The organism is Methylobacterium sp. 1A, from assembly GCF_058072805.1.
The window spans coordinates 939,636-995,558 of the sequence record NZ_JBYQVE010000001.1; the positions used below are offsets into that span (position 1 = coordinate 939,636).

Consider the following 55,923-nt stretch of genomic DNA (forward strand, 5'->3'; position numbering starts at 1 on the left):
GATCTTCCTGCTGCTCTACTCGGCTCTGGGGTCTCCCCGGGACGCGCTCCTGGTGTTCAGCGCGGTGCCGCTCGCGCTGACAGGCGGCATCTTCGCGCTGTGGCTGCGCGGCATGCCGGTCTCGGTGCCGGCCGCCGTCGGCTTCATCGCGCTCTCGGGCGTGGCGGTCCTGAACGGCCTGGTGATGCTGACCTTCATCAAGCAGCTGGTGGCCGAGGGGCGCCCGAAGCGCGAGGCCATCCTGGAGGGCGCCATGACCCGGCTCCGGCCGGTGGCCATGACGGCGCTGGTCGCCTCGCTCGGCTTCGTGCCGATGGCCGTGGCCACCGAGACCGGTGCCGAGATCCAGCGGCCGCTCGCCACCGTGGTGATCGGGGGCCTGATCAGCGCGACCCTGCTGACCCTGATCGTGCTTCCGGCCCTCTACGCGCGCTTCGGGAAGGTGAGCGTGCCGAAGGCTGACGATAAGGGTGCGGAGGCGGCGTCCCGACACCTCAAGGCGGCGGAGTAGGCCGATGCGCCGCGCATCGTTCCGGGTCGCCGCCGTGGCCATCATCGCCATGACGCGGGTCGCCTCCGCTGCGGAGACCAAGTCCATGGAAGCGCCTTTCGGCTTGGCCTGGGGGCCGGTGGTCGAGGTGCCACGCCCGGTGAAGGTGGACCGCGAGGCGAACTTGACCGCGCTCTATTACCCGCAAGGAATGTGGCCTGCGACCGGCCCCGGAACCGCCGAGGTCGTTCTCGTGGTCTGCCGCAACGAAGGGCTGCAGCAGGTCGTCTGGGTTGGATTGCCCCTATCCGGCGCGGAGCTCGCGCGGGCACGCCAGGCGATCCACGAAGAAGGGGTTCGCCGCTTCGGGGAACCAGCCCGCGGCCCGCTCGGCGATTCAGAGGTCTGGCCCGGCGGACGGGCCCTGCTCGCGAGCCGCGAGGTCGCGGACGGGCGGCACGAGCTGGTCATGACCGCCTTCGGGCCCGGCTTCGCAGCCTGCTCGCGGTCCCATCGCGAGGCGACCGGTCACCCGGCCGGCGCGCATGTCGCCGATCTCGTCGGCACCGCCGGCCCTTGAGGCGGCCCGCCGATGCCGGACCACGAGCGAGCATCGCGGGATCGAGGTCGATCATGTCACCACAGCGCATGTCGAGGGCGAAACCATGAATGGTAATCAGGTTTATCAGCTGTCCGTGACGACGGCCGCCATGATCGCGGTCCTCAGAACATCCACAATTGCGATGATGACGTTTGTGATGAACAAGCTTCCTGCCCATGAAAGGGAGGCGGTTATCGCGGAGATCGTGCGCACGATTGGCGACATTCCTCCGGATTATTCTCAGGATAATCCAATTGGGACGAAGTTCTATGAGGACGTCGCCATGCAGGCGCCGGGACTTGCGCACGATTTCGCGCGCGATCTGCGGCGCGCGCTAGGCTGAGACCCGGCTGCAGGGAGGTGCCGCGAGCTATCTCCGATAGCGTCGGGTGTCGCCCGAGCGACCGGGACGAAGCGCATCCCAACCCGGCCAGCCTGTTTGGCGCCGCCGGCCGGCCAGGCGGGTGAACCCCGACGAAGGCGAAGGACTGGACGCCACATGGGACATGGACACTCGCACGGGGGCGGCATCCCAACCGGCTCGGTGGCAGGCAGGAACAAGGGGCGCCTCGCATGGGCGCTCGCGCTGACGCTCACCTACATGGCCGCCGAGGTCGTGGGCGGCCTGCTCACCGGAAGCCTCGCGCTGCTGGCCGATGCCGCGCACATGGTCACCGACGCCGGCGGCCTGGCGCTCTCGTTGCTCGCCATCCACTACGCGGCCAAGGCGCCGACGCCGGGCAAGAGCTTCGGCTACATGCGCTTCGAGATCCTGGCGGCGCTGGCCAACGCGGTCGTGCTGCTCGGCGTGACGGCCTACATCCTCTACGAGGCTTACCGCAGGTTCGTGGAGCCGACCGAGATCCTCGGCTGGCCGATGATGCTGGTGGCGTTCGTTGGCCTCGGCGTGAACCTCGCCAGCATGCGGCTGCTGGCGGGCGGGTCGTCGGAGAGCCTCAACGTCAAGGGCGCCTACTTCGAGGTGTTCTCGGACATGCTGGGCTCCGTCGGCGTCATCGTCGCCGCCCTCGTGGTGATGGCCACCGGCTGGCGCTGGGTCGACCCGCTCGTCGGCGCCGGCATCGGCCTGTTCATCGTGCCGCGCACCTGGCGCCTCCTGGGCGAGGCGCTCCACATCCTGCTGGAGGGCACGCCGCCTGGCGTCGACCTCGATGCGTTGAAGGCCGGGATCGAGGCGATGCCGAACGTCCGGCGAGCCTACGACCTGCATGCCTGGACGCTGACCTCGGGCTTCGACGCGATGAGCGGGCACGTGGTCGTGGACGACGTTTCCGCCGGCCCGGGCGTGATCCGGGGCGTGCGCGCCCTGGTGCGGGAACGCCACGGCATCGAGCACGTCACCATCCAGGTCGAGGACGAGGCTCTCGCGGCCGAGACCGTTCCCCTTCCGGTGTGACGGGGACGGCCATGGCAGGGAAGAAGCTCGGTCGCCAGCAACTCTACTGGGGCCCCAAGGATCGCAGGAAGCGGAGAGCCCGCCCGCATATCAGGCGCGCGGCAGCCCGTGACCTCCTGAAGGAGATGGCGCTGGTCATGCTGTTGATCGGGCTTCTGGTGCTCCTGGGCCGCTTCGCCTGACGAGGGGGCCGGGCCTGCCGCGCGGGAAGGACCGAGCCGCCGGCCCGGCCCCGGGCCTCACTGCTTCTCGAAGCGGGCCTGGACGTTGTGTCCGTGGATCTTGGCCGACAGCACCACCTTGGCGCCCGCCGGCAAGGGAGCCTTGAGGTCGGCGACGAGCCTGTTCGGCGCCGCCGGCCTCAGGGCCAGCGTCTCCGTCTTGCCGCCGGCCTGGACGAAGGCCTTGGCCGACAGGCCGGACGTGTCGGCCGGCTTGCCGTCCTCGCCGGTCACGAAGAACGTGGCGCCGGTGTCGGTCGAGACGAACTCGATGGGATGGCCGTCGGCGACCGTGGTCTGGCCGCCGTTCGGGCCCGCCGCGAGGCAGGGCGAGGCCAGCGCGAGCGCGAGTGCGAGCGTGACGGGACGGAGTAGGGAATGCATCGGGGGGGCCTTTCTCGGTCGAAGGGGAAGGTCTCAGAACGCCTCGACGGGCGCGCTCCGCGGAGCCTCGGGGGAAGCCTGGGGGTTTTGACGGGCATCGTCCCGCAACCGCTCCAGGGGCCTGCGCCCGAAGGTCAGGAACAGGACCGGGGTCAGCACCGTGTCGAGGAGCGTCGCGCTGATCAGGCCGCCGAAGATCGTCACGGCGACGGGATGCAGGATCTCCTTGCCGGGTGCATCGGCCCCGACCAGCAGCGGCACTAGGGCGACGCCTGCCGAGAGCGCCGTCATCAGCACCGGTGCCAGCCGCTCCAGGCTGCCGCGGATGACGAGCTCCCGTCCGAACGGCATGCCCTCGTGGATGGCCAGGTTCAGGTAGTGGCTGATCTTGAGGATGCCGTTGCGGGTGGCGATGCCGGTCAGCGTGATGAAGCCGATCATCGAGGCGACCGAGAGCGGCTGCCCGGCGAGCCAGAGGGCCGCGACCGAGCCGATCAGGGCGAGCGGGATGCTGCCGAGGATGATCAGGGTGAACACCACCGAGCGGTAGCGGCTGTAGAGGAGCGCGAAGACCAGCGCGAGGGAGAGGAGCGACAGGAGCCCGATGGTCCGGCTCGCCTCCGCCTGCGCTTGGAACGAGCCCTCCAGGCTGGTGACGTAGCCGTTGGGCAGGTTCGCCGCCGCGACCTTCTCGCCGATGGCCTGGACGATCCTGCCCATGTCTGAGCCGGCTTGGGTGTTGGCCTGCACCACGATGCGGCGGCGGGCGTTCTCGCGCAGGATCTGGTTCGGTCCGTCGGTCTCCCGGATGTCGGCGATCTGCCGGGCCGGGACCCAGCCCGACGGGGTCTCGACCAGCATGTCGCCGAGGCGCTGGGTGGTGCGCATGGTGTCGGAGAGGCGCATCACCACGTCGAAGCGGCGGTAGCCGTCCACCACCCGCGAGACCACCTGTCCGTTCGAGAGGCGGCTGAGCTGCTCCACGAGGGCGGCGGGCTGCACCCCGTAGAGGGCCGCGCGGTTGTAGTCGACGCGGATCTCCAGCTGCGGGATCAGCACCTGCTTCTCCACCTGCAGGTCGGCGATGCCCGGGATGTCGGCCATGCGCGCGCGCAGGTCCTCGGCCAGCGCCCGCAGGGTGTCGAGGTCCTCGCCGAAGATCTTGAGCGCGATCTCGGCCCGCACGCCCGAAAGCATATGGTCGAGGCGGTGCGAGATCGGCTGGCCCACGTTGACGTTGACCGGAAGCACCGCCAGGCGCCCGCGGATGTCGGCGACGAGCTCGGGCTTGGGCCGGGCGCCCGGCTTCAGGTCGATCTCCAGGTCGGACGAGTGTACGCCCTCTGCGTGCTCGTCGAGCTCGGCCCGGCCGGTCCGGCGGCCGATGGACCTTACGTCCGGCATGTCCAGCAGCAGGCGCTCGGCGACGAGGCCGATGCGGTTGCTCTCGGCGAGCGAGATGCCGGGGTTGAAGGTCATGTTGACCGTGAACGAGCCCTCGTTGAACGGGGGCAGGAACGTCCGCGGCAGGAAGGCCGCGGCGAGCCCGGCCGCCGCCACCGCCAACCCGGCGACGACCATGATCGGCCGTGCGTGCCCGAGCAGGCCCCGCAGCAGGGCGGCGTTGCCCCGCTTGAGCAGCTTGAGGAAGCGGCTGTCGTGCTCCTCCAGGCGCTTCAGGCCCGGCAGCAGGTAATAGGCCAGCACAGGCGTCAGGGTGATCGAGACGAGGAGGCTCGCCAGGATCGAGACGATGTAGGCCTGCCCCAGCGGTGCGAAGAGCCGGCCCTCGATGCCCGACAGGGCGAAGAGCGGCACGAAGACCAGCACGATCACCATCGTCGCGTAGACGATGCCGGAGCGTACCTCGTTCGAGGCCGCGACCACGACCTCGAAGACCGAGCGCGGGTTGCCGGCCCGCCGGTTCTCGCCGAGGCGCCGGAAGATGTTCTCGACGTCTACCACCGCGTCGTCGACAAGCTCGCCGATGGCGATGGCGAGCCCGCCCAGCGTCATCGTGTTGATCGACAGCCCGGCGAGGTGGAAGACGACCCCGGTGGCGAGGATCGAGACCGGAATCGCGGTGAGCGAGATCGCGGTGGTGCGGACGTTCAGCAGGAAGGCGAACAGCACCACGGCGACGACGGCCACCGCCTCCATCAGCACGGTCTCGACATTGCGGATCGAGGTCTCGATGAAGTTCGCCTGCCGGAAGATGAGCTGGTCGGCGCGCACGCCCTTGAAGGCGCAGGCCTCGCCGGCCGGCTCGGTCACCGACGGGCCCGACAAGCCCGGGGAGCCCTTGCCGGCGCCGGGGCCGCAGGCGTTCAGGCTGGCGGTGATCTCGGCGAGCGCCGCCTCGACCTGTCGGGTGAGCCGCACGGTGTCGACGCCCGGCTGCTTCTCGACGGAGACCACGACCGCCGGCGCGCCCATGTAGCCGCTGTCGCCGCGCTTGACCCGGGCCGCGAAGGAGACCTCCGCCACCTGCCGCAGGTAGACCGGACGGTTGTTGACCGTGGCGACGACCATGTTGCGCAGGTCGTCGAGGTTCATGGTCCGGCCGAGGTTCCGGATCAGGTACTCGCGAGCGTACTGGTCGGTGAAGCCGCCGCCGGTGTTGGTGCCGAACTGGGCGAGCGCCGTCTCCAACTGGGCATGGGTGATGCCGAGCGCCCGCAGGGCCGTGGGCTGGGGCGCGACGCGGAACTGGCGCACCTCGCCGCCCATCGGGATGACCTGCGCCACGCCCGGGATCGAGAGCAGCCGCGGCCGGATGGTGAAGTCGGCGAGCTCCCGCAGCTGCATCGGCGAGACCGAGCCACCGTTGAGGGCGACCATCACGATCTGGCCCATGATCGAGGAGACCGGGCCCATCATCGGGTTCACGGTGGGCGGCAGTTGCGGCCGCACCATCGCGAGGCGTTCCGAGACCTGCTGCCGGTTGCGGTAGATGTCGGTGCCCCAGTCGAATTCGACGTAGATGACCGAGAGGCCCACGCCGGAGACGGAGCGGACCCGGGTCACCCCGGGCAGGCCGTTCATCTGCGTCTCGACCGGGAAGGTGACGAGCTGCTCGACTTCCTGGGGCGCGAGGCCCTCCGCCTCGGTCATGATCGTGACGGTCGGCCGGTTGAGGTCGGGGAAGACGTCGACCGGGAGCTTGGTCACCGTGAAGGCGCCGTAGATGACGAGCACCGCGGCGAGCGCCAGGACGAGCAGGCGGTTGCGCAGGGACTGCGAGACGAGGAGCGTGAACATCGGCGGCGCTCCTCAGCGGACCTGGTTGAGGAGTTCGGCGCCCTGGGTCACGATCCGCTTGCCCGGAACGACCCCCGACACCACCAGGACGCGGCCCGCGTCGAGCGGCTCGACCCGGACCTCGCGCGGCTCGAAGCGCTCCGGCGCGGTGTGCTCGTAGACGATGCTCTGGCCGTTGCCGCCGCGGACCACGCTCATGCGCGGAAGGGCCAGACCTTCCTGCCGTGCGTCGGTCGCGGCGAGCACGGTGATGAATTGCCCGGTGCGCAACTCCGGAGCCGCGCCCTGCACGGCGAAGTGCATCGGCACCGCCTGGCTACGGTCGGCCAGCCCCGCGCCCATGTAGGCGAGCCGCAGCATCCGGCCGTCGGCCATGCGCGCCGTGGCGTCCTGACCGCCGGCCAGCGCGTCGAAGCTCAGGGCCTCGACCCAGAGGCGGCCGGGGTCGACGATCTGGAAGACCTGCACGCCCGGACTCGCCATCTGGCCGGCGACCGCGTTCGCCTCCGCGATCACCCCGTCGACGGGAGCCTTCAGGGCCTCAGGTTGCTGGCGGACGTTGTCGAGGGCGGCGCGGCGGTCGAGCAGGCCCTTGAGCTCGGCCTGGGCGTCCTCCAACTGCACCTGCGAGACCGACCCGCCCGGCGCGAGCTTGCGGTAGCGCTCGACCCGGCGCTCAATGATGGCGATCTGCTGGTCGAGCTCGCCCTGGCGCTGGCGCATGTCCGAGGCGTCCACCGCCTGCACCGGCGGCGTGACGTAGGCGAGCACCTCGCCCTTGCGCACGCGCGTGCCGAGCCGCGGGAAGATGCCGGATTCCGGAGGCGAAAGCCGTCCGCCGACCGAGGATTGGACGACGCCGCTGGCGCTCGGGTCGGGGACGATGCGCCCCGGCAGCTCGACGGTGCGGCGCAGGGTGTCGGGGGCGGTCACCACGGTGCGGACAGCGAGCACCCGCTGGGTAGGCTTCGGCACGAAGATCGAGCCGTCCGGCTGGCGCCGCGCGAGGTCCTGCCCGGCCGGGGACGGCGCGGCCATGTGGAAGACCGGGGGCGCGGAGGCGCTTCCTCCGCCGTGGTCGTGACCGTCCGCCGCGAAGGCGCGCGGCGCGAGGGCGAGGGCGACGACGAGCACGACTAGGGCGGTCGCCGGCAGGTAGCGGCGCCCGCGGGTCAGGAGCGTGACCGCGATGCCGAGCAGGAAGCCGACGCCGCCGATCGCCAGCGGCAGCGGGTCGGCCTCCTTCAGGTGGCGCTGAAAGTCGTGGGCCGCGGCGAGGCCGGTCGCCCAGGCCGAGGCGCCGGCTGCCGGCGGTGCCGGCGGCGCCTCCGGAACGGTCAGCGTGACGGGGAACATGTCGGTTGCGCCGGCCGCGGTCACGGTGAAGAGCACCTCGTACTCGCCGGGATGCAGGCTCCAGTGGGCATCGAAGGCGTAGCTGCCGTCCGGCATCGGCGTGGCGGTGGCGGGCCCCTCCGGCGTCTCGGCTTGGACGGCGGCGTCGGCCACCGGCTCGTTGGTGCCCGTGCGGTCGAGGAACACGGCCAGCCGGCCGTTGCGGGCGATGGCGACCAATTCGAGCGCGTCCGTGCTCGACGAGCCGCGCGGCGCAGTCGCCGTCGGCGACCCTTGAGCCTCGTTGCCGTGGTCGTGGCCCTCGTGGGCTGCGGACATCGTCGGCGATGCAGCCCACAGGCCGAGCGCAAGGAGAGCCATCCGCAGGGCGGAGGCGGAGGGAACACGCATGGGAAAACCGAGCCTTCGCGAAAGGGAGGCTGGCGGCCGTCCGTCAAAGACGGCCGCTCAGGGCGCGCGTCGAAGCGCGGACCTCACGCGATGGTTCGAGGAGGCTCGGGAAGCCTTTCGGAAGCCACGCTCTTGAACGCGACCGCGCGGATGCCGGCCAGCGTTCGCCCGGGCTTCCAGGTGACCGTCGCGGCGGAGGCGTCCCAGCGCCCGAACGACGCGTGGCAGCAGCACAGGCCGCAATCGCTGGTTGCGTCGTCGCCGGCGCGGTCGGCCACGTCCCCGGCAAGGTCCGAGATTACCGTCTCGGTATGACCGACCGCGGAGACCACGGAATGGCCGGCATGCGTCCCGCCGGCGTGGGAGTGCCCCACACCGGCTACCGAGAAGGCGACCAGCGCCACGATCTGGAAGACCGTGAGTAGCGAGCGCCAATGGGACCGAACGGCCGACATGATGCGGCGTGCATAGCATATCCGCACCTACAGGGCATGAGCTTTTTAGCGCGTCGCGCATGGCCGTCCCCACGGGGCCTGCCGGAGGCTCAGGCTTGGCGGCCCGAAGCGATGAAAGGGATCCTACAAGGCCTTTTCCGGTTCCTGTTCCCTATTCGAGGAAGCGCGTGTTCCCGGTGCCCGCCCGATGGACTGGGATGATGGCTCCGCAATCAAGTCCCTCTTCGGAAAGCTTGAGTATCCGGTGGGCGGGCGCCCTGGCCGCCTTGATGTACTTGTGACCAATGGGCCGGTGGAATACCCTCTCGGCCTCGTACGTTATCGATGCAGGAGGGCGTAACCGTGAAGCGAATTCTACATGCGTTCACCGCCGTGATGCTTGCGGCGTTCCTGCACCTGCTGCCGGTGTCCGACCCGGCGAACGCGGCCCCGCTCGGCGTGGTCCCGGCTTCCGCCTTGGCCGGCGACGCCGGGACCGTGCAGACGGTGCAGCATTGGCATCACCACCATCGGCGGCCCCACCATCACCATGGCTGGGGACACCATCATCATGGTTGGGGGCATCACCATCACTACCGCCCTCACCATCACCATGGCTGGGGCCATCACCACCATCATCACCACCACCGGCGGCATCACCATCACTTCTGAGGCTACATCCCGGACTTGTGGAAGGGTCTTCCTGCGGGGCGGCCCTTCCGCTTCGAGGAAAGCGCCCATCCGGGGGCGGTGCTTCTCGACGGTTGCCGCCGCTCGGCTCCCATCATGGTGATCGCGGCGTTCGACCTGACGAGTTCGGAGGCGGCTCCTGGCGACGTACCAGGCGGCAAGCTTCAATCCCTCGGAGCCGTCCCGTCCGGAACGTCGGCAGTCCCGGGCTGCTCGACCTGGCCACGGCGTTGCAGGCGCAGCGCCACCACCCAGCACAGCACCGCCCAGGCCGACCCGACGCACCACCCCGCCAGCACGTCCGTGGCGTAGTGGACCCCGACGTAGACCCGGCTCAGCCCGATCACCACGGTGAGGAAGACTGCGAGACCCATGAAGTACGCCTTCAGCTTGGCGCCCGCGGCGACCCGAGTCATGAGCGCCCCGAGCGTCAGGTAGGTCACCGCCGAGAGCATGGCGTGGCTGCTGGGGAAGCTGGCCGTGAAGACCTGGATGCCGCCGGGGATCTCGGGCCGGGGACGGTCGAAGAGCAGCTTCAGCCCGAAGCTGATGGCCGTCCCGCCGAGGATCGAGCCCACCGCCAGCACGGCCGCCCCCCGCTTGCGGACCAGGAGCAGGTACCCGACCACCGCCGCGAGCAGGAAGCACAGGACGACCATGCTGCCGAGCGAGGTCACGTCGCGGGCCATCTCGTGCATCCAATCCGGCCCTATCGGGCCAGCAGCGCCTTGAGGTCGGAAGAGGCGCGCGACCCGGGTGTCGAAACCCTTGGTGTCACCCTCCATCACCTCGTCGGCGAGGAGGCCGAACCCGAGGAGAAGGGCGGCGACGCAGAACAAGGTCGCGACGAGCCCGATCTCTCTCTTGCCGAGGCGTGCCACGACGCCGACCCGGGCAGGCGTACTGGCTTGGTTCATGGCCTGGTCTCCGGGTTTGCGCGAGGCGGGTCCTGCTCGGGCTAACGCCGGCCGCCGCCCTTCCGAGGCGAGACACGGGAGCCGAGGCACGAAAGTTTTTCGCAAATGCCGTGAACCGCCCCGGCGCCTCCCGCGACCAACGAAGGTCAGGGCCGCATCCCGGTCCTCAACTTGAGGAGGTCAACATGTTCGGTTCCCGCAAGCTCTTCCCGCTCCTCGTCGTGGCGGCCCTCGGCACCTTCGGCGCGACGGCGGCATCCGCCCACGGCCATGGTCACTTCGGGCATGGCCACTTCGGGCACGGTCATGGCCACTTCGGGCATGACCACGGCCACTTCGGTCCTTGGGGGCACGCGGCGGTCTACTATGGAGGCTACTGCCACACCCGCCGTTGGGTCGACGACTTCGGCGACGTCGTGGTTCGGCGGGTCTGCCACTGACCGACCCGGGGAAGTCCAGGTCGGGCATCCACGGCACGGTCCATCGATGCCGGGGCATGAGGTGCATCGCACCGCTTGGCGTCCCGCTCCTTCGCAATCACCCACCCTGGCCCTGAACGAGCCCGGGTGGGTGAAGCGTTTCCGGGAACAGTCGACGATCGAACATGGCCCTCGGCGGTGCCGTCGCGTCGACGGTCCCCAGGTGTTGCTCAGGCGGAGATCCGCCCGCCGGAAAGAAGGGCAGCCCGAGCCGCCGGCGTCCTCTGGTAGCCGTCGAGGCGCATCCGCCCGCTCGGGTCGGCGTGCACCCGCCTGATCAAGCCCCGGCGCAGGAGCACGTCGAGACAGCGTCCGTCGAGGCGGGAGCCCTCGACCCACCCTTCGTCCGGCACCTTGAGAAGGACCGCGCGGTGTCTTTCGCTCAGGGACCACGGCCGTCCAGTCCCGTACCCGGCCGGACGCGCCGCCCCGTCGGCGCGAGCCGCCTCCAGGGCCGCCACGATAGCGTCGAGCCCGTCCGTGAGCGCGGCGGGACCGGGCTGCAGGATCAGCGGCGACTTGATCTCCACGATCCGGTTCGCCCGCACCGCCGGGATGGCGTCCCAGCCGGGTCGCGCCGCGATGCGGGCCGGCACCACCTTCTTCCCGCACCAGGAAGCGAGGATCACATCGGGCGCAGCGGCCGCCACCCCGTCGGGCGCGACGATGCGGTCCTTGGCTGCCGCTTGGGCCGCGAGGTCAGGGAATACGTCCTCGCCACCGGCAACCCGAATGAGCTCGCGGACCCAGCCGATGCCGGAGATCAGCGGCACGTCCCACTCCTCGAAGTAGACGCGCGGACGCGGGCGGCCCACCGCCTGCGCCGCCACAAGGGCAAGACGCGCCTCGTAGCCGCGGACCAGGGCCTCGGCCCGCCCGCTCGCGCCGACCAGCGCGCCGACCGTGCGGATCATCGCGAGGATTCCCGCGACGTCGCGGTGGTTGAAGGCGTGCACGGCCATGCCCGCCCGGACGAGGTCGGCGACGATGGCGGCCTGCATGTCCGAGAAGGCGAACACGAGGTCAGGTTCGAGGGTGAGGATTTTCGGGATGTCGGCGCTGGTGAAGGCCGAGACCCGCGGCTTCTCGCGTCGGACCTGGGGTGGACGTACGGCGCAGCCCGAGACGCCCACGATGCGCCCCTGCTCGCCGAGAAGGTACAGGGTCTCGACCGTCTCCTCAGTCAGGCAGACGATCCGTTCGGGCGGAAAGCGACGCATGTGCCCCTGGCTTCCGTCGGCGAGCCGGATTTCACTCGCCGGCGTATCGCGACCGCCGGATATAGGCGCCCGGCACGCAGGCTCCTATCCGGGCCCGGGCGGCCTCGGCCTGAGCCCGGGTCGGGTAGGCGCCGAGCACGGAGACGTCGAAGCCCGGCGCGAACCCCGAGAACTTTTCCGAGACGTCGTTGAAGGGGCGCTCCCCGCAGGATTGCGCCTGCCGCCGCGTCCTGGCGACGGCCGCATCCGCGGCGCGGCTGCCCGAGCCGCCGTTGTTCCCGAAGGAGCCGAGCACCACCCACCAGCCCTCGTCCGCGAGCGGCACGCCGCGCATGGACTGTGCCTCGGCCGGGCCGGCGAGTGCCAGAAGGGCGAGCATCAGGGGACCGCGCATCCCGACCACCTTCCGTCAGCGAGCCGGCACCGTCTCGGGCACCGCGAGCACGACCAAGCCGGGCTTCGAGCGCAGCCGGTCGATGACCGCGCTCGGCGAAACGCGACCGTCGGCCCCGTCCACGAGGCGCCGGCCGCGGGTGCCCCCGGCTCCGGGGCCGTCCTTTCCATCCGAGAGGCGCAGGCGATAGATGCCCCCGGCCCGGGGCCCGTCCACCACGGACAAGCCTGTCTCCGCCAGGGCTTCCGTGATCTGTGCCGCCGTGGCCGTCGGCGCGAACGCAACGAGAAGGTAGGCGCCGCCCGCCGAGGGGCCTGCCTCGCCATGGGAGGCCGTCTCGTAGGTCGCCGTGGAGCCGCCCAGCCACGCGCCCGTCAATAGCCCCGCCTGAAGCAGGAGCAGGGCGCATGCGGCGAGGGCCGACCCCGCCAGCATGGGCGGCGACAGGGAAGCCAACGCCTCGCCCATCCTCCGAAGCCAGCCACGCGGCCCGCGCGCCCGCGCCGCGAGGTCGGCGTCGATGCGCGCGAACAGGTCTGCTCGCGCCTTCGGGGATGGTGCGCCGAGGGCCTCATTGACGGCCACGGTCCCGTCCCGCTCGGCCCGGACCAGGTCGAGGCGGCGCGCGAGCTCCGGGTCGCGGGCGAGCGCCGCCTCGATCCGGGCCCCGGCCGCGGGGTCGAGGCGGCCGGTCGCGTGCCAGGGCAGGAGGAGGTCGTCCTCGTCGCGTGCGGGGTCGGTCGTGGTCATCGCGGCCTCCTCACGGCCATCCCCGGTCGATGCCTGCCGTGCGCAGCAGGTCCGACAGGCGCTTGCGGGCGTGGAACAGGCGGGTCTTCACGGTACCCGCTGGGATATCGAGGACCTGGGCCACCTCCTCGACGCCGAGTTCGTGGTAGTAGACGAGGTCGATCACGGTGCGATGCTCCACCGACAGGGCGTCGAGGCAGCGGCGCATGGCCTCCGCCTTGCTCGCCTTCTGCAACGTGACCTCCGGCGTGTCGGCCTCGTCCTCGATGGCCTCGGCCATCTCTGGTTCCAATTCCTCGTGCGGGCGCCGTCGCAGGGTGGAGAGCGCCTTGAACCGCGCGATGGTCAGCATCCACGTCGTGACGCTGGACCGGCCTTCGAAGCGGCCGGCCTGCTGCCAGACATCGAAGAAGACGTCGCTCATCAGATCCTCCGCCCGGCTCGAGTCGCGCACCATGCGGACGAGGAAGCGGAAGACGACGGTCGAGTGCCGGGCGTAGAGGCCCTGCATCGCCGAACGGTCGCCACCGGCGATGCGCCGGATCAGGTCCTCGTCGGCGGGCGCGTTCATCCACGCCCCTTCATGGGTCGCGCGGGCAAGCGGGATGGTTCAATCCCGGAAGCGGATTTCCGAGCGTCACCCCGTTCGATACGGCTGCCGGCGTGCATCACGGCGCCGTCGGCGCGGCCGCGCTGACCGGCGTCGCGCTCATGCCTGTCGCGGGCGGCGTCTGCCGGGTCTCCGACACGGGCTCGGCCAGGGCCCGGACCGCACCCTCCGCATCCGCGAAGCCCGCGCCGAACTCGCGGTCCGGTCCCGGCGGCCCGAGATCCCGGGCGCTGCGCGTCAGCGCCGCCCGCACCTCCGCAGGCTTGAGGGCAGGCTTCGCCTGCAGCATCAAGGCGACCACGCCGCTGACCTGGGCGGCCGCCATCGAGGTGCCCGACAGGAGCCCGTAGTTCCCGTTCGGGGCGGCCACGAGGATGTCGACGCCCGGTGCGGCGACGCAAAGGTGCGAGCCGCGGTTGGCTGCCGGGAACAGCCTGTCCTCCGCGTCCGTGGCGGTCACGGCGATGACGTTCGGGTCGGCGGCCGGGAACAGCGGCGGCGAGGCCGGACCGGCGTTGCCGCCGGCGGCCACGTAGACGACGCCGCGCCCGGTCCCTGCGGCCAGGAACTCGGAGAGCGCCGCGTCCCAGGGGCCGGCGAAGCTCATGTTGACCACGCGCGCACCCTTCCGCTCGGACCAATCAAGGCCGCGCAGGACGTGGAGCGTGGTGCCTTGCGCCCCGGCTCCGGTCTCGCCCGAGAAGGCGCGGATCGCGATAAGGCGTGCCTCGGGTGCCGCGCTGGCGAGCTGTGCGCGTGCGCCAACGATGCCGGCGATGGCCGTGCCGTGGGGATGGGCCGCCGCCGGCTTGACCCCGTCGAGGGCGTCATGGCGCTCGGACACGGCGTCTCGAAGCGCGGGGTGTCCGCCGTCGGGCTCGGAATCGATGACCGCGACCGTCACGTCCTTGCCCGTGACGGATGCGTGCGCCTCCTTCAGGCGGAGCTTGCCCACGGCGTACTGGGCGCCAGAGAGGGCGGGCATGGCGTCGCCGACGAGGCCGTAGGCATGGTTCGCCTGCGCCGAGGCGATGCGCGGGTCGCGCGCTAGGGCTGCGACCACCTCGGCGACGGACCGCCGGTCCTTGAACCGGGCGCGGTGCAGAGTCACCGGCACCAGGGTGAAGGTGTCCGTCGAGACCAGCCCGAGGCGCTCGCGGCGCAGGATTTCGGATAGGCTTTCCGCGGGCGCGTCCGCCTTCAGGGCGAACAGGACCTCTCCGGGAACCTCGCCCGGCTCGGCGGGGCCGAGAGGGCCTGCGGCCGGGAGCGGTGCGGAAGCGGGCGGCTGCCGGCGCGCCGGAGGCGGCGCCTTGGCGAGCGCCGGCTTCGGCGGCTGCGGCTTGGCGACCGTCGCCACGACGGGCTTGGGACGCTCGGATCGTTGCACGGGCTTGGGCGTAGGTTCGCGGACGGGTGTCGCTTGCCGGGCGCGCGGTGTCGGTACGGGCTCCGCCCGATGGACGGTCGGCGGTGCCTGCGGTCGGGGACGCGGCCTCGGTCGGTATGCCGGAGGCTCGTCCTCGTACTCGGGTTGGCGCACCGGGCGCCGGGGCGGCGGCTCCTCGTCCTCGACCTCTTCCACCCTCTGGCGCAGGGGCGGGACCATGCGGGGTATGATGCCGATCATCCCCGGCAGGCCGATCATCGGACCGCCGCGGGAGCCGCCCCCACCGTAGCCCCCGCCGCCGTAACCACCACCGCCATACGGCCCGCCGGCGCCCGTCCCGGGCGAGCCGCGCATCTGGGCCTCGGCGGCGAGGCACCCGGGGAACAGAAGCAGCGCGGCGGTCAGGACGCCGTGGGCCCCCGCACGCATCGCCCGAACGAAGGCACTCCGCATCGCAGCACGTGCTCCCGCGGCCGCTCGCCTGAGCCGGCGTACGGCGTCATGACTGTAGATGAGCGACCGAACACAGTCCACGCGGCTCGGATGGCACGAGACACGTGGTTCTGGTGGCGAACGGCAAGTCTCACTCGCAGACACGCACGCGGCGAACATAGACGTTGCCGAAATCGTCGTAGGTCCGCCGGACCTTCACGACGCACTCGTACGTCTCCTCCGAGGTGGCGGCGACCACCGTGCCGACGACCACCGTCCCGAGAGCGAGGCCGCCGAGGACTGCGCCGGCGTGACCGAAGCCATGTCCGTGAACGTGAAAGGGCTTCGCCTCGGCGGAGCCGGCCGCGAGGCCCAGGCCGACGGTGCACAGGGCGGCGATGATCTTGGTCCGGGTCATGGCGATGCTCCTTCGGATGGTTCGGCCCGCTCGATGCGGCGTCGATATCCGTTGGTCTCGCGACCCCGGCACCCGGTTCATCCGCTCCCTAAAAAAAAGTTCGTGGGACGGATCGGGCGTGCGGATCACACCCTACCGGACGCTCCAGAGTGCGCCGGCCAGCCCGATGTTCGTCAGGGCCAGCACCACGAGCAGGCCGTATGCGGCATCGGCCCCGCCGTAATCGAGCGCCACCGCCCCAAGCGAGGGCGCCAGCGCCTGGGCGAGCAGTCCCGGGCGGGCGAGGCGACCGACGAGCACCGGGTAGCGGGCGGCCCCGAACAGCGCGAGCGGCACCGTACCTCGGGCGATGGAGTAGATCCCGTTCCCCGCGCCATAGAGCACCAGCGCGACGCCGACCGCCGGCACGCCTGCCTCCAGCACGGCCAGTCCGGCCGCCACCAGCGCCATGGCCACCGTGAGCGTCCAGAGCGGATGGTGTCGGCCCTTGTTGGCCATCTCGACGATGCGCGCCCCGACCTGGGCGGGCCCGATCAGCGCGCCGTACGAGACCGCGGCGGCGAGCGCCACGCCGCGGGCTTGCAGCAACGTGATCAGGTGCACCGAGACCAGCGTCATGACGGTGCCGCCCAGGATCAGAACGCCCGCCATCAGCAGGAAGGCCCTCCGCTCCCGGGGCGTGAACGGCACGTCCTCCCGGCGTCCCTCGTCCCCGGCGGCCACGGACGCGGGTGCCCGCGGGATCAGGCCGAGCACCAGGGGCAGCGTCACGAGGAGGTGCAATCCGGCATAGGCCAGGCATGCGCCCCGCCAGCCCGCATGCTCGACCAGGAAGGCCGAAAGCGGCCAGCACACCGTGCTGGCGAACCCGCCCCATAGGGTCAGCGTAGTGATTGCAGGGCGTGCCTCGGCGCCATAGAGGCGACCGAGCGTGGCGAAGGCCGGGTCGTAGAGGCCGCAGCCCATGCCGAGCCCGACGATCAGCCAGCCCGTGAGGAACACTGGCAGGTTCGGAGAAAGGCCCAGCGTGGCGAGCCCCACCGCCAGCAGCAGCGCGGCCAGCGCGAGGACCGGCCGACCGCCATGCCGGTGGATGGCGAGGCCGACGCGGGGCGATGCGAAGGCGGCGACGAGCAAGCCGATGGACAGGCCGCCGACAACCCAGGCCAGGGGCCAGCCGGTGTCCGCCGCGATAGGGCCGGCCAGCACCGCTGGCAGGTAGAAGGACGAACCCCAGGCGAGGATCTCGACGACGCCCAGGGCCGAGATCACGGTCAGCTTGCCACGTCCGTTCATGCCGGCGCGCCGGGACGCACGGCAGCCCGCGGTGCCGGTGCCGGCGTGCAGCCGCAACTCGGGCCCGTCTCGACGTGCGCCTCGGCGTCCTCACCGCAACACCCGCCTGATCCGGCATCGGCGCCCCGCGAGGTCGAGCAGACTCCCGTCTGCGGGAGCGAGAGGCGCACGTCGTCGGCGGCGGCGAGGTCGCCCGCCAGCGCGGCGGCCACCGAGCGGACCTGCTCGTACCCCGTCAGCATGAGGAAGGTCGGCGCCCGCCCGTAGCTCTTGATGCCGACCGTGTAGAAGCCGGGCTCGGGGTGGGCCACCTCACGGTGCCCGTGCGGCTGGACCGAGCCGCAGGAGTGCAGGTTCGGGTCGATCAGCGGCCCGAGCGCCCGTACGCTCTCAAGCCAGGGGTCGAGGTCGACGCGCAACTCCCGCGTCGGGGCGAGGTCGGGACGCTGCCCGGTCGCTACGACGATCCGGTCGAACGGTCCGAGCGTCCGGCGGCCCTCGGCGGTGTCGCCGTCCACCAGGAGCTGCCCTCTGCACTCACGCACCGCCGTGACTGCGAACCCCCGCATCAGGGGTAGAAGACCTCCTTCCACCAGGGTGCGGAGCCGCGTTCCGAGCTCCCCACGTCCGGCGAGTTCGTCGTCCGCGCCGCCGCCGTAGACGCGCGACAGGTCGGTGCCACGGGTCGCCCAGGCGGCGCTCGTCCCCTCGGCACCGTCTGCGAGCCGCGCGAGGTCGAGCAGCACGTTGGCGGCGGAGTGCCCGGCGCCCACGACCAGGGTGGCCCGGCCGACGAAGTCGGCCCGGTCGCGACCGAGCACGTCCGGGATGCCAGTGGTGATCCGGTCCGCGAAATCGGCCTCGCCTTCGGCCGGCTGGCCGTCCGCGCCAAGCGGGTTCGGCTGTCCCCAGGTCCCCGTGGCGTCGATGACTGCACGCGCCAAGTCGCGACGGATGCTTCCTCCGGCGACGGCGACCGTCAGGACGAACGGCCTGTTCGCACGGTCGCGGCTTCCGACCTTGTCGACACCTAGGCGCCCGAGCGCCGTCACGCGCGCGCCGGTCTCGATGACGGAAGAGAGTTCAGGCGTGGCCGCGAGCGGCGTCAGATAGCGGTCCACCAACTCGTGGCCCGTCGGGAAACCGTCGTCGGGCGGAGCGTCCCAACCCGCCGCCTCCAGGAGCGCACACGCCGCCGGGTCGACGTCGTACCGCCAGGGCGAGAACAGGCGCACGTGGCCCCATGCCCTGACGTGGGCGCCGACCTCGGGCCCCGCCTCGTAGACCCGCACTGGCAGGCCTCGGGCGAGAAGGTGCGTCGCGGCCGCGAGGCCGACGGGCCCCGCTCCCATGACGGCGACGGCGAGCGACGACGATTCGGGCATGTCATCCTCCATAGCTTCTAGAATTATCGAAATATCTGGCACAGCATCAGGCCGCCTCGTTGGTCCCGGAGCAGCCCTCGTCGGCGCAGCATTCATCCGCGAGGAACCCGACCAGATCGTTCATGGCGGGGTAGACGGCGCGGCAGATCAGGGTGGTCGCCTGTCGCTCCTGGGTCACCAAGCCGGTCAGGATCAGCCGGTGCAGGTGGTGCGACAACGTCGAGGCGGCGGGGATGCCGACGCGTCCCTGCAACTGACGCACCGGCAAGCCGGCATGCCCGGCCCGGACGAGCGCCCGGTATATCCGGAGACGGGTGGGGCTGCCCAAAGCCTCAAGCTGCTTTGCGGCTTGTTCGACGTTCATGGAAATATATGGCCATGGATCGCGGCGGTGCGCAACGCCTACTTCGATGCCATTCGAACAACCGAGGCGGCCGCCGGCGGCTCCGCGGCTTGCGTACGGACATGACACACGAGGGTTTCCTCGCAGCCCCTTGGAGCCACGACGCGCTCCTCATCGGCTGCCCATGCTTTCACTAGCGATCGCGCGCCTGACAGTCGAGCGAGCCCCGTCGATGGCGATAGTGGCGGCGCTCAGCATCCGCGGCTCCGTCGGCCTGTCCAAGGCATGGCGCGCGATGTCGGCCGCAAGGTCGTCCACCTCGCCGGCCAAGGCATCCAGGCGCTCGCGGTCCGTCCCGCGGCGTGCCTCGGACCGAAGCTCCAGAAGGCGCTCCGTCGCCACGCCGATCCGCTCCCGCCGAATGCGCCCGAGGCGCTGCCGCAGCCAAGCGAACGCCGACCCCGCGCCGCCGGCGAGGATGGCCACGAGGTAGATCCAGCTCTCGTAGCGCTCGATGAACGTCTCCTGCTCCCGCTCGTAGTAGTCGATGGCACCCGGGTGGATGGGCAGGCGCGCGCTGGTCGCGTCCGCCGTGTCCTCGTAGGCCGGACGAGCGACGTCCTCCGCGGCCGGCGCGCTCTCGGCCAGGGCCGCGCGCATCTCGAACAGGCGCTGGGTCACCTCCGCGGCGACCCCGCGCGATAGGTCGGCACGGGCCGCCAGGCGATAGGACGAGCCGATGGTCGCGCACTCCTCCGCCGGAAGGCGCGGATTCCCGCCGAACAGGGCGGCCGGGACCGTCACGGCCTGCAGGCGCGGCCAGCGTGCCAGCACCGCGGCGGCGTCGGGTACGCCGAACAGCATGACCTCTCCGTCGGCGCTCGCCTCCCGAACGAGGCCGACCACTCGCCGTGCGGACGAGGACGTGGGCGTCGTCACCAGCATCATCGCGTCGATGCGGCCGTCCCTAAGCGCGGCCACCACATTCGCCTCCTCCACCGGGACGAGGGCGACGGCATTCGGCGCCACGGCGCCTGCCGGTGCATCGATCAGCAACTCAAGCCCGTAATGGGCGACCAGGTTGCCGACCAGCCTCCAGTCGGCGGTCCTGCTCGACAGCATGCCGAGGCGCTTGCCCGCCAAATCCGAGAGGTCCTTGATCCCCGAACTGGCAGGAGCGACGGTCAAGGCGCCAAGCTCCCGCAGGACCGCGAGGGTCAGGGCGTTGCCGGGCATCGCGACGTCCGGACGGATCACCGCAAGATCCGCCTTACCGGCCTTGAGCGCTTCTGCGCTCTCGCGCACCCCATCATAAGCCGAGACCTTCAGCCGGATGCCGAGCTTCCTGCGGGCGAGTTCGTCGGCATAGGCCCGCAGCAGGGCCGGTTCGGGACCGCCTTTCGGGGCGACCGCGATGGTCAGCGTCGTGGGCCGCGTCAGGTGGAGCGCGGCGGCGGCACCGAGGACGAGCAGGAGCGCCAAGCCGAGAAGAAGCCATGCTTCCCGGCCAGCCGGAAACGCTAAATCACGCACGCATGCCCCTCGCTCAACCCGGCCGAACCGGCTGTGGCGTCGAGGTGGGCGACCTGACGCCTGTTTTCGAGTGGTCGGGTAACGGGCCGTCGGGAAACCGGCCACTCAGACCTGGACGCCTGCGGTCATGTGAAAGAGGGGGGCCGCTCAACCGACGACTTCACCGACTACGTCCCGCATGGTCCTGGGTCTCGCGGAAATTTGCGGGTGAGTTGCGTCGACGAGCAGGGCGCCGATGAAGTGCTGCAGGGCCCCCTGCTCGGGCGTGCATGGATAGCGACGCAGCAAGTCGCGAAGCTCCACCCTCACGGTGATGCCCGACGCGGGTTCCGGCAACTCGTGAGCGACGTACAGACAGCAGGCTTCGGGGCAGTAACACAGGAACCACCTGTCACCGTCCCGGCCGATGTGGAACAGCCGTCGGTCCGTCGCCATCGCCGCCTCCCTGTCCGACCTGCATGTCGAACGGAGGCGGCAGCCGTCCTAATCCGGGTAGGAGGCCATGCCGGACGCTCGCCGGGCCGCCTCGCGAGCCTTGAGATCGGCCCGCTCCTCGGCCGCCTCCGCCGCCTCAAGCGCCCGGTCCAGCTTGCCCGCTTGCGAACGGTCGGCGAACCGGGCGCGCAACTCGGTCAGCTCCTCCTCGGTCAGGCTCTCGATGCCGATGAAGCGGTTCTGCGCCGCGCTCGCCCTGATGAGTTCGTCGAGCTTGGCCTGGATCGCCGCTCCGTCCCGGTTCTGCGTGTTCTGGATCAGAAACACCATCAAGAAAGTCACGATCGTGGTGCCGGTGTTGATGATCAGCTGCCACGTGTCCGAGAAGTGGAAGAACGGCCCGCTCACCGCCCAGGCCAGGATCACCGCGAGGCAAAGGGCGAAGGCGCTCGGCCGACCCGCCGCACGGGCGATGAACGACGCGAACGCGGTGAATGCCTTGGTCCCGATCATGGATGGTGCCCCTGCGCTACAGCCAGCCGCTCTTGCGGAAGCGCCAATACAGGACCGCACAGGCGGCGAAGATGCCGCCGAGCACCATGAAGTAGCCGTAGCGCCATTTCAGTTCGGGCATGAACTCGAAGTTCATGCCGTAGATGCCGGCGATTGCCGTGGGCACCGCCAGGATGGCCGCCCAGGCGGCGAGCCGGCGCGTGATGTTGGTTTGTTGCGCTTGGCCGAGCATCAGGCTCGCCTCGAACGCGAACGCCAGCACCTCGCGCACGGCGTCGATCTCGTCCTGCACCCCCCGCAGGTGGTCGGACACGTCCCGGAACAGCGGCTGCATCTCCCCGTCGATGGCCACCATGTCGCCGTGCTCAAGCTTGCGGCAGACCTCGACGAGCGGCACCACGGCGGTGCGCAGGCGTAGGAGGTCGCGGCGCAGCAGGTACAGCCGCTCGATCTCGTCCGGGCGCAGCTCGCGCTTGAGGACGCTGTCTTCGATGGCCTCGACCTCGGCCAGCACGGTCTCCATGACCGGCGCGTAGTTGTCGACGATGAAGTCGAGCACGGCGTACAGGATGTAGTCCTCGCCATGAGCGAGGAGCCCGGGGCAGGCCTCGGTCTTCTCGCGCACGTGTGCGTAGGAGGCGGAGGCGCCGTGGCGCACCGTGACCACGAAGCCCCGGCCGACGAACAGGTGGGTCTCCCCGAGGGCGATGCGCCCTGACACGAGTTGGGCGGTGCGGGCGACCACGAACAGGCAGTCGCCATAGCGTTCGAGCTTGGGCCGCTGGTGTGCGGTCTGGGCGTCCTCGATGGCGAGGGGATGCAGACCGAACTGCGCCTGAACCTGGCGAAGGAGCTCCGCGGAAGGCTCGTAGAGGCCGATCCAGACCAGGTGGCGTGGGCGACGCGACCACTCGCCGGCCTCGTTGATGTCCACGTCCGCTACGCGCCGGCCGTTCGCGTAGGCCGCAGACATGACGATGCCGGGCTTCTGTGTCGGCGCGAGTGCGGCAGGCGTCGCAAGCATCTCTCGACCGACCTCTTCGCGCCGCCGGAACCGGCCCTCACGGCCAAGGTAGGCCGTGGCGGTGACGGTAACATCTTCGGCGCGGGAACAGATCCATGGCAGTTCCCGCTGGGGCGACCAGCGACCCACCCCGAGGTGCGCGCCCGCCTCCAGAACGGGCTTCCTTCAGACCTCGCGGGGTGCGTGCGCCGGGGTCGCTCCTCTGCCTGCCGCGCCGCGCTCGTACCAACCCTGCGAGCGGTTCACGATCCACACGACCGAGAGCATGACCGGCACCTCGATGAGGACGCCTACGACTGTGGCGAGCGCGGCGCCCGAGTTGAACCCGAACAGGCTGATGGCGGCCGCCACTGCGAGCTCGAAAAAGTTCGACGCGCCGATCAGCGCCGATGGTCCGGCGACGCAGTGCTGCTCGCCCGCAGCGCGGTTCAGCAAGTAGGCGAGACCCGAGTTGAAGTAGACCTGGATGAGGATGGGCACCGCGAGCAGGCCGATGATTGCAGGCTGGGCCAGGATCTGCTCGCCCTGGAAGCCGAACAGCAGCACCAGGGTGGCCAGCAGTGCCACCAGCGAAACCGGGCCGAGCCTGCCGAGCAGGCGGTCGAGGGCGGCTTGTCCTCCCGTGGCGAGGAGGCTTCGGCGAACGACCTGCGCGATGATGACCGGGATGACGATGTAGAGCACCACCGACAGCAGCAGCGTGCCCCACGGCACCGTGATGGCCGAGAGCCCGAGCAGCAGACCGACAATGGGTGCGAAGGCCACCACCATGATGGTGTCGTTTAGCGCCACCTGGCTCAGGGTGAAGTGCGGCTCGCCGCGGGTTAGGTTCGACCACACGAACACCATCGCGGTGCAGGGAGCCGCCGCCAGGACGATGAGCCCGGCGATGTAGCTGTCGACCTGGTCGGCCGGCAGGTAGGGCCGGAACAGGTATCCGATGAACAGCCAGCCGAGCGCTGCCATCGAGAACGGCTTCACCGCCCAGTTGATGAACAGCGTCACGCCGATGCCGCGCCAGTGCCGGCCGACGTGGCGCAGCGAAGCAAAGTCGATCTTGAGCAGCATGGGGATGACCATGAGCCAGATCAGGACCGCGACCGGCAGGTTCACCTTGGCGACCTCGGCCGCGCCGACTGCGTGGAAGAAGCCGGGCATGACATGGCCGAGGGCGATGCCGGCCACGATGCACAGCGCGACCCAGACGGTCAGGTAGCGTTCGAAGGTGCTCATGACGTCCTCAGGCGGTGGCGACGCGGCGACCGTGCTCGTCGACGACGCGCTCGCCGTCCTCCTTGACGAACTCGCCCTGCTGCTCCGGCAGGAGGTCCAGCACCGCCTCGGACGGCCGGCACAGCCGCACGCCCTTCGGGCTGACCACCAAAGGGCGGTTGAGCAGGATCGGGTGCGCCTCGACGGCGTCGAGGAGTTGCTCGTCGGTGAGCGCCGGGTCGCCCAGCCCGAGCTCGGCGAAGGGCGTGCCCTTCTCGCGCAGGGCGTCCCGCACCGAGAGGCCGGCACTGGCCAGCATCCGCTTGATCAGCGTTCGGTTCGGCGGGGTCTTCAGGTACTCGATCACGTGCGGCTCGATGCCGGCGTTGCGGATCATCGCCAGGGTGTTGCGGGACGTCCCGCAATCCGGGTTGTGGTAAATGACGACGTCCATCACGCGACCTCCGAGCGGGCCGAGGTCGCGCCGGCGAGCTGACCGATCTCGCGGACCTTCGAAGAGAGGGCGACCTGGTCGAGGCTGCCGAGCGGCAGAGCGACGAGGGCGGCGATGCGGTTCTTCAGGTAGCGCTGCGCGGTGACGAAGGCGCGCTTGCGCTCCATCTCCGAACCCTCCGCCGCCGCGGGGTCCTCGATGCCCCAGTGGGCCGTCACGGGCTGCCCTGGCCAGAGCGGGCAGGCCTCGCCGGCGGCGTTGTCACAGACGGTGAAGACGAAATCCAGGACCGGGGCGCCGGGGGCGGCGAACTCCTCCCACGACTTCGAGCGCAGGCCCGTGGTCGGGTAGTCGCTCTCCCGCAGCACCTGCAGCGCCAGCGGGTGCGGCTCGCCCTTCGGCTGGCTGCCGGCCGAGTACGCCCGGAAGCGGCCGCCGCCATCCTTTTTGAGCATCGCCTCGGCCAGGATCGAGCGGGCCGAGTTGCCGGTGCAGAGGAACAGGACGTTGTAGACGGGTTCAGGCATGGATGGTGTCTCCGGTGGTGCAGTCGCAGGCGGCGAGCGCGGCCATCGCCGGGGCGCAGATCTCCGGATGGCCCTGGCAGCAGTCGCGCATGAGGAACTGGACCAGGTCCGACAGCACCGGGTAGGCGGCGCTGTAGATGATCGAACGGCCTTCACGGCGGGACGTGACCAGCCCCGCGTGGCTCAGTTCCTTGAGGTGGTGGGAGACGGTGGCCGCCGATACGCCCACCGCGTCGGCCAGGACGCCGGAGGCCAGCCCCCCAGGCCCGCCGGTCACGAGCGCCCGCACCAGGCGGAGGCGGTGTTCCTGTCCGAGGGCCAGAAAGGCAGCGAGGGCTTGCGTCTCGTCCATTTTCGCTACAATTATCAAATTACTTTTTGAACGTACTAGAAAGGTGCTCCTTGGACAAGCCCACCCAATCCTTCACCGACGGCCTGCCGAACCTGAGCGAGGCGCACTTCGAGGCTCCGACCAAGGACAGCGTCGAGGCGGCGACGCCGTTCAGCCACGCTCCCCGCTTCCTCATCCTCTACGGCTCGCTCAGGGAGCGTTCCTTCAGCCGGTTCCTGGCCTACGAGGCGGCGCGGCTGCTGGAGGCGATGGGCGGCGAGGTACGCATCTTCCACGCTGACGGGCTGCCGCTGCCGGACGACGGCACCGCCGACCACCCGAAGGTGCAAGAACTGCGTAATCTGTCGATCTGGTCGGAGGGCCAGGTCTGGGTCAGCCCGGAGCGGCATGGCAACCTGACCGGCGTGATGAAGAGCCAGATCGACTGGCTGCCGCTAAGCGAGGGCTCGGTCCGCCCGACGCAGGGGCGGACGCTCGCCGTCATGCAGGTCTCGGGCGGCTCCCAGTCGTTCAACGCGGTGAACAGCCTGCGGGTGCTCGGGCGATGGATGCGGATGATCACCATCCCGAACCAGTCCTCGGTGCCGATGGCCTACAAGGAGTTCGACGACGCCGGCCGCATGAAGCCGGGGCCGCTCTACGACCGGGTCGTGGACGTCTGCGAGGAGCTGATGAAGTTCACGCTGCTCACCCGCGAGCGGGCCGACAACCTCGTCGACCGCTACTCCGAGCGCAAGGAGCGCGTACCCGAGCGACTCAAGGCGGTCGCGGCCGACATCGGGTTCGCCAAGCGTTAGCGCACATCCCGCATTGATGTCGCCGGAGCATCTCACATCGCTTGGCCGCCCCAGTAGCTTGCGAAGGTCGTCCGGATGTCGGGACCGAATAGGACGACCTCGTAGGTGTCGGGCTCCATGCCTCCGACCTCCATACCCGGCGAGCCGACTGGCATGCCCGGGACAGCCAGCCCCGTTCCCTTGGGCTTCTCCGCAAGTAAGCGCTTGATCGCGCCGGCCGGCACGTGACCTTCGACGACGTAGCCGTCGACAAGGGCGGTGTGGCAGGAGGCGAGGTCCCGCGGCACGCCGAGGCGCGCCTTCACCGGGTTCACGGGTCCCTCGGTCACCGTCACCGAGAAGCCGCTATCCCGCAAGTGTGCGACCCACTTCTCGCAGCAGCCGCAACTCGGGTCCTTGGTCACTGCGACCGTCGGCAATCCCTCCGCCGCTACGGACCGCCCGACAGCCAGCCCCGCCGCCAAGCCTGCAAGCACGGCTCGCCGGGACAGCATCGCATAAGATTCCATCATCCGCTCCTCTCGGTTCCTCATTCGGCGGCCAGAGGCAACCGGGCCGTGTCCCCGATCTCCGCAGCGGCCTGCGGCAGCCCGCGCCCCTTCACCAGCGCGTAGACGGCCGGAATCACAACGAGGGTCAGCACGGTCGAGGAGACCATCCCGCCGATCATCGGCACCGCGATGCGCTGCATGACCTCGGAGCCCGAGCCGGTGCTCCACAGGATCGGCAGCAGGCCCGCCATGATGGCGACCACCGTCATCATCTTGGGCCTGACACGCTCGACTGCGCCGACCATGATGGCTTTGCCCAGGTCCTCCCGCGTGAGCGGGCGATCCTCGCGCCGGCAGCCGGCGCGGACTTCGTCGAGAGCGTGGTCGAGGTAGACCAGCATGATCACGCCGGTCTCGGCGGCGACGCCGGCGAGCGCGATAAACCCGACCGCCACCGCGACCGACATGTTGAAGCCCATCCACCACATCAGCCAGACGCCCCCGACCAGCGCGAAGGGCAGCGACAGCATGACGATCAGCGTCTCGGTCAGGCGCCGGAAGTTCAGGTAGAGCAGCAGGAACACCACGAGCAGCGTCAGGGGCACCACGATCCTCAGGCGCGCCGTGGCCCGCTCCAGGTACTCGTACTGTCCGCTCCACTGCAGGGTCGTGCCCGGCGGTAGCCTGACTTCGCTGTCGACCGCGGCCCGCGCGTCGGCGACGTAGCCGCCGAGGTCCCGGCCCGCGAGATCGACGAAGATGTAGACCGCGAGCTGCCCGTTCTCGGTGCGGATCGAGGTCGGCCCCCGCGTGAGCTCGACCTTGGCCACCTCGCGCAGCGGCACCGTCCCCCCCGCCGGCAGCGGCACCTGCACCTCGTCGGCGATGGCCCGCGGATCCGAGCGGAAGGCGCGCGGGTAGCGCACGTTCACCGTGTAGCGCTCGCGACCCTCGACGGTGTTCGTGACGGACTGGCCACCGAGCGCCGTCGCGATGACGTCCTGCACGTCCCCGACCGCCAAGCCGTAGCGCCCGAGCGCCTCCCGGTCCGGCGCGATGTCGAGGAAGTAGCCGCCGATGACCCGCTCGGCGTAGGCGCTCGACGTGCCAGGTACGCTGCGCACCACGGCCTCGACCTGACGGGCCACCTTTTCCATGGCGCCGAGGTCGGTCCCGAGCACCTTGACGCCGACAGGGGTGCGGATGCCGGTTGCCAGCATGTCGATGCGGGCGCGGATCGGCTGCGTCCAGGCATTCGACACGCCCGGGAACTGCAGGGCCGCGTCCATCTCGGCCTTCAGGCTCGCCAGCGTCACGCCCGGGCGCCACTCCGCCTTCGGCTTGAGGCTGATGATGGTCTCGGCCATCTCCATCGGCGCCGGATCCGTCGCCGTGTTGGCGCGCCCAGCCTTCCCGTAGACCGACGCCACCTCCGGGAAGCTCTTGATGATCCGGTCCTGGGTCGCCAGCAGTTCGGCGGCCTTCGTCACCGAGATGCCGGGCAACGTGGTTGGCATGTACATCAACGTCCCCTCGTTCAGCTCCGGCATGAACTCCGAGCCGAGCTGACGCGCCGGCCACATTGTGGCCGCCAGCACGCCGAGGGCCAGCACGATGGTCAGGACCCGGGCCCGGAGCACGCCGGCGATGACGGGCCGGTAGAGCCAGATCAGGAGCCGGTTCACCGGGTTGCGGTGCTCCGGGACGATGCGGCCGCGCACGAACAGCGTCATCAGGGCCGGGACCAGGGTCACTGACAGGAGCGCCGCCGCCGCCATGGCGAAGGTCTTGGTCAGGGCGAGCGGCCCGAACAACCTGCCTTCCTCCCCCTCCAGGGTGAAGATCGGCAGGAAGCTCACCGTGATGATGAGCAGCGAGAAGAACAGGGACGGGCCGACCTCGGCGGCGGCCTCGACCAGGATCTCGACGCGCGGCTTGCCCTCCGGCGCCCGCTCCAGGTGCTTGTGGGCGTTCTCGATCATGACGATGGCGGCATCGATCATGGCGCCGACCGCGATGGCGATGCCGCCGAGCGACATGATGTTGGCGCCCAGCCCCAGCGCCCTCATGCCCGCGAACGCCATCAGGATGCCTACGGGCAGCATCAGGATGGCCACCAGCGCGCTTCGGACGTGCAACAGGAACACGATGCAGACCAGGGAGACGACGACGCTCTCCTCGACCAGCGTGTGCCGCAGCGTCTCTATGGCCGCGTCGATGAGCTGCGAACGGTCGTACACCGGCAGGATCTCGGTGCCGGCCGGCAGGCTCTTGGCCACCTCGGCGAGCTTCGCCTTCGCGTTCTCGATGACGTTCAGGGCGTTCGCGCCGAAGCGCTGGAGGACGATGCCGCCGGCGACCTCGCCCTCGCCGTTCAGCTCGGTGATGCCGCGGCGCTCGTCCGGCCCGAGCTCGACCCGGGCCACGTCCCGGACCCGCAGCGGCGTGCCGCCGGAGGTCTTCAGCACGATGTTCTCGATGTCGGCGATGCTCCGCAGGTAGCCGCGCCCCCGCACCATGAACTCGAACTCGGATAGCTCTACCGTGCGCCCGCCGACATCGGCGTTGCTCGTCCGGATCGCGTCGCGGAGCTTGTTGAGCGAGATGCCCTGGGCGCGCAGGCGGTTCGGATCGACGACGACGTTGTACTGCTTCACGAAGCCGCCGACGCCGGCGACCTCGGCCACGCCCTCGGCGCGCGAGGCCCCGAAGCGGACGACCCAGTCCTGCAGGGACCGGAGCTCGGCGAGCGTCCGCTCCTTCGCGATCACCACGTACTGGTAGACCCAACCCACGCCCGTCGCGTCGGGACCCAGCGTCGGCGTCACCCCCGCCGGCAGCCGGCTCGCCGCGCCGTTGAGGTATTCCAGCACCCGCGAGCGGCCCCAGTACGGGTCGGTGCCGTCCTCGAAGATCACGTAGACGAAGGACACGCCGAAGAACGAGAAGCCCCGCACGACCTTCGCCTTTGGCACGGTCAGCATGGCGGTGGTCAGCGGGTACGTGACCTGATCCTCCACCACCTGCGGCGCCTGACCCGGATACTCGGTGTAAACGATGGCCTGCACGTCCGAGAGGTCGGGGATGGCGTCGAGCGGCAGGGTGCGCAGGGCGACGACGCCTGCCGCCACGGCGAACACGGTCCCGACCAGCACCAGGACGAGGTTGCGGGCCGACCATCCGATGAGGCGCGCGATCATGGCTTGACCTCCATGTTCGCGGCTTGCCGGTCGTCCGCCTTCGGGGACGCCATCGATTGCAGCGCGGCCTTGAGGTTGCTCTCGGCGTCAATCAGGAAGTTCGCCGCCGTGACCACCCGGTCACCGGCCGCGACGCCCTCGCGGATCTCGGTGTAGCCCGGGCCGCGTACCCCGATCTTGACCTCGCGCGGCTCGAACCGGCCCTCGCCACGGTCGAGCAGCACCACCTGTCGCGCGCCCGTATCGATGACCGCGTCGTCGGGGACCGCCACGACGGGCTTGCCGGTCCCGGTGGCGATCTCGACCTCGGCGTACATGTCGGGCAGGAGCGCGCCGTCCGGGTTCGGCAATTCGATGCGGACCCGTGTGGTGCGGGTGTCCGGGTTCACCTGCGGGTAGATCACGCCGACCTTGCCCGAGAACGTGCGCCCCGGGGCCGAGCGAACCCGGAGGGTCACCGGCTGTCCGACGCGCACCCCGGCGAGGTCGCGCTCGGGCACGTCGGCCAGCACCCACATCACCGAGATGTCGCCGATCCGGAACAGCGTGTCGCCGGCCGCGGCCTTCATGCCCTCGATGGCGGTCCGCTGCAGGACGATGCCGTCCCGGGCCGACGACCAGGTGATCGCCATCGGCACCTTCCGGGTGCGCTCCATCTCGTCGATGACGGCTTCCGAGACGTTGAGGTTCTGCAGGCGCCGCCGGGCGCCGTCGAAGCCCGGGTTGGCGATGAGCTGGGCCGCGGCGGCGTTGATGTCGGGCGAGTAGATGTGGACCAGGGGCTGACCCTTGCGTACGCGGTCGCCGGTCGTGACGTCCTCGACGTGGTCGACGTAGGCGTCCGAGCGTGTCGCGATGACCGTCACGCGCCGCTCGTCGAGGGCGACAGTGCCGGGCACGCGCACCGGCTGGGCGACGACCCGGCGCTCGACGGTCTCGGTCCGGACGCCGGTGCGCTGGACCTTGCCGGGGGAGACGGTCACGACGTTGCCGCCCTCGTCCTCGCCGGCGTAGACCGGGATGTAGTCCATCCCCATCGAGTCCTTCTTCGGCACCGGCGAGGTGTCGGGCATGCCCATCGGATTGCGGTAGTACAGGACGCGTCGTTCACCGGGACCGGGCTTGGACGACCCGGCAGGCTGGCCGCCGTCTGCCATGCCGTGGGCGGCCATGTCGGCGGGCATGGCCTCCACAGCCTCGCCGTCGAAGCGGACGTCCTCGCTGGCGCGGACGGCCCGGAACTCGCGTCCGTCTGTCGTGACCATCGGCGCGAGCGAGTAGACCGGCTTTCCGTCCGGTTCTTGGTAGTAGACGACCGGGCCGGACGGGGTGGCCCTCGCGAGGCCCGCCGCGGGGGGCAGGAGATGCGCGAGCCCGTCGCGAGCCCGGTCCGCGAACGCGGTCGGCAGCGCCGAGACCGCGCGTCCGGCGAGTTCGGACACGGCGGGGCCGTCGTGCCCCGCCCAATACCCGACGCCCGCGGCCGCGAATGCGGCGAGGACCCCGGCCAGCAATCCGGACCGGCTCATTTCGCGGCCTGGACGATCAGGTCGCCCTCGACCGTGCCGGTCTCGCCCTGGACCTTGGCGGCCAGCAACAAGCGCCAGCGGCCCTGCATCCCGAGATGGGCCTTGAAGCGGTAGATGCCCGTTTCGGTCGACGGGACCTGCTCGACCTTGGTGGCCATCTCCTCCATGGCGTCCGGAGCCATGTCGAGGCGCTTGGCGAAGATCACGGCGTCGGTCACCGGCTTGCCGCTACGCTTGTCGACGAGCCGGACGGCGAGGACGGCGCCCCCGACCTTCGCCTCCGGCTGGACGAGCTGGAACTGGTAGTCCTTGATGTCGGCGAGCGCCGGCAGAGCCTGGGCCGACAGGGCGGCGCCGAGCAGCGCAGCCGCGAGGGTGCGCGCGAAGGGATTCTTGGTCACTGCTGTGGTCTCCTGAACGCGATGTTTGCCGGCGCGCGGTCGCGCGGCATCGTGCCGGCGCTCACGCCGGCGGCATCGGGCTCAGGCTCGGGGGGGCTCGGATAACGGTGGCCCGTGCACGCTGGCGAAGGAGGCCGCATCAGGCCAAGCCCGGCTCGTTCGCGTCGCGACCGGCGCCGGGACGGACACCGCGGACGGCGGGATGGAAGCGATGCCGGCGAGGCAGAGCGCCAGTAGTGGGCAACCTGCCTTGGCGCAGTCGGGCTTCGCCGTCTTCACTGGCGGACAGCATGGCATCTCGGCCATGTCGACAGCCGCCATGTCGGCGGGGTCTGCGACCGGCATCGCCTCGTGCCCGACGCCTGCCTGCGCCATCGCGGACGCGCGCATGCCCGCGACGGCCGCGGGGGCGGCCACCGGCGTCAGGGCGAGGCTCAGAACCGCAAGCAGCGGGAGCAGCCGCCGAAGGGCGAGCCAGAACGTCACGGATCCACGATGCCAGCTTTTCGGTCCGGGCGGAAGGCCATGAGATTCGACGGCATCAGAAGTCCCGGGTGGGACGCGTCAGCCGGTCGGCGGAAGAACGCCAGGGCATCCCGGTGATCGACCCGGTCGTCGAGCCGATCTCCACCGGCTCGACAGAACGGGGCGGCGTCCGGTGCTTCTGGGGTACGAAGCGGGACGGGACGTTGTCCATCCAACCCGCAAGAGCATAACCTGGAAGTGCGGCAAGCATTGCAATGCCGGCGAAGGCGGGAAGGATCTTGGTTCTCATGGCGGAACTCGATCGTTACTCGGAAGCTCGTTGCTCCTTCCATTAAGTCCGTACGTCCCGCGCTCATCGTTACGACATTGCGCAAATTCTTTTTCGTGCTGCGGCCGGCGCCACGAGACCCAGTCATCTTCGCCGACCGCATTGGTACGCTCCTGGCTTGTTCGCTACCATCGGAGCAGGCGCGGTCCCAGGAGCGCCCCCGCCATCGTGCACAGCGCGATGGTCCCTCCGTACCAGACGGCGACGAAAGGCACGGTGTCGTCCATGCAGTGCAGGGAATAGCCCAGCGCGCTGACCGCACCCGAGGCGAGGCCAACCAGGGCCCCGGCCCGCACGAGGTCCGTCGGTGCCCCGAACCGCCGGACCGCCCACGTGACGACGGCGAACGGCACGACGGCGATCAGCGGGATCGAGACGAGGCATTCGAGCCAGGTGTGGCCCGAGATCAGGCCGTGCCAGTGCTCGCGCGGGGTCATCGACAGGCTCGCCCCCGCAAGCGCTGCAACTGCGACGAACGGCAGGGCGGCGACCCCGAGATGGACGCGGCTCTCGCCGCCGGGCCTCGCGGCCCTGACGAGATACCGAAGCGCGAGGCCTCCGACCGCGGCCGCGAATGCAAACTTGAACGCGAGGAACACGAGCGGCCGGGTCTGCGTCAGGCCGGGGCGCACCCCCAGCACCACAAGTGCGAGGCATAGCGCGGCCGCAGCGCCGACGGCGACCGCCATCCCGAGCCGGCGGGTCATCCACGGGGTCCGGACCGGCTCGCGCTCGAAGCTGTTGCCCAGGAGGCCGATGAGTTCGTCGGTCTTCATCGCGTCTTACCTCCCACCAGGTTCGCCAGCGCCTTCAAGCCGCGATGGACGCTCACCTTGATCGCGGTCTCGGTCATGCCGGAGCGTTCGGCCGCCTCCGCGGTGCTCAGGCCCTCGACCTTCGTCGATCGGATCGCGTTCCGCATCTTGGCCGGTAGCTGCGCGAGGAGGCGCTCGACGTCGTGCGAGCTCTCCGCCGCGACGTGGTCGTCGTGGGCCACCAGCACGCCCGCATCCTCGACCGGGACGTCCGCAGTGGACGAGCGCGTGCGCCGAAGATGGTCGATGAGCTTGTACCGGGCGATGGCGTGGATCCACGGCGTTACTGGTTGCGTGACGTCGTAGGTGTGCCGGCGCGTATGGATCACCATCAGGGTCTCCTGGACGAGATCCTCCGCCTCGGTGTCGCCCCGTCCGGAGCGGACCAGCTTGCCCTTGTAGTACGCGCGTAGGTGCGCGCCGAGACGCTTGAGGAAGCGCCGGTAGTCGGCCGCGCTCCCCTCGAGGCTGGCGATGAGCAGCCCGCGCAGTTCCTCCTCCGCCCGGGGCACCTGCGCTAGGCGAGCCGGCTCGTGGATGCCCGGCCAAAACTCGAATTCTGTCGCATCATCCACCACCCCGCAGTGCCCCTCGCGACCGCCGCGCCGTGCCGCGTGGGCGCAATTTCGTCCGACGAACCGCATCACGCGGTCGGTTGCCGGGACGTGACAGGGAACCGGTCCACGGCTCGAAGGTCAGTCCGCAAACGAGGCCCGAAAGGTTACAGCGCCCTGGGCATGCCCTCACCCGCAGGCATGTGCGGCGAGTTATTGCCAAGCCTGGGCGCCGTTCCCTAGACCGTCCCGGGTACGACGAGAGGGGGACGGGCACGGGGCTCCCGAGCCTCCCTGCGGGCGTGACACCGTCCGCGAGGATTGGTCGTCCGAGACCGCATCCGAGAACGTGCCTCTCCTCCGATCCGCCGACGACGGCGGGTTCGCCCCTGCACGACGCCCCGCTCGACGCCCTTTCCCCATCCGAACCGGTCCGGGCGGAAGCCGGCCGTCCTGCAATCGACGCTTTCCTGGGAGTATGGTCATGATCGAGGTGATCCCGAACTGGCATCCGGTCGCGGTCCATTTCACGATTGCCCTCCTCATCACGGCCACCGCGCTGTTCGCCGCAGGGACCCTGTTCAAGAAAGCGCCGTCCGGGGCCGCGCTCACGATGGCCGCCCGTTGGAACCTCGCGATCGGCATCGCGGTCACGGTCGCGACCCTGGCGACGGGTTGGTCGGCGTACAACACGGTCGCGCATGACGCGGCCTCGCACGAGAACATGTCCGTCCACCTCCGCTGGGCCGTCGCCACTGCGTTGGTCTTTCTCGTTGCCGGAGGCGTAGCCTGGCTGGAGCGGCGGAAGGACGCCGGAGCGGGCATCGCGCTGCTGGCGCTCCTCGCCGGGGGTACCGGAGCGCTCGCGATCACGGGCTGGCTCGGCGGAGAGAACGTCTACCGCTACGGCCTGGGCGTCATGGCGCTCCCGAAATCGGGCGACCACGTCCACCCCGGAAGCGGCGGCCACTCCCATGATCATGCTCACGACCACGCGCCCGCAAACGGTCCAGCCGCGCCCGATGCTGCCGCGGCCAAAGCCGGGACGACCCCGGCTCCGGGTGCCGCCGCTCCGCACGACCACGCCGACGGCCATGAGCACGGCCATAAGCACGCCCACGAGCACGGCCAAGTACTGGATCAAGCCCCCACGGAAGGTTCGACGACGACCGATGCTGCCGAGGGCAAGACCGGAACGGCTCCGGATGCCGCCGCTCCGCACAACCATGACCACGCACACTGATCGGCGCGTCGCCTCCGGTCCCTCTCACGCTCGATTAAATGCGTCGCGACATGTCGGCGCAATCGTGATTGCCTTCCCGAAATTGGCTTGTGGCGCAAATCCAACATACTGTTCTTCCACGGCGCATCTCCGTTGCCGTGGATTGCCGCTTCCGCCAGACCGTGCGAATGTCCGCTAAGATTAGGCCGGAGCCCTGATCATTGAACATCGTGCGCACATTGCTGCTTGCCGTGCTCGCTTTGGCCTTGGCCATCGCGCCGGCCGCACCGTGCACGATGGGCCGGCATGCCGCGATGGCCGACCGCGTGGTCGCCGAGGTCGCGGGGGCTATGTCCCACGCACGTCACGCGCAGACACGCCAGGGACACGACCGTTCGGATGGCGCCGCGTTTCACGCTGGATCCCAGGACGTGCCGGCTGCGACCGCCGCCGATGACGGCTGCCCGGGACACCGACACCGTTCGAAGCGCCCGTCCTGCCCGTCGCCGTGTTGCACCCTCGGCTGCCAAGCGGCACTCCCAGTGGCGATCTGGTTGGGCACGCCTGCGGACTACCGTCCTTCCGACCGGGTTCTGATCGTCCAGGAAGACGGGACCGTCGACGCGCATCCGCTCCGGATCGAGCGACCGCCGAGGCGGGGCGCCTGACGCACGGGCAGGTCTAGCGACTGCCCACGGCCGCTTCGGCGGGACCAGCAACCATTCCGTTCGACGACCCGACGCCTCGGTCGGGCGCGACCCCGTCGCCGGCACAGGCCGCGCGACCGGCGCCGCGCCGGGCCTCGCCCGCGGCCGTCCGCCTCAGTCCGGGAAATCCACGATGTTCAAGTTGCCGAGACCGGCCGCGCTTGCGGCGGTCCTGCCGCTCGCCGGCTGCATGCCCGCCGCGGTGCCGGTCGGGCTCATCCTGCCGTCGGAACCGTACGTGCCGGTCCCGCCTCCCCGCTACGCGAAGGTGACCGCGGGCGTACAGGATTTCCGCGTCGTCGAGCCCAAGGACTGGCGGGAGCTCAACCGGCAGGTCGCACCCAAGGCGGGGTCCGGCGGGATGGAAGGAATGCCGGGCATGGACGGGATGCCCGGAATGGGCGGCAAGCGCGATTCCGGAGGCCGATGATGGTCCGCCGCTGTAACCGAACCGCCTCGCAGCCCGGACTACCCGATATGGGACGCACCACGACCGCGCCGGGACGAGCCGGCAGGACCGCGCGCGCGCCGGGCGACCCCGTCCGGGGGCGTTCCGCGCGCGTGGCCGCGAGCTTGGCCGTCCTGGCCGCGCTCCTGGGAGGCTGCGCGAGCTTCTCGCCGGACGCGGGCCTCTCGGTCGCGGGCGACTACGCCTCCCTCGAACTGCGCAAGGACATCGTGAAGGGGGGCGACCAGGGGATCGCGCCGACCGCGGAAGCGCGGGTGGACGAGCTGCTTAGGCGCCCCCTTACGGCGGACGGCGCCGTGCAGGTCGCCCTGCTCAAGAACAGGGGCCTGCAGGCCGCGTTCAACGACCTCGGCGTGTCCGAGGCGCAGTACGTGCAGGCCACGCTGCCGCCCTCCCCGCGCTTCTCCATCACGCAGTGGGGTCTGGGGTTCAACACGGACATCGAGCGCTCCGTGGCCGCGAGCGTGCTGGAGCTGGCGACGCTGCCGGTGCGCGCCGAGATCGCGCGGCAGCGGTTCAGGGCCGACCAGTACAAAGCGGCGGAGCAGGTCCTGCGGCTCGGGGGCGAGGCGCGGCGGCAATACTACCGGACCGTGGCGGCCAACCAGGCGACCGCCTTCCTGGAGCAGGCCTTGGCGGCTGCCGGATCCGCCTCGACGCTCGCCACGCAGCTGGGCGAGACGGGCGCGCTGAACAAGCTGGAGCAGGCGCGGGAGCACGCCTTCTACAGCGAGCTGGGCGCGCAGCTGGGGAAGGCGCGGGTCCAACAGCGGGCGGAGCGCGAGCGCCTGACCCGCCTGCTCGGCCTCTGGGGGCGCGAGATCGACTTCCGGCTGCCGAGCGGCCTGCCTGCCCTTCCGAAGCGCCTCGTGGACGGCCGCGTCATCGAGGCCGAGGCGGTGAGCAAGCGGGCCGACGTGCAGGCCGCCCGCTTCGAGCTGCAGTCGCTCGTCGGGCAGTTCGGGCTGAACCAAGCCAGCGGCTTCGTCAGCGTCTTCGACGTGGGTTTCGCCAACCAATACACGCGGTCGAGGACGTTCGACAGCGGCTCCGCCCCGAAGGTCGACAAGAGCAGCCTGAACGGGTTCACGGCCGATCTTACCATCCCCGTCTACGATTTCGGGACGACGGCGATCCGCGGCGCGAAGGAGTCTTACCTCGCCACCGCGAACCGCCTGGCGGAGCGCGCGGTCAACGCCCGCTCGGAGGTCCGCGAGGCGTACCAGCGCTATCGCGGGCAGTACGACATCACCCGGCACTACCAGACCAGCGTCCTGCCCCTGCGCAGGACGATCCAGGACCAGGCGCTGCTCCAGTACAGCGGCATGCTCCTCGACGTGACCACGCTGATCGTCGACGCCCGGGCCAGGATCCTGAGCAACATCCAGGCGATCGAGGCGCAACGCGACTTCTGGATCGCGGCGACCGACCTCAAGGCGGCCACCGTCGGCGGCGGGTTCTCGGCGGACAACTACGGCGGCGAAGCCGCCGGAGGCAGCCCGGGCACGAGCCTCGCCGTCGCGACGCCCGGCGGCTGACGCAGGCGCCCCGGTCCGCCCATGACATTCGGAGAGACATCATGACCGACATCTCGCGCAGAGGGATCCTGGGGGCTGGCGGCCTCGTGCTCGCCGGCACGTCCATGATCAGCGGACGGGTCGAGGCCGCGGGCCTGCCGGAGGCCCCCATCATGGACAAGGCGACCATGCAGCCGCCGCTCTACCCGACCAGCGGGCCGGACTATCAGCCGGTGGTGACGCTGAACGGCTGGACGCTTCCGTGGCGCATGCGCGGCGACTGGAAGGAGTTCCACCTGATCGCCGAGCCGGTCGTGCGGGAGATGGCGCCCGGCATGAACGCGCGGCTCTGGGGCTATAACGGCCAGTCGCCGGGACCGACCATCGAGGCGGTCGAGGGCGACAAGGTCCGCATCTTTGTCACGAACCGCCTGCCGGAGGCGACCGCCGTGCACTGGCACGGGCAGACGCTGCCCAACGGCATGGACGGGGTCGCCGGGCTGACCCAGCCCGGCATCCCGCCGGGCAAGACCTTCGTCTACGAGTTCATCCTCCGGCGCTCCGGCACCTTCATGTACCACCCGCACTCGGACGAGATGGTCCAGATGGCAATGGGCATGATGGGCTTCTTCGTCGTCCATCCGCGCGACCCGGCCGAGCGGCGGGTCGACCGCGACTTCGTGTGGCTGCTGAACGCCTACGACATCGAGGCCGGGTCCTACGTGCCCAAGGTCAACACGATGCTCGACATGAACATGTGGTGCTTCAACAGTCGCGTGTGGCCGGGCATCGACCCCATGGTCGCGCGTCAGGGCGACAAGGTCCGGATGCGTTTCGGCAACTTGACCATGACCAACCACCCGATCCACGTCCACGGCGTCGACTTCAAGGTCACGGGCACGGATGGCGGCTGGATCGACGAGAACCGCCAATGGTCGGAGGTCTCGACCGACGTTGCGGTCGGCCAGATGCGGGCCATCGAGTTCAACGCCGACAATCCCGGCGACTGGGCGATCCACTGCCACAAGTCGCACCACACCATGAACGCGATGGGCCACTCGGTCCGGACCTATATCGGCGTCAACCTGAAGAGCACCGCCAAGCAGATCCAGAAGGTCGCGCCAGGCTACATGCCGATGGGCTCGACCGGCGGCGGCATGATGTCCGAGATGGAGATGCCGCTCCCCGAGAACACGCTGCCGATGATGACCGGCGCCGGCCCGTTCGGGTCCGTGGAGATGGGCGGGATGTTCACGGTCCTGAAGGTCCGGCCGGGCCTGGCGGCCGGCGATTACCGCGACCCGGGTTGGTACCGGCACCCGGAAGGCACCCTGGCCTACGAATGGACCGGCGAGCCGATGCCCGAGCCGGCCCGCGCCCCGGACACGCCCAAGGGCCGGCGCGCGCGTCAGACCGACCTGCGGGTCGTCGACCCGCGCACGCGCCGCACCGCGTCGAACACGGGCGGCCACGAACACTGATCGGGCGGCCACTGGCAGCCCGAACGTCCTGCCGGAGCGCCTCGCGCGGCAGGCAAACCCGTTCGGAACGGGAGCGATCCCTTCCGAAGTCCCCCGCGCCGGTCGCCGATCCCCTCAACGGCGCCGGCGCGGCGGTTCGATGGACCCGAGGAGTAGAGAAGCTATGAGACCCAAGATCACGCTCGCCGTCCTTTCGGCGGCCTTACTGGCGGTCGCGGCACCGGCGTGGGCGCAGTCCGTGAAGGGGACTGTGACGAAGGTCGACCCGGCCACCGGCAAGGTCACGCTCGACCACGCCGCGATCCCGAAGCTCGACATGGACGCGATGACGATGGCGTACCCGGTCAAGGATCCCGCGATGCTGAAGGATCTCAAGGCCGGCGACAAGGTCGACTTCGACGTCGCCGAGGCGGGCGGGGCCTACACCGTCACGAAGATCCAGAAGGCGAAGTAGCGCCCTGTGCGCGAGTCCTCGCGCGGCTTCCGCCCGGTCGCGCGCGCGAGGGCGCCGAGCTTTTGAGATGGAGCGACCATGCGACGCCTGATCCTGTCCGCCGCGCTCGCCGCGGTCCTTTTCTGCCCGGTTTCGGAGCGCGCCGGCGCACAGCCCGCGAAGGGTGCGCCGGCCGCCCTGGAGAGGGCGCGCGAGACGATGGCGAACCGTTTCCGGGACACGAAGCTGACCGGCGACCCGGACAGGGACTTCGCCGAGCTGCTCATCGCCAGCTACGAGGAGACGCTGTTCCTGGCCAAGACGCAGCTCGACTACGGCGGGGACCGGCAGCTGCGCGAGACCGCGCAGAAGATCCAGGACGAGCAGCAGGCGAAGATCGACACCCTGAAGCAGTGGCTCGTCCGCAGCCGCGAGGCCGGGTACCGGCCGCAGCCGAACCAGACGCCCTCGGGCGAGGGACCGCTCGACCGTCAAGCGAAGGCGGCCCCGGCCCAGGCCCGGCCCGAACCGCCTCCCGCCGAAAAGGCGGCCTCGCAGCCGGCGCCGCCGGCGACGCCGTCCAATGCACCCCTCGTCGCCGGGACCGTGAAGAAGGTCGACGACGCCGCGGGCAAGGTGACCCTCGACCATGAGACCATCCCGAACATCGGGATGGACGCGATGACCATGGCCTACAAGGTCCAGGACCCGGCCATGCTCAAGGGCTTGAAGCCCGGCGAGCGGGTGCGGTTCTCCGCCGACCGGGTGAACGGGTCCATCGCCGTCACCCGCATCCAGAAGGCCAAGTGATGGGGACCGGCCGGCGGCGCCCAATCCCGGCCGCGGCGCCTCGCGCCCTTGGCGTCCTCCTCAGCCTCGCCGCGGCCGCCGGCGCGGCGAAGGCGGCGGAAGGGCCGGGGGGCACCGCGGGAGCGACCGCCACGGGCGTCGACGTCGGGAACGTCACGGCCGGCGGTCGAACCGCCTATGGCGAACTTCTGGCGCGTGAGGCTTCGGCGCGCGGGATCCCGCCCGTGCTCGCCGAGGCGGTCGCGTTCGTCGAGAGCGGCTACGACGCCGGAGCCGTCGGAACGGTCGGCGAACTCGGGCTGATGCAGGTCCGGCCGGCGACGGCGGCGATGCTGGGCCATCGCGGGCCGGCCGCGGAACTCCTCGACCCGGCCACGAACGCCCGCTTCGGCGTCGCCTACCTCGCACGGGCCTGGAGCCTTGCGGGCGGCGACGTATGCCGTGCCCTGGCCAAGTATCGCGCCGGCCACGGCGAGGAGCGCATGACGCCGCGCTCCATCGATTATTGCCGGCGCGTCCGCGACCGCCTGGCCGCCGTGGAGTCGTCGCTCGCGACGGTCGCGGCGACGGCCGGTCCCGGCATCCCGCGGACATCCGCATCGAAACCCCGCGCGGCGCCGACGGCCGCCACGCTCCTGGCGAACCGGTTCTGGGCCGCCCACGTCGCGCGGGTTCGCGCCGTCGAGATCCGGACCGCCCGGATCATGGGGGGCGGCTGATGCGGCCCTCAAGGGCGGTGCCCCCGCCGTCGAACCAGGTGCGCCGGAGACCGCCGGGGACCCGTGCCCTTCGGCGCACGGTCGCCTTCGCGCGTCTCCGGACAGGCGAGGCAGGCCCGGCATGACGTTCAAGCCCTACCCGCAAGCGCGCGGCGACGGCTCCCTCGGCGATGGATGGGCCATGCTGCGCGCCAGGTTGGCCCGCCGCATGGCCCTCGGTCTCTACTCCGAGCGCGTGTCGATTGGTTTTGAGCGGAATCTGACGGTCCCCGTCGAATCGCCGGCTGCCAGGATCCCGGTCCGGCTGCGCGATTTCCGACCGGACGACCTGCCGGCCCTCTTCCCCGTCGGGGGCGACGAGGCGGCCGAGCGCGAACGCGACGACGTCATGTGGCGACTGCGCGCCGCCGCGCATGGCGTCCTGCCGAGCCGCTGCTACGCGCTCGTCGACGACGCGTCGGGCCGAGTTTGTCATATACAGTGGCTCACCGGGCCGGGTTACGGCGACGCGGTCCGGCGGTCCGGCGCCCTGCCGGTCCTGGCGGCCGACGAGGCCATGCTGGAGAACGCCTTCACGCCGGTGGGCTTCCGCGGCCTGGGTGTCATGGCGGCCGCCGTGCACCTGATCGCCGAACGCGCCCGATCGCAGGGCAAACGACGCTTGGTGGCCTTCGTCGACGCCGACAACGCCGCCTCCCGCAAGGCCGTCGAGCGGGCGGGCCTCACGCCCTGTTCGATCCGCACGAGACGCCAGTTCGCCTTCGGGACATTCCGGACCGTCCGGTTCGAACCGAACACGGGGACCGTAGGTCGATGGGCGCGCCCCGCTGCACGGGACGTGGGCGACCGTGCGCCCGTCGAGGACGGCATCTCCTCGGAGGGGGACGCACGAAAGGCAGGGCCGCCGGGTGCCGACTAAGACCATCTCGAACGCCGGACCACGAACCGCGCCCTCACTTCCCGGAAATTCGAACCGAGCTGCTCAGTGACGGTAATCGAAGCCATCCACGCCCTCGCCCACAGGCTCACGGGCCTCGACTACCCGCACGGCCACTGGTGGATCGTCGCCGACGCCGTCCTCATCTTCGTCGTGGCGCCAGCGTGGACCGCATGGCTTCTCGGCCGCGCCGCGTTGCGCCGCCATCGGCGTTCGTCGGACGGTCCCGGTGGCGGTGCTGGGGGATCCACCGATGGCCAGCGGACCGCCCCGTCCCGCGGCCGTCGGCATCGAAGCGTCGGGCTCCGACCGGGCCGGCGCCTGGAGGCATACGTCCTGGACGCCACCCTGGGCATCCAGGTCCGCTTGGTCTTCCTGTCGCTCGCGACGTTGCCGGCGGCCTGGCTGACCCTTGAGATACCCAAGCACATCGTCAACCATGCGCTCGCCGACGCGCGGGGCGACGGGCATCCGGGCATGACCTTCCTCGGCCTTCCGCTGGGCCGGACGGAACTCCTGTTCGCCCTGTGCGCCGGCTACCTCGCCGTCCTCACCCTGAACGGGCTCACGAAGTACGCGGCGAACCGGGTCCGCGGACGCGTCAACGAGCGCGTCGTGCGCCGCCTGCGCCTGGCCGTCCTACGGCGCGCGCGCACGGAGCGCTCGGCCGACGGCCGGACGACGCTCGCCGCCGTGGCGGTCCAGGAGGTCGAGCCCATCGGATATTTCGGCGGCAGCCTCGTCGCGGTCCCCATCGTTCAGGGGGGCGTGCTGGTCACGAGCGTCGCCTTCCTCCTGCTTCAGGACGTCGCCCTGGGCTTCGCCGCGCTGATCATGCTGCCGGTGCAGCTCACGGTCCTGCCCCGCCTTCAGCGACGCCTGAACGCGAAGGTGCGGCAGCGCGTCCTCGCCACACGCGCCCTGGGTGCCTTCGTCACGACGCCCGAGGCCGCCGGGCCGCCGGGCTTGGCCCCGTCCGCGGCGGCCCGCGATCCGCACGCCTCGTCGTTGCGGCGGCGGATGGCCCACGTTGAGGAGCTCGAGCGGGTGCGGGTCGCCATCAACGACATGAAGGGCGGCATCAAGAGCCTGTACAACTACACGTCCAACCTCACGCCGTTCTTCTTCTTCCTGATCGGCGGGTATCTCGTCGTGCAAGGTCGCCTTTCCCTCGGAGCCCTCGTGGCGGCGCTCGCGGCCTACAAGGAGATTGCGCCCGCCCTCAGGGAGCTGTTCGATTTCGCCCAGGATTGGTCGGACGCCGCCGCGCGCTTCGCCGAGGTCACGCGGGCCGTCGAGCTCCCGGCCGGCGTTCGGCCGGGCATCGCGAGGTCGATGTCGACGCGGGAGGCGGCCTAGCCGATGCGCGCTCTCGCCCTGCGTTTCACCGATTGCGGACACGCTCCTTCCCCCTACCCGGTTGGCGCGCCGGACGCGGTTCCGGTGCGGCTGCACTCGGGCATGAAGGCAGACGGGCGCGCGGCGCTCGGGGTTCCGCCGCCGTCGATCCCTGCCCCGGCGCCGCCGCGGGACCTGCGGCCGCGCGGACCCGGTCGGCCGCGCGCGATGCGGCCGCGCCTCGGGTTCTTCCCGGGTTCGCCCGAGCCGGGCGTTCGCGGGACCTCGACGAACCGGGAGGGCGGGTGATGAGAATCGGGGAGGCGGCACGCGCCTGCGGGATCTCGCCCAAGATGATCCGCTATTACGAGCGCGCCGGCCTGATCCCGGCGCCGACCCGGTCGGTCTCGGGCCATCGGGTCTACGCCGAGGACGAGGTGCACACGCTGCGGTTCGTACACCGGGCCCGCCTGCTCGGCTTCTCCGTCGCTGACACCGCCATGCTGCTGCGCCTGTGGCGCGACGAGGCGCGTGCCAGCGCCGGGGTGAAGGACCTGGCCCTCCGGCGCGCGACCGACATGGAACGACGCGCCGCCGCGCTCGCGAACGCCGCGGCCTCGTTGCGGGATCTCGCAGGGACCTGTCCCGGCGACGAGCGGCCGGAATGCCCGCTGCTCGACGCCCTCGCCGTCGACCCCGCGCGGCCGGGGGGTGGGTCCGCACCAGCCCCGTCGACGCGCGTCGAGGCCGACTCGACGAAATGACGGGCTCGGTCCGGATCGGCTGGCGATCCGGGGCTTTGGCGCGCCAGCCGCACGTACCTGGCGGACGTCCGCGTCGGCGGGCTGCGGCTCAGCGCCTTTGGGCGGTGTTGCCCGGCTGGGTCCTGAGCGAACGCCGGAGTTGGTCGCACCGCGCGGACAGCAATTCCGGGGTCTCGCCCGGAGCGAGGGCGGCCTCGCCTCTGTCGGCGGCGGCGCAGCGGCCGAGCATCTCGGGAAGTGTCCTCCCTTCCACCGCCCTGATCCCGAAGCCCTTCATCCCCGGCTCCGTGACGGCCTGCGCTTCCGCGGAACAAAGGCCGGCCAGTAGCCACAGCGCAGAGATGATCGGGCGAGAGGCGAGCGGCACGGTCGATGTCCTTGGTTCTGTGGAGGGAGGCATCGCGTCGGGCGTGTCGGACGTGCCCGATGTAGACGTCTGACACGTCAGCCGTGGTCTTCAAACGATATGCTGCGGCCTCGAATCCCTTCGCGGCATCGGACGGCTACCCTGCGCCCCGGCTTCGCGACACGGTGCGGTGCCTTGGGCCGTCGGGACGCGGCTCAGTACCAGAGGCGCAGACCGGCCAGCGCCCGCAGGTCCCCGCTGCCCTCGCCGGACCGGCGCCGGGAGTCCGCCGTTCCGCCGAGGAACTGCTGGTAGGAGAGGCCCACGTAAGGCGCGATTTCGCGGGTGAATTCGTAGCGCAGGCGCAGGCCCATATCGATGTCCGAGACGCCCGAACCGAGTTCCCGACCACGATCGGCCTTCGAGTAGGCGTTCATCTCAATCTGCGGCTGCAGGATGAGGCGCTGCGTCAGGTAGAGGTCGTAGGAGGCGTTGCCTCGGAAGGCGAAGCGTCCGTTGTCGCTGGCGTAGCCGGTCAGTTCGAGGTTCCAGAACCCGATGGCGAGGCCCTGGATGCCGAAGGCAGCCCAGGTCCGGTTGCGCAGGCTGTCGATGTCCGAACGCACGCCGACCTGCATGTCGAAGTAGGTCGAGATCGGCCGGGCGTAGAGGGCTTCGTGGTCGCCGTCCGAGAAGCGGCCCCGATTGTCGGCGTTGTAGCGGCCCTCCGACTTCAGCCAAAGCTTGTTGTAGTCGTCACCGATCCAGGCCTGACCGTCGTAGCGGAAGTAGCTTTCGCTCCCGAGGCGGCCCTCGAACTGGTCGAGGAAGGCGTGGGCGTAGACCCGGTCGTCGCGGATGGGATTTCCATAGGGCGCAGCACCTTGGAGCGTGTCCGGCCCGAGGCGGGTGCCGCCGTTGAGGAGGCCCGTGACGCTCTGAGCGAATGCGGCCGAGGGAGCGAGGGCGAGGAGCATGACAGCAAGGGAGAAGGTTGCCGGCGCACGCATCAGGCCCCCTTCGGCAGGACGCGGAGGGTGCGGAACATGCCGGCCTCGAAATGGTACAGGATGTGGCAGTGCAGCGGCCACTGCCCCGTCGCCACGGGCGTGACCAGCATCGACAGCTTCTCGGCCGGTGCCACGCTGACGGTGTGGAGATAGGGCCGGTGCCGGCCGTGGCCGTTCTCCAGCTCCATCCACATGCCGTGCAGATGGATGGGGTGGCTCATCATCGTCTCGTTGACCATCACGAGCCGGAACCGCTCGCCGACCGTCACGTCGATGGGGCCGACCTCGGTGAACTTCTTGCCGTCGAAGCCCCAGATCATCCGCTGCATGTTGCCGCTGAGCCTGAGCACGATCTCGCGGGTCGGCGGGCGGTCGGCGACCGCAGGGTTGATCGAGCGCAGGTCCGCGTAGGTCAGCACGCGGCGGTTCAGCTGGTTCAGGCCGTCGCCCGGGATGCGGGTCCGGTCCGTCAGCATCTTCGGCTTCATCTGGACCTCGACGCCGGTCTCGTCGAGTTCGACGCCCGGCGGCAACTTCGCCATGGGTTGGTAGCCGGCGAGGCGACGCTTGTCGGGGACGATCTCGTGGGCGTGCTCGCCGAGGATGCCGCCGATGCGCGAGCCGTCGGGGTGCGACGCGCCAATCTGGTCGCGGCCCATCATGCCCTGCATGCCCATGTCGGTCATGGTCCGCAGAGGCCGCGGGTCGAAGGGCGGGATCTCGGCCTCCATCCCCGGCCGGGGCGCGAGCGTGCCGCGGGCGTATCCGGAGCGGCCGAGGTCCTGCGCGAAGATCGTATAGGCCCGCGCCTCGCGCGGGCGCACGATCACGTCGTAGGTCTCGGCCACACCGATGCGAAACTGGTCGACCTGCACCGGGACGACATCGTTGCCGTGGACGTTGACCACGCTCATGGCCAGTCCCGGGATGCGCACGTCGTAGTACGTCGCCGCGGAGGCGTTGATGATGCGCAGCCGGACCCGCTCCCCGGGCCGGAACAGCGCCGTCCAGTTGGCCCCAGGCGGCTGCCCGTTCATCAGGTAGGTGTAGGTCTCGCCGGACGGCGCCTCCAGGCCGGAGGGGTCCATGCGCGACTCGGACTCGTGCCAGCGCTCCTTGATCGTATCGGCGAGCCCGCTTCGCTCGGCGTCGGCGAAGAACGTCCGGACTGTGCGCTTGCCGAAGTTGTAGTAGTCGGCTTGGTACTTGAGCTTGTTCTGGATGCGCTCGGGATCCTCGTCGGTCCAGTCGCTGAGGATCACGACGTAGTCTCTGTCCGCCTGGACCAAGTCACGGCCGCGCGGCTCGATGATAAGCGCGCCGTAGACCCCCTTCTGCTCCTGGTAGCCCATATGGCTGTGGTACCAGTAGGTGCCGCTCTGCAGCACGGGAAAGCGGTAGGTGAAGGTCTCGCCCGGCTGGATGCCCGGGAACTCCAGGCCGGGCACACCGTCCATGTCGTTGGGCAGGATGATGCCGTGCCAGTGCATGCCCGTCATCTCGGGCAGTTCGTTGCGGACGTTGATGGTGACGACGTCGCCCTCGCGCCAGCGCAGCACCGGCCCGGGCACGCCGCCGTTGATGGTGTTGGCCCAGGTCGGGGTGCCGGTCTTGTCGACCGTGCCGCGTGCCAGGGTCAGGTCGTACGTGGCCGCGCGCGGCACGGTGGGCTCGCTAGGGCTCGTGAGGGCGAAGGCGGAGCGGTCGCGCGCCGCGAGGCCCATGGCGGCGCAGGCGCCGAGGCCGGAGACGAACTTCCGACGCGTCGGAGAGGTATTGTTTTGCGGGATCGATGCCACCTGCGGTCCCCCAGATGGGCCGCGGCATGGGGCCGGGCGACATGTCAGGTTGCCGAGAGGCTGCCGCCTTCCCACGTGGGAGGATCAAGCCGGCCGTAGCTCCCCTGGCGCGTTCCGTGGTCGATGTGATCGCGGGGCAACACCCCCGCCGGCCGCGCGGCCCGGCAGTTCGGCGGGGCGCCGTGCATCCGCGCTCGACCCGATGCGTTCCGAGACAGGCCCCCTCGGCACGCGCCGCATCCCCTCCTTCATGTCGTGGGAGACCGGGCGGATGACTGCGCCGGTGCACCGACCACTGACCTGCGTCGGGCCGGCGTCCGCGTTACGGAAGGTACGTCCGTGGCCGCGGCCGATCCGGCGACATCATCGGTGACGGCCCACGGCGGCGTTCCGCGGTCCGACCTTGGGTCTCACGTCCCCCGCGAGATCGGCTTGGCGATGGCGAGCACGCCCTTCAGGCCGCTGCCGAAGCGGGCGATGGCCTCGCGATGGCCGCGCAGCTCGCTGTAGGGCAGATAGCGTAGGTCCAGCTCCGCGACGCGGGAGAACGCCGGCCGCGCGAACTGGGCGCGGACATCGCCCTCCCGGTCGTCCGGTGCGACCAGGAAGAAGTTGCGGGCCGTGGCGCCCTCGACGCCGAGCGCGAGGTCGAGCATGCGCACGATGCCCGAGTAGATGCTGGTCGTGTGCTCCACCTCGAACGCGGCCGCCACGTCCGCGGTCCCCTTGCCGATCCAGAGCACGTCGATCAGGCGCACCGTCTCCGTCGACCCCTTCGCGGCGAGGCTCGCCGGCAGACGGTCCAGGCAGCCGTCGGACAGCTGCCCGGACCCGTAGGGCCGGTTGCCGTCGTTCGAAGCGATCCAGACGTCGTAGCCGAGGGCGAGTCCGAGGTCGCGCAGCCAGCCCTGGACCTCGGTGTGCGTATGCTCGGCCTCGCGCCCGGCTTGGACCGAACGCGACGCCGTCGCCGCGGCTTCCGTGCGGACGCGGTCGAGATCCTCCCGCCAGCGCGCCAAGGCTTGGTCTCCATCCAGGTCCGGCAACGGATAACGTCCCGATCCGACGTCGAACAGGAATCCCGCGCCGGCCCCGAAATCGTTGGACAGCAGCGACCGATGTGTTTCGTTGAGCTCCACGATGCCGCGCCGCATCGCCAGATACTCGTCCCAGCGCCCGAGCTTCACCTTCGCGCCTGTGAGCGCGTTGTAACCCTTTACGATAGCGGTGTTGAACGGCGGCACCCAGGTTGGGTGCAGGAAGTAGAGGAGGTTCGCAGCGGCTGGCCCCAGGCCCTTGATCCGCGCTTGATCGAGCGCTTGGACTGCCGCCAAAACCTGCGCCTCGGCGTTGCAGCACAGGCAGGCGTCTAGGAAACGCCCGAATGCAAGTTGGTTGTGCCGATCCTCATAGATATCGGGAATGCGCAGCTTCGGTTTCCAGAGGAATGCGTGATCGGCACCTTTGAATACCTGACGCTGCTCGGCGATCGAGTGGACAACAGTCTCCAGTGAGGAGCCCCGGTAGGCATTGCCAAAAGTGTCTGCTTGAATCTCGTCCACCACGGCATGAAGGCCGCGTCGGATCGACCGGAAGTTTTTGATGCGCTCTTCCCACAGGAACCACGTCCGATAGGAAGCGCCGGGATCATCGCGCCAGCATCGAATAAGATTAGCTACCCATGCGCTATCCATGTGACAACCTCTTCCTTCCGCATTGTCGATGGCGCCGTCTTAAGCCGGGGCGAGGCGTAACGGTGGGACCTACCATGCGAGGAAGCTAGAAATGAACAATCAATCGTGGTGTTCCCAAAACAGTCATGATGCCATGACGAGCATGTAATTTGTTATACAGTAAATCGGATAGTTTACCAGATTTCAGCTTCAAGCAATCAACAGAATTCAGGGTAAAAAAGCGTACGACCGCCTTAGCGAATGCAAAACGAGCAGTTCATTAGGCGCCATAACATGACGCAACAGTATCGGCTTAATAACTCATTAAAGATCTGATGATTGCGCGGCACCGCTACGCGGCGATACGTAGAGTCGGTCGCACAGTCTTCCCGATCTCGCCTGTTGAGCGGTCAACGTGCCTTTCTTTTAGAAGGCCCGCTCCCGACTGTAGCCGGAAGCGGGTCAGTAAATGATTGCCCGATCGCTCGTTCTATTGCGGTCGAGGCGCAGGCGTTTGAGGAGCCCCGAACGCAATCTTGAATACGGGCCGCCAAGCCGCTCAGTTTGAGTGCTTGAGCGTGTTTAGACATTTCTCAGGTAGTCTCAGATCTTTCTCACAAACACGTGGAATGGCCAGCAGCGGTGTGCGTCACACGTCCAGGTTCGCGACGCTCAGCGCGTTCTCCTGGATGAACTCGCGCCGGGGCTCGACCACGTCGCCCATCAGCTTCACGAACAGGTCGTCGGCATCGGTGACGTCCTTGACCTTGACCTGCAGCAGCGAGCGCACGTCGCGGTCGAGCGTGGTCTCCCAGAGTTGCTGGGCGGTCATCTCGCCGAGGCCCTTGTACCGCTGGAGCTGAAGGCCCTTGCGGCCGAAGGCCATCACCGCCTCGAAGAGCGCCACGGGCCCGTGGAGCACCGTCTCGTCGGACTTCCGCATCAGCGTGGCCGGCTCGCCGTAGATCTCCCGGAAGGCGTCGGCCCGCTCGGAGAGGCGCCGGGCCTCCTGCGAGGTGATCAGCCCGGCGTCGAGGGTCGAGACCTGCCGAACGCCCCGGAGCGTCCGGCTGAGGCGATAGCCGTCCTCGAACGACTCGCCCTGCCAGCCCCGCTCGATCTCGTCGGCGATCGCGTCGAGCCGGCGGGCGGTCATGTCGGCCAGGACCTCGGCCTCACCCGCCTGCGACGCCGCCTCGGCATCGAAGGCGCCGGCCAGCACCGCCTGCTCGACCACGGAGCGGTCGTAGCGCGTGTGCAAGCCCTGCAGGATGCTCCGGAACGTCCGGGCCTCCTCGACGAGGCTCTTGAGCTGCGCCCCGGCGAATTCCGCGCCGGTGGAGAGTCGCAAGATCGCGCCGTCGGTGCCCTGGTCGATCAGGTAATCCTCGAGGGCGCGCTCGTCCTTCAGGTAGATCGCCCGGCGGCCGCGCTCGGCTTTGTAGAGCGGCGGCTGCGCGATGTAGAGGTGGCCGCGCTCGATCAGCTCCGGCATCTGCCGGAAGAAGAAGGTGAGCAGGAGCGTGCGGATGTGCGAGCCGTCCACGTCCGCGTCGGTCATGATGATGATGCGGTGGTAGCGCAGCTTCTCCGGGTTGAAGCCCTCCCGGTCCGTGGAGGAGCGCCCGATCCCGGCGCCCAGCGCCGTGATCAGGGTGCCGATCTCCGCGGAGGACAGCATCCGGTCGGCGCGCACGCGCTCGACGTTGAGGATCTTGCCGCGCAGGGGCAGCACGGCCTGGAAGGTCCGGTCGCGGCCCTGCTTGGCCGAGCCGCCGGCGGAATCGCCCTCCACCAGCAGGATCTCGCACTTGGTCGGGTCGCGCTCCTGGCAGTCGGCGAGCTTGCCGGGCAGCGAGGCGATGTCGAGCGCACCCTTGCGGGTCACGGTCTCGCGCGCCTTGCGGGCGGCCTCGCGGGCTGAGGCCGCCAGCACCACCTTGCCCATCACCGACCGCGCCTGGCTCGGATTCTCCTCGAGCCACGTGGACAGGCCCTCGTTGAGCACGTTCTCCACGGCCGGGCGCACCTCGGACGAGACGAGCTTGTCCTTGGTCTGCGACGAGAATTTGGGGTCCGGCACCTGCACCGAGATGACCGCGGTGAGCCCCTCGCGGCAATCCTCGCCGGTCAGCGAGACTTTCTCCCGCTTGGCGACGCCGCTGGACTCGGCGTAGCCGGTGATCTGGCGCGTCAGGGCGGCGCGGAAACCGGCCATGTGGGTGCCGCCGTCGCGCTGCGGGATGTTGTTGGTGAAGGGCAGGACCGTCTCGTTGAACGAGTCGTTCCACCAGAACGCGACCTCGACGCGAATTCCATCGCGCTCGGAGCTGACGACGACGGGGCTCGTCATCCCGTCGATCGGCTTGCGGGAGCGGTCGAGGTACCGGACGAAGGCCTCGATGCCGCCCTCGTAGTACAGCTCCTCGCGCTTCTTCTCGGCGTGGCGGGCGTCGGTCAGGACGATGCGGACGCCGGAATTGAGGAAGGCGAGCTCGCGCAGGCGCTTCTCCAGCGTGCCGTAGTCGAACTCGATCATCGTGAAGGTGTCGGTCGACGGCAGGAAGGTGACTTCCGTGCCGCGCCTTCCGTTCCCGGGCCCGATGATCTCCAGGGGCGCCACGGCGTCGCCGTGGCGGAACTCCATCGCGTGCTCCTTGTCGTTGCGCCAGATGCGCAGGCGCAGCCATGACGACAGGGCGTTCACCACCGAGACACCGACGCCGTGAAGCCCGCCGGAGACCTTGTAGGAGTTCTGGTCGAACTTACCGCCGGCGTGCAGCTGGGTCATGATGACCTCGGCCGCCGAGACGCCCTCCTCCTTGTGGATGTCCACCGGGATGCCGCGCCCGTTGTCAGAGACCGTGCAGGAACCGTCGGCGTTGAGCGTCACGGTGACGAGGTCGGCGTGGCCGGCCAGGGCCTCGTCGATGGCGTTGTCCACGACCTCGTACACCATGTGGTGGAGGCCGGAGCCGTCATCGGTGTCGCCGATATACATGCCGGGCCGCTTGCGGACGGCGTCGAGGCCCTTCAGCACGCGGATGGATTCCGCGCCGTAATCGGCGGGCTCGGTCTGGGGGGTGTCGGCCATGAACTTCCTCGGCAGGCGGGCCTGATCGCGTCGGTAGCAGATGCGCCCTCGGGCGCCCGCGCCTGAACTCTCGCTTGGTCCGCCTGATATAGGGGTTCCGCGTTGAGATTGCACGATTTTACGGGTCCGCGGCGGGCCCGTCCCGTCGCTTTTGTGACGCCCGTCGCTTAACGCTGCGTTAGCCCTCGATGCCGCCCGCGCTCGCCGCATCCAGGCGGTCGATCGCCCCGGGTGCGAGCGTCAGCCGGACGGCGCCGAGCAGCTCGTCGAGCTGCGCCACGGAGGTCGCGCTCGCGATGGGCGCGGTGATGCCGGGGCGGGCGATGATCCAGGCGAGCGCGACCTGGGCCGGACTCGCGCCGTGGGCCTGCGCGATCGAATCGAGGACGTCGAGCAGCGCGAGGCCGCGGGGGTTCAGGTACTTGGCGACCCGGTTCTCCCGCGGGCGTCCCGTCGCGTCGTCGGCACTGCGGTACTTGCCGGTCAGGAAGCCGGCCGCCAGGGAGAAGTAGCCGATCACGCCGATCTGCTCGGCCCGGCAGAGCGGCTCAAGCTCGGCCTCGTAGCCGCGCTGGGCGAGGCTGTAATCGGGCTGCAAGCACTCGTAGCGCGGCAGGCCCGCGGAGGCCGAGACCGCCAGCGCCTCCTTGAGCCGGGCCGCGGTGTAGTTCGAGGCGCCGATCGCCCGGACCTTGCCGGCCGCGATCAGGCGCTCGTGCGCTCTCAGGGTCTCCTCGAGGGGCACCGCCGCGTCGTCGAGATGCGACTGGTACAGGTCGATCCGGTCGACCCCGAGGCGCCGCAGCGAGGCCTCGCAGGCCCGCTCGATATGGGCCGCCGAGAGGCCCTGGCCGGCCTCGCCGAGGTCCATGCCGACCTTGGTCGCCAGGACGATCCGGTCGCGCGCGCCCGGACGGGCCGCGAGCCACTTGCCGATCACCGCCTCGGATTCCCCGCCGACATGGCCGGGGGCCCACCGCGAGTAGACGTCGGCGGTGTCGATGAAGTCGAAGCCGCTCTCCACGAACCGGTCGAGGATCGCGAAGGACGCGGCCTCGTCGGCCGTCCAGCCGAAGACGTTGCCGCCGAGGCAGAACGGCGCGACCGTCAGGTCGGAGCGGCCGATGCGGCGCCTGTCCATGCGCGTCAATCCTGCAGGAAGGGGTTGGACACGCGCTCCGCGCCGAGAGTGCTGGTCGGTCCGTGGCCGGGGATGAAGGCGACGTCGTCGCCCAGCGGAAGGACCTTGTCCTTGATGGCGCGGATGAGCTGCTCGTGGTTGCCGCCGGGCAGGTCGGTGCGGCCGACCGAGCCCTTGAACACCACGTCGCCGACGAGGGCGAAGCGCGCGTCCCGGCTCACGAACACGACGCTGCCGGGCGAGTGGCCGGGGCAGTGGAGGATGTCGAAGCCGAGCCCGCCGACCGTCACGGCGTCGCCCTCGTCGAGCCACCGGTCGGGCGTGACGGGCCGGGCGGCGCCGAGGCCGTAATTGGCCGCCGTCTCGGGCAGGGAATCGAGCAGGAACTTGTCGGCCTGATGCGGGCCCTCGATCGGCACGCCGAGGCGCTCGCGCAGCTCGTCGGCGCCGGCGGCGTGGTCGACGTGGCCGTGGGTCAGCAGGATCTTCTCGACGGTGACGCCCTGCTCGCGGATCGCCGCCTCGATCCGATCGAGGTCGCCGCCGGGATCGACGACGGCGCCGACCTTGGTGGCGTCATCCCAGATCAGGGTGCAATTCTGCTGGAAGGGCGTGACCGGGATGATCCCGGCGCGTGGCGTACCTGGCATGTCGTCCCGCGTGTTGGTGGCGCCGCTCCGGACGCCCTCCGCCCCAGTTTAGCGTAGAACGCGGGTGGGCGGCACCCTGCGCGGCACGCTCAGGCCGCGTCGCCCCTGGGGCGGCGCAGGCTGTCGTGAAGCGCCAGCATCTCGGCCATGCCGAGCGCCCGCGAGCTCCAGCGGGTCTCCGCGGCGTTGACCTGGGTGAACCGGTCGTGGGACCGCCCGCCATAGGCGCCGAACAGGGCTCTGCCCGCCTCGACGGCACCGTCGCCGGGCGCCGTCTCGTCCGGCCGGTCGATCCGGTAGGACGGCGTCGGGGAACGGCCGGTCACGCCGATCCGCACCCAGGCGTCGCCGTGATGCTTCTGGCACATCCGCATGGTGCTCAGGACCTGGCGCAGGTAGGCCTCGCCGTCGGCGAGATCCGGCAGGACGTCAGCGATCGTCGTGTCCGGGGGATGATGCTTCGTCCGGGCCATGTCCCACCTCGTTCCGGCCTGTCCTACCGTGCCGGCCGGCCGAGGGCGAGCCGGGCCCCGGTGTTCCTCACGTCGGCCGCCGCTTCAGCAGCGCGTCGAGCCCGCCGACGCGGAACCAGTGGTAGCCGTATCCCTCCAGGAACAGGCAGTGGCGGCCGTCGTCCTTGACCTCGCTGCGGGCGCCGGTAAGCAGGTCGACGAGGATGTCGTGCTCGCGATCCTCGGATCCCGACGCCATCGCGACCTCGACGGGCTCCGGCGCGAGATTGTGGACGCACAGGATGGCATTGCCGCGCCACGCGTAGCGCAGCGCCAGGACCGACGGGCGCCCGGTCTCCATCGCGACGACGTCGCCCCAGCCGATCTCCGGCGCCTCCTTGCGCTGCCGGATCATGCTCTGCATCCAGTTGAGCAGCGAGCCCTCCTCGTGGCGCTGGTCGGCGACGTTCACGTGCGCGTAGCCGTAGGGGCCGTGGTCGATCAGCGGCAGCACGGTGCGCTTGGCCGTCGAGAACCCGCCCTGGTGCTCGCTCGTCCACTGCATCGGCGTGCGGGCGCAGTCGCGCTCCGGCAGAGCCAGCTCGTCGCCCATGCCGATCTCGTCGCCGTAGCGCAGCACCGGCGTTCCCGGGAGGGTGAACATCAGCGAGTAGGCGAGGCGGATCCGGCGGGGATCGCCGGCCAGCATCGGCGCGAAGCGGCGGCGGATGCCGCGGTCGTAGAGCTGCATCCCCTTCTCGGGTCCGAAGGCGTCGAACACGCTCTGGCGCTGCTTGTCGGTGAGGCGTCCCAGATCGAGCTCGTCGTGGTTCCGCAGGAAGATGCCCCACTGGCAGGAGAGCGGGCGCGGCTTCGTCCGCTCGATCGCCTTGACGAGGGGCCGCGCATCGTGGGCCGCCAGGGCGTAGAAGGTCGCCTGATTGACCTGGAAGTTGAACATCATGTGCATGCGGTCGGCGTCGTCGCCGAAATAATCGAGGTCCTGCTTCGGCAGGATGTTGGCCTCGGCCAAGATGATCGCGTCGCCCTGGCGCCACTGCAGGAACTCGCGCAGGTCGCGCAGCATCTCGAACTGCTCGCGGGGCTTGCCGCCGACATCGGCGCCCTTCTCGGCGATGACGAACGGCACCGCGTCCATGCGGAAGCCGGACACGCCGAGCTGGATCCAGAAGCCCATGATCTTCAGGATCTCGGCCAGCACCTCCGGATTGGCGGTGTTGAGATCCGGCTGGAAGTTGAAGAAGCGGTGGAAGTACCAGGCCTTGGCCTTGGTGTCGTAGGTCCAGGTGGTCTCCTGAACGCCCGGGAAGACCATGCCCTCGTCGGCGGATGCGGGGCGCTCCTTCGACCAGACGTACCAGTCGCGGTAGGGCGATTTGGGGTCGGACCGGGCCGACTGGAACCACGGATGCTGGTCCGAGGTGTGGTTGACGACGAGGTCGATGAGGACGCGCAGGCCCCGCTGCTTGGCGGCGTGCGTGAAGGCGACGAAGTCCCCGAGCGAGCCGTAATCCGGATCGACGCCGTAATAGTCGGCGATGTCGTAGCCGCCGTCCTTCTTGGGCGAGGGCTGGAACGGCATCAGCCAGACCGCGGTGGCGCCCAGGCCCTGGATGTAGTCCAGTCGGCGCTCCAGCCCGGCGAAGTCGCCGATGCCGTCGCCGTTGGCGTCCATGAACGTGCCGACGGACAGGCAGTAGATGATCGCGTTCTTGTACCACAGGTCGTTGATCATGGGCCCCCCGGCGTCGTCGCGCCTCACGAACGTGGGAGCCGGCCAAAGCGTTGCCGTGCGGCGTCTCCTTAAATCA

The 55,923-nt window shown here is 70.0% G+C and carries 55 protein-coding genes and 1 pseudogene (1 of these 56 cut by a window edge); 17 read left to right on the forward strand and 39 right to left on the reverse strand.

Going from position 1 to position 55,923, the window contains the following annotated elements:
* From ACX9MN_RS04615 to ACX9MN_RS04635, 5 genes are all read left to right on the forward strand, one after another.
* Positions 1–511, forward strand: partial view of an efflux RND transporter permease subunit gene (locus ACX9MN_RS04615; protein ID WP_331327805.1) — the 3' end only. Its footprint begins 2,738 nt before the window's first position; 511 of the gene's 3,249 nt are visible here — the last part of the coding sequence; its start codon lies off the left edge, out of view; the stop codon is at positions 509–511.
* A 4-nt stretch (positions 512–515) separates the two neighbouring features.
* Positions 516–1,070, forward strand: a complete 555-nt coding sequence (locus ACX9MN_RS04620; protein ID WP_331327804.1) for a threonyl-trna synthetase — start codon at positions 516–518, stop codon at positions 1,068–1,070.
* The gene (locus tag ACX9MN_RS04625; RefSeq protein WP_331327803.1) at positions 1,036–1,434 is read left to right on the forward strand and encodes a hypothetical protein; all 399 of its coding nucleotides are present in this window, start codon (positions 1,036–1,038) and stop codon (positions 1,432–1,434) included. Before ACX9MN_RS04620 ends, ACX9MN_RS04625 begins: the two co-directional genes overlap by 35 nt.
* A 156-nt stretch (positions 1,435–1,590) precedes the next feature.
* Positions 1,591–2,508: a cation diffusion facilitator family transporter gene (locus ACX9MN_RS04630; protein ID WP_331327802.1), complete on the forward strand. Its 918-nt coding sequence runs from the start codon at positions 1,591–1,593 to the stop codon at positions 2,506–2,508.
* 11 nt (positions 2,509–2,519) lie between these two features.
* Positions 2,520–2,690: a hypothetical protein gene (locus ACX9MN_RS04635; protein ID WP_331327801.1), complete on the forward strand. Its 171-nt coding sequence runs from the start codon at positions 2,520–2,522 to the stop codon at positions 2,688–2,690.
* Positions 2,691–2,747: 57 nt separating this feature from the next.
* Here the strand turns inward: ACX9MN_RS04635 and ACX9MN_RS04640 are convergent, their stop codons facing one another.
* The 6 genes from ACX9MN_RS04640 to ACX9MN_RS04665 form a co-directional block, all read right to left on the reverse strand.
* On the reverse strand, positions 2,748–3,113 hold the full coding sequence (locus ACX9MN_RS04640; RefSeq protein WP_331327800.1) for a hypothetical protein: 366 nt from the start codon (positions 3,111–3,113) through the stop codon (positions 2,748–2,750).
* 33 nt (positions 3,114–3,146) lie between these two features.
* Positions 3,147–6,374, reverse strand: a complete 3,228-nt coding sequence (locus ACX9MN_RS04645; protein ID WP_331327799.1) for an efflux RND transporter permease subunit — start codon at positions 6,372–6,374, stop codon at positions 3,147–3,149.
* Positions 6,375–6,386: 12 nt separating this feature from the next.
* Positions 6,387–8,120, reverse strand: coding sequence for an efflux RND transporter periplasmic adaptor subunit (locus ACX9MN_RS04650; RefSeq protein WP_331327798.1), 1,734 nt, complete (start codon positions 8,118–8,120; stop codon positions 6,387–6,389).
* Between the two features lie 83 nt (positions 8,121–8,203).
* Positions 8,204–8,524 carry a hypothetical protein gene (locus tag ACX9MN_RS04655; RefSeq protein WP_489723811.1) on the reverse strand — a complete coding sequence of 107 codons (321 nt, stop codon included), beginning with the start codon at positions 8,522–8,524 and terminating at the stop codon, positions 8,204–8,206.
* 405 nt (positions 8,525–8,929) lie between these two features.
* The gene (locus ACX9MN_RS04660; RefSeq protein WP_331327796.1) at positions 8,930–9,295 is read right to left on the reverse strand and encodes a hypothetical protein; all 366 of its coding nucleotides are present in this window, start codon (positions 9,293–9,295) and stop codon (positions 8,930–8,932) included.
* Positions 9,296–9,408: 113 nt separating this feature from the next.
* Positions 9,409–10,161: a phosphatase PAP2 family protein gene (locus ACX9MN_RS04665; protein WP_331327795.1), complete on the reverse strand. Its 753-nt coding sequence runs from the start codon at positions 10,159–10,161 to the stop codon at positions 9,409–9,411.
* Positions 10,162–10,346: 185 nt separating this feature from the next.
* Between ACX9MN_RS04665 and ACX9MN_RS04670 the strand changes: the two genes are divergently transcribed.
* Positions 10,347–10,601: a hypothetical protein gene (locus ACX9MN_RS04670; RefSeq protein WP_331327794.1), complete on the forward strand. Its 255-nt coding sequence runs from the start codon at positions 10,347–10,349 to the stop codon at positions 10,599–10,601.
* A 479-nt stretch (positions 10,602–11,080) separates the two neighbouring features.
* On the opposite strand, the pseudogene ACX9MN_RS04675 reads toward ACX9MN_RS04670, so the two are convergent.
* The 17 genes and pseudogenes from ACX9MN_RS04675 to ACX9MN_RS04755 form a co-directional block, all read right to left on the reverse strand.
* Positions 11,081–11,860 (reverse strand): annotated as a pseudogene (locus ACX9MN_RS04675) (cobalamin-binding protein); the annotation flags it as partial.
* Between the two features lie 31 nt (positions 11,861–11,891).
* Entirely contained in the window at positions 11,892–12,254 is a 363-nt protein-coding gene (locus ACX9MN_RS04680; protein ID WP_331327793.1) for an SPOR domain-containing protein, read from the reverse strand.
* A gap of 15 nt (positions 12,255–12,269) precedes the next feature.
* Positions 12,270–13,004: a hypothetical protein gene (locus ACX9MN_RS04685; protein ID WP_331327792.1), complete on the reverse strand. Its 735-nt coding sequence runs from the start codon at positions 13,002–13,004 to the stop codon at positions 12,270–12,272.
* 10 nt (positions 13,005–13,014) lie between these two features.
* Positions 13,015–13,575, reverse strand: a complete 561-nt coding sequence (locus tag ACX9MN_RS04690; RefSeq protein WP_331327791.1) for a sigma-70 family RNA polymerase sigma factor — start codon at positions 13,573–13,575, stop codon at positions 13,015–13,017.
* Positions 13,576–13,672: 97 nt separating this feature from the next.
* A complete protein-coding gene (locus ACX9MN_RS04695; protein WP_331327790.1) occupies positions 13,673–15,457 on the reverse strand; it encodes a S8 family peptidase in 1,785 nt (594 codons plus the stop codon).
* Positions 15,458–15,587: 130 nt separating this feature from the next.
* Entirely contained in the window at positions 15,588–15,854 is a 267-nt protein-coding gene (locus ACX9MN_RS04700; RefSeq protein WP_331327789.1) for a hypothetical protein, read from the reverse strand.
* 132 nt (positions 15,855–15,986) lie between these two features.
* Positions 15,987–17,150: an MFS transporter gene (locus ACX9MN_RS04705; protein ID WP_331327788.1), complete on the reverse strand. Its 1,164-nt coding sequence runs from the start codon at positions 17,148–17,150 to the stop codon at positions 15,987–15,989.
* Complete coding sequence (locus ACX9MN_RS04710; RefSeq protein WP_331327787.1) at positions 17,147–18,535, reverse strand: NAD(P)-binding protein; 1,389 nt, start codon at positions 18,533–18,535, stop codon at positions 17,147–17,149. Before ACX9MN_RS04710 ends, ACX9MN_RS04705 begins: the two co-directional genes overlap by 4 nt.
* 46 nt (positions 18,536–18,581) lie before the next feature.
* Positions 18,582–18,899 (reverse strand): ArsR/SmtB family transcription factor, encoded by a 318-nt coding sequence (locus tag ACX9MN_RS04715; protein ID WP_331327786.1) that lies wholly within the window; start codon positions 18,897–18,899, stop codon positions 18,582–18,584.
* A 150-nt stretch (positions 18,900–19,049) separates the two neighbouring features.
* Positions 19,050–20,411 carry a TAXI family TRAP transporter solute-binding subunit gene (locus ACX9MN_RS04720; RefSeq protein ID WP_331327848.1) on the reverse strand — a complete coding sequence of 454 codons (1,362 nt, stop codon included), beginning with the start codon at positions 20,409–20,411 and terminating at the stop codon, positions 19,050–19,052.
* Positions 20,412–20,558: 147 nt separating this feature from the next.
* The gene (locus ACX9MN_RS04725; RefSeq protein ID WP_489723812.1) at positions 20,559–20,846 is read right to left on the reverse strand and encodes a hypothetical protein; all 288 of its coding nucleotides are present in this window, start codon (positions 20,844–20,846) and stop codon (positions 20,559–20,561) included.
* 48 nt (positions 20,847–20,894) lie between these two features.
* Entirely contained in the window at positions 20,895–21,359 is a 465-nt protein-coding gene (locus ACX9MN_RS04730) for a low affinity iron permease family protein (RefSeq protein WP_331327785.1), read from the reverse strand.
* Between the two features lie 16 nt (positions 21,360–21,375).
* On the reverse strand, positions 21,376–22,383 hold the full coding sequence (locus tag ACX9MN_RS04735; RefSeq protein WP_331327784.1) for a magnesium and cobalt transport protein CorA: 1,008 nt from the start codon (positions 22,381–22,383) through the stop codon (positions 21,376–21,378).
* A gap of 165 nt (positions 22,384–22,548) precedes the next feature.
* Complete coding sequence (gene arsB / locus ACX9MN_RS04740; RefSeq protein WP_331327783.1) at positions 22,549–23,616, reverse strand: ACR3 family arsenite efflux transporter; 1,068 nt, start codon at positions 23,614–23,616, stop codon at positions 22,549–22,551.
* A 7-nt stretch (positions 23,617–23,623) separates the two neighbouring features.
* A complete protein-coding gene (arsC, locus tag ACX9MN_RS04745; RefSeq protein WP_331327782.1) occupies positions 23,624–24,049 on the reverse strand; it encodes an arsenate reductase (glutaredoxin) in 426 nt (141 codons plus the stop codon).
* A complete protein-coding gene (locus ACX9MN_RS04750; RefSeq protein ID WP_331327781.1) occupies positions 24,049–24,576 on the reverse strand; it encodes an arsenate reductase ArsC in 528 nt (175 codons plus the stop codon). Before ACX9MN_RS04750 ends, arsC begins: the two co-directional genes overlap by 1 nt.
* Positions 24,569–24,928 carry an ArsR/SmtB family transcription factor gene (locus tag ACX9MN_RS04755; RefSeq protein WP_331327780.1) on the reverse strand — a complete coding sequence of 120 codons (360 nt, stop codon included), beginning with the start codon at positions 24,926–24,928 and terminating at the stop codon, positions 24,569–24,571. The genes ACX9MN_RS04750 and ACX9MN_RS04755 overlap by 8 nt, the downstream gene beginning before the upstream one ends.
* A gap of 50 nt (positions 24,929–24,978) precedes the next feature.
* Here ACX9MN_RS04755 and arsH point away from each other — a divergent pair, with 50 nt between their 5' ends.
* Complete coding sequence (gene arsH, locus ACX9MN_RS04760; protein ID WP_331327779.1) at positions 24,979–25,725, forward strand: arsenical resistance protein ArsH; 747 nt, start codon at positions 24,979–24,981, stop codon at positions 25,723–25,725.
* A 32-nt stretch (positions 25,726–25,757) separates the two neighbouring features.
* Here arsH and ACX9MN_RS04765 read toward each other — a convergent pair whose 3' ends face one another.
* The 8 genes from ACX9MN_RS04765 to ACX9MN_RS04800 form a co-directional block, all read right to left on the reverse strand.
* Positions 25,758–26,234, reverse strand: coding sequence for a DUF411 domain-containing protein (locus ACX9MN_RS04765; protein WP_331327847.1), 477 nt, complete (start codon positions 26,232–26,234; stop codon positions 25,758–25,760).
* A gap of 20 nt (positions 26,235–26,254) precedes the next feature.
* On the reverse strand, positions 26,255–29,416 hold the full coding sequence (locus tag ACX9MN_RS04770) for an efflux RND transporter permease subunit (protein WP_331327778.1): 3,162 nt from the start codon (positions 29,414–29,416) through the stop codon (positions 26,255–26,257).
* A complete protein-coding gene (locus tag ACX9MN_RS04775; protein WP_331327777.1) occupies positions 29,413–30,945 on the reverse strand; it encodes an efflux RND transporter periplasmic adaptor subunit in 1,533 nt (510 codons plus the stop codon). Before ACX9MN_RS04775 ends, ACX9MN_RS04770 begins: the two co-directional genes overlap by 4 nt.
* A complete protein-coding gene (locus ACX9MN_RS04780; protein ID WP_331327776.1) occupies positions 30,942–31,346 on the reverse strand; it encodes a FixH family protein in 405 nt (134 codons plus the stop codon). The genes ACX9MN_RS04775 and ACX9MN_RS04780 overlap by 4 nt, the downstream gene beginning before the upstream one ends.
* 81 nt (positions 31,347–31,427) lie before the next feature.
* Entirely contained in the window at positions 31,428–31,832 is a 405-nt protein-coding gene (locus tag ACX9MN_RS04785; RefSeq protein WP_331327775.1) for a hypothetical protein, read from the reverse strand.
* A 55-nt stretch (positions 31,833–31,887) separates the two neighbouring features.
* The gene (locus tag ACX9MN_RS04790; RefSeq protein ID WP_331327774.1) at positions 31,888–32,121 is read right to left on the reverse strand and encodes a hypothetical protein; all 234 of its coding nucleotides are present in this window, start codon (positions 32,119–32,121) and stop codon (positions 31,888–31,890) included.
* A gap of 164 nt (positions 32,122–32,285) precedes the next feature.
* Positions 32,286–32,936 carry a DUF1109 domain-containing protein gene (locus ACX9MN_RS04795; protein ID WP_331327773.1) on the reverse strand — a complete coding sequence of 217 codons (651 nt, stop codon included), beginning with the start codon at positions 32,934–32,936 and terminating at the stop codon, positions 32,286–32,288.
* Positions 32,933–33,487 carry a sigma-70 family RNA polymerase sigma factor gene (locus ACX9MN_RS04800; protein ID WP_331327846.1) on the reverse strand — a complete coding sequence of 185 codons (555 nt, stop codon included), beginning with the start codon at positions 33,485–33,487 and terminating at the stop codon, positions 32,933–32,935. The genes ACX9MN_RS04795 and ACX9MN_RS04800 overlap by 4 nt, the downstream gene beginning before the upstream one ends.
* A 526-nt stretch (positions 33,488–34,013) precedes the next feature.
* Here ACX9MN_RS04800 and ACX9MN_RS04805 point away from each other — a divergent pair.
* The 10 genes from ACX9MN_RS04805 to ACX9MN_RS04850 all read left to right on the forward strand — a co-directional run bounded on the left by ACX9MN_RS04805 (position 34,014) and on the right by ACX9MN_RS04850 (position 43,926).
* Positions 34,014–34,772: a DUF2231 domain-containing protein gene (locus ACX9MN_RS04805; protein ID WP_331327772.1), complete on the forward strand. Its 759-nt coding sequence runs from the start codon at positions 34,014–34,016 to the stop codon at positions 34,770–34,772.
* 819 nt (positions 34,773–35,591) lie between these two features.
* A complete protein-coding gene (locus tag ACX9MN_RS04810; protein ID WP_331327771.1) occupies positions 35,592–35,888 on the forward strand; it encodes a hypothetical protein in 297 nt (98 codons plus the stop codon).
* Positions 35,889–35,935: 47 nt separating this feature from the next.
* Positions 35,936–37,465, forward strand: coding sequence for a TolC family protein (locus ACX9MN_RS04815; protein ID WP_331327770.1), 1,530 nt, complete (start codon positions 35,936–35,938; stop codon positions 37,463–37,465).
* Positions 37,466–37,506: 41 nt separating this feature from the next.
* Positions 37,507–38,925 (forward strand): multicopper oxidase family protein, encoded by a 1,419-nt coding sequence (locus tag ACX9MN_RS04820; RefSeq protein ID WP_331327769.1) that lies wholly within the window; start codon positions 37,507–37,509, stop codon positions 38,923–38,925.
* A gap of 163 nt (positions 38,926–39,088) precedes the next feature.
* Positions 39,089–39,379: a copper-binding protein gene (locus ACX9MN_RS04825; protein WP_331327768.1), complete on the forward strand. Its 291-nt coding sequence runs from the start codon at positions 39,089–39,091 to the stop codon at positions 39,377–39,379.
* Positions 39,380–39,457: 78 nt separating this feature from the next.
* Positions 39,458–40,168, forward strand: coding sequence for a copper-binding protein (locus ACX9MN_RS04830; protein WP_331327767.1), 711 nt, complete (start codon positions 39,458–39,460; stop codon positions 40,166–40,168).
* Positions 40,168–40,887, forward strand: coding sequence for a lytic transglycosylase domain-containing protein (locus ACX9MN_RS04835; RefSeq protein WP_331327766.1), 720 nt, complete (start codon positions 40,168–40,170; stop codon positions 40,885–40,887). The genes ACX9MN_RS04830 and ACX9MN_RS04835 overlap by 1 nt, the downstream gene beginning before the upstream one ends.
* A 121-nt stretch (positions 40,888–41,008) precedes the next feature.
* Positions 41,009–41,806 (forward strand): GNAT family N-acetyltransferase, encoded by a 798-nt coding sequence (locus ACX9MN_RS04840; protein WP_331327765.1) that lies wholly within the window; start codon positions 41,009–41,011, stop codon positions 41,804–41,806.
* Positions 41,807–41,872: 66 nt separating this feature from the next.
* A complete protein-coding gene (locus ACX9MN_RS04845) occupies positions 41,873–43,183 on the forward strand; it encodes an ABC transporter ATP-binding protein (protein ID WP_331327764.1) in 1,311 nt (436 codons plus the stop codon).
* Positions 43,184–43,470: 287 nt separating this feature from the next.
* Positions 43,471–43,926 (forward strand): MerR family DNA-binding transcriptional regulator, encoded by a 456-nt coding sequence (locus tag ACX9MN_RS04850; protein ID WP_331327763.1) that lies wholly within the window; start codon positions 43,471–43,473, stop codon positions 43,924–43,926.
* 561 nt (positions 43,927–44,487) lie between these two features.
* Here the strand turns inward: ACX9MN_RS04850 and ACX9MN_RS04855 are convergent.
* The 8 genes from ACX9MN_RS04855 to ACX9MN_RS04890 form a co-directional block, all read right to left on the reverse strand.
* On the reverse strand, positions 44,488–45,282 hold the full coding sequence (locus tag ACX9MN_RS04855) for a copper resistance protein B (RefSeq protein ID WP_331327762.1): 795 nt from the start codon (positions 45,280–45,282) through the stop codon (positions 44,488–44,490).
* On the reverse strand, positions 45,282–47,081 hold the full coding sequence (locus ACX9MN_RS04860; RefSeq protein ID WP_331327761.1) for a copper resistance system multicopper oxidase: 1,800 nt from the start codon (positions 47,079–47,081) through the stop codon (positions 45,282–45,284). The genes ACX9MN_RS04855 and ACX9MN_RS04860 overlap by 1 nt, the downstream gene beginning before the upstream one ends.
* Positions 47,082–47,491: 410 nt before the next feature.
* Complete coding sequence (locus ACX9MN_RS04865; RefSeq protein ID WP_331327760.1) at positions 47,492–48,775, reverse strand: type II restriction endonuclease; 1,284 nt, start codon at positions 48,773–48,775, stop codon at positions 47,492–47,494.
* 628 nt (positions 48,776–49,403) lie between these two features.
* Positions 49,404–51,848 (reverse strand): DNA topoisomerase (ATP-hydrolyzing) subunit B, encoded by a 2,445-nt coding sequence (gyrB, locus tag ACX9MN_RS04870; protein WP_489723813.1) that lies wholly within the window; start codon positions 51,846–51,848, stop codon positions 49,404–49,406.
* A gap of 178 nt (positions 51,849–52,026) precedes the next feature.
* Positions 52,027–52,989 (reverse strand): aldo/keto reductase, encoded by a 963-nt coding sequence (locus ACX9MN_RS04875; protein WP_489723814.1) that lies wholly within the window; start codon positions 52,987–52,989, stop codon positions 52,027–52,029.
* A gap of 5 nt (positions 52,990–52,994) precedes the next feature.
* Entirely contained in the window at positions 52,995–53,639 is a 645-nt protein-coding gene (locus ACX9MN_RS04880; RefSeq protein WP_020091678.1) for an MBL fold metallo-hydrolase, read from the reverse strand.
* Positions 53,640–53,728: 89 nt separating this feature from the next.
* A complete protein-coding gene (locus ACX9MN_RS04885) occupies positions 53,729–54,112 on the reverse strand; it encodes a hypothetical protein (RefSeq protein ID WP_489723815.1) in 384 nt (127 codons plus the stop codon).
* 67 nt (positions 54,113–54,179) lie between these two features.
* Positions 54,180–55,847 carry an alpha-amylase family protein gene (locus ACX9MN_RS04890; protein ID WP_489723816.1) on the reverse strand — a complete coding sequence of 556 codons (1,668 nt, stop codon included), beginning with the start codon at positions 55,845–55,847 and terminating at the stop codon, positions 54,180–54,182.
* Between the last annotated feature and the right edge of the window lie 76 nt (positions 55,848–55,923).

Bases quoted from the DNA above. Each gene is read 5' to 3' on its own strand.
- ACX9MN_RS04620 (WP_331327804.1), top strand. From the start codon at position 516: ATGCGCCGCGCATCGTTCCGGGTCGCCGCCGTGGCCATCATCGCCATG.
- ACX9MN_RS04625 (WP_331327803.1), top strand. From the start codon at position 1,036: ATGTCGCCGATCTCGTCGGCACCGCCGGCCCTTGAGGCGGCCCGCCGA.
- ACX9MN_RS04630 (WP_331327802.1), top strand. From the start codon at position 1,591: ATGGGACATGGACACTCGCACGGGGGCGGCATCCCAACCGGCTCGGTG.
- ACX9MN_RS04635 (WP_331327801.1), top strand. From the start codon at position 2,520: ATGGCAGGGAAGAAGCTCGGTCGCCAGCAACTCTACTGGGGCCCCAAG.
- ACX9MN_RS04640 (WP_331327800.1), bottom strand. From the start codon at position 3,113: ATGCATTCCCTACTCCGTCCCGTCACGCTCGCACTCGCGCTCGCGCTG.
- ACX9MN_RS04645 (WP_331327799.1), bottom strand. From the start codon at position 6,374: ATGTTCACGCTCCTCGTCTCGCAGTCCCTGCGCAACCGCCTGCTCGTC.
- ACX9MN_RS04650 (WP_331327798.1), bottom strand. From the start codon at position 8,120: ATGCGTGTTCCCTCCGCCTCCGCCCTGCGGATGGCTCTCCTTGCGCTC.
- ACX9MN_RS04660 (WP_331327796.1), bottom strand. From the start codon at position 9,295: ATGGGCGCTTTCCTCGAAGCGGAAGGGCCGCCCCGCAGGAAGACCCTT.
- ACX9MN_RS04665 (WP_331327795.1), bottom strand. From the start codon at position 10,161: ATGAACCAAGCCAGTACGCCTGCCCGGGTCGGCGTCGTGGCACGCCTC.
- ACX9MN_RS04670 (WP_331327794.1), top strand. From the start codon at position 10,347: ATGTTCGGTTCCCGCAAGCTCTTCCCGCTCCTCGTCGTGGCGGCCCTC.
- ACX9MN_RS04680 (WP_331327793.1), bottom strand. From the start codon at position 12,254: ATGCGCGGTCCCCTGATGCTCGCCCTTCTGGCACTCGCCGGCCCGGCC.
- ACX9MN_RS04685 (WP_331327792.1), bottom strand. From the start codon at position 13,004: ATGACCACGACCGACCCCGCACGCGACGAGGACGACCTCCTCCTGCCC.
- ACX9MN_RS04690 (WP_331327791.1), bottom strand. From the start codon at position 13,575: ATGAACGCGCCCGCCGACGAGGACCTGATCCGGCGCATCGCCGGTGGC.
- ACX9MN_RS04695 (WP_331327790.1), bottom strand. From the start codon at position 15,457: ATGCGGAGTGCCTTCGTTCGGGCGATGCGTGCGGGGGCCCACGGCGTC.
- ACX9MN_RS04700 (WP_331327789.1), bottom strand. From the start codon at position 15,854: ATGACCCGGACCAAGATCATCGCCGCCCTGTGCACCGTCGGCCTGGGC.
- ACX9MN_RS04705 (WP_331327788.1), bottom strand. From the start codon at position 17,150: ATGAACGGACGTGGCAAGCTGACCGTGATCTCGGCCCTGGGCGTCGTC.
- ACX9MN_RS04710 (WP_331327787.1), bottom strand. From the start codon at position 18,535: ATGCCCGAATCGTCGTCGCTCGCCGTCGCCGTCATGGGAGCGGGGCCC.
- ACX9MN_RS04715 (WP_331327786.1), bottom strand. From the start codon at position 18,899: ATGAACGTCGAACAAGCCGCAAAGCAGCTTGAGGCTTTGGGCAGCCCC.
- ACX9MN_RS04725 (WP_489723812.1), bottom strand. From the start codon at position 20,846: ATGGCGACGGACCGACGGCTGTTCCACATCGGCCGGGACGGTGACAGG.
- ACX9MN_RS04730 (WP_331327785.1), bottom strand. From the start codon at position 21,359: ATGATCGGGACCAAGGCATTCACCGCGTTCGCGTCGTTCATCGCCCGT.
- ACX9MN_RS04735 (WP_331327784.1), bottom strand. From the start codon at position 22,383: ATGCTTGCGACGCCTGCCGCACTCGCGCCGACACAGAAGCCCGGCATC.
- arsB (WP_331327783.1), bottom strand. From the start codon at position 23,616: ATGAGCACCTTCGAACGCTACCTGACCGTCTGGGTCGCGCTGTGCATC.
- arsC (WP_331327782.1), bottom strand. From the start codon at position 24,049: ATGGACGTCGTCATTTACCACAACCCGGATTGCGGGACGTCCCGCAAC.
- ACX9MN_RS04750 (WP_331327781.1), bottom strand. From the start codon at position 24,576: ATGCCTGAACCCGTCTACAACGTCCTGTTCCTCTGCACCGGCAACTCG.
- ACX9MN_RS04755 (WP_331327780.1), bottom strand. From the start codon at position 24,928: ATGGACGAGACGCAAGCCCTCGCTGCCTTTCTGGCCCTCGGACAGGAA.
- ACX9MN_RS04765 (WP_331327847.1), bottom strand. From the start codon at position 26,234: ATGGAATCTTATGCGATGCTGTCCCGGCGAGCCGTGCTTGCAGGCTTG.
- ACX9MN_RS04770 (WP_331327778.1), bottom strand. From the start codon at position 29,416: ATGATCGCGCGCCTCATCGGATGGTCGGCCCGCAACCTCGTCCTGGTG.
- ACX9MN_RS04775 (WP_331327777.1), bottom strand. From the start codon at position 30,945: ATGAGCCGGTCCGGATTGCTGGCCGGGGTCCTCGCCGCATTCGCGGCC.
- ACX9MN_RS04790 (WP_331327774.1), bottom strand. From the start codon at position 32,121: ATGAGAACCAAGATCCTTCCCGCCTTCGCCGGCATTGCAATGCTTGCC.
- ACX9MN_RS04795 (WP_331327773.1), bottom strand. From the start codon at position 32,936: ATGAAGACCGACGAACTCATCGGCCTCCTGGGCAACAGCTTCGAGCGC.
- ACX9MN_RS04805 (WP_331327772.1), top strand. From the start codon at position 34,014: ATGATCGAGGTGATCCCGAACTGGCATCCGGTCGCGGTCCATTTCACG.
- ACX9MN_RS04810 (WP_331327771.1), top strand. From the start codon at position 35,592: ATGTTCAAGTTGCCGAGACCGGCCGCGCTTGCGGCGGTCCTGCCGCTC.
- ACX9MN_RS04815 (WP_331327770.1), top strand. From the start codon at position 35,936: ATGGGACGCACCACGACCGCGCCGGGACGAGCCGGCAGGACCGCGCGC.
- ACX9MN_RS04820 (WP_331327769.1), top strand. From the start codon at position 37,507: ATGACCGACATCTCGCGCAGAGGGATCCTGGGGGCTGGCGGCCTCGTG.
- ACX9MN_RS04825 (WP_331327768.1), top strand. From the start codon at position 39,089: ATGAGACCCAAGATCACGCTCGCCGTCCTTTCGGCGGCCTTACTGGCG.
- ACX9MN_RS04830 (WP_331327767.1), top strand. From the start codon at position 39,458: ATGCGACGCCTGATCCTGTCCGCCGCGCTCGCCGCGGTCCTTTTCTGC.
- ACX9MN_RS04835 (WP_331327766.1), top strand. From the start codon at position 40,168: ATGGGGACCGGCCGGCGGCGCCCAATCCCGGCCGCGGCGCCTCGCGCC.
- ACX9MN_RS04840 (WP_331327765.1), top strand. From the start codon at position 41,009: ATGACGTTCAAGCCCTACCCGCAAGCGCGCGGCGACGGCTCCCTCGGC.
- ACX9MN_RS04850 (WP_331327763.1), top strand. From the start codon at position 43,471: ATGAGAATCGGGGAGGCGGCACGCGCCTGCGGGATCTCGCCCAAGATG.
- ACX9MN_RS04855 (WP_331327762.1), bottom strand. From the start codon at position 45,282: ATGCGTGCGCCGGCAACCTTCTCCCTTGCTGTCATGCTCCTCGCCCTC.
- ACX9MN_RS04865 (WP_331327760.1), bottom strand. From the start codon at position 48,775: ATGGATAGCGCATGGGTAGCTAATCTTATTCGATGCTGGCGCGATGAT.
- gyrB (WP_489723813.1), bottom strand. From the start codon at position 51,848: ATGGCCGACACCCCCCAGACCGAGCCCGCCGATTACGGCGCGGAATCC.
- ACX9MN_RS04875 (WP_489723814.1), bottom strand. From the start codon at position 52,989: ATGGACAGGCGCCGCATCGGCCGCTCCGACCTGACGGTCGCGCCGTTC.
- ACX9MN_RS04880 (WP_020091678.1), bottom strand. From the start codon at position 53,639: ATGCCAGGTACGCCACGCGCCGGGATCATCCCGGTCACGCCCTTCCAG.
- ACX9MN_RS04885 (WP_489723815.1), bottom strand. From the start codon at position 54,112: ATGGCCCGGACGAAGCATCATCCCCCGGACACGACGATCGCTGACGTC.
- ACX9MN_RS04890 (WP_489723816.1), bottom strand. From the start codon at position 55,847: ATGATCAACGACCTGTGGTACAAGAACGCGATCATCTACTGCCTGTCC.